Here is a 47112-nt window from a genome sequence, read left to right on the forward strand (position 1 = left end):
AGCCCCCACTGATAGAAGTTTCACTTTATTGTTCAGTTAAAATAATCGGACCGTTTTTAGTAATCGCTAATGTATGTTCATACTGTGCTGAATATTTTCCATCAGCCGTTGAAGCAGTCCAACCATTCGCATCTCTCACCGCTTCGTAAGTACCAACATTCACCATCGGTTCAATTGTAAAGACCATCCCTTCTTTCAAGCGCAGCCCTTTATGAGGTAATCCATAGTGCGGCACTTGTGGATCTTCATGAATCACATTACCGATACCATGACCGATAAAGTCACGTACAACCGAAAAACCTTCCGCTTCCACATAAGACTGAATCGCATGACCAATATCTCCAATTCGATTGCCTGCAACCGCAACCTCAATCGCACGATATAGAGATTCTTTTGTTACAGCTAATAAATGTTCCGTTTCTTTAGACACTTTACCGACTGGATAAGTCCATGCTGAATCAGAAAGCGCCCCATTATAATTCACTACCATATCAATCGTCACAATATCCCCACTTTTCAGCGGTGTTTTCCGAGGGAAACCATGACAAATTTCTTCATTGATGCTCGCACATGTTGCATATTTATATCCTTTATATCCTTTTTGCTCTGGTTTTGCCCCATGCTGTTTTAAATAGGCTTCTACAAATTCTTCAATTTCCCAAGTTGTCACACCCGGTTGAATAAGCTTCGCAATTTCCCTGTGGCAAGCAGCTAAAATTTTTCCTGACTCATGCATAGCCTGTATTTCACGTTCAGATTTTAATACGATCAACGATGACACTTCCTTTTTAAAGTAGGCTGTATTAAATACTATTGACTTTGAGCTTATTTTAACAATACTGAAATGCACTAGAAACCAATAGCTCCATATAACCAAGCCTTAAATTATGCTACTCTCTTTATCTTACTGTAAATGTATTCATATGAAAACAATGAGGATACATTTTCTCATAACAAGAAAAAGGAATAAAAAAATCTGTCACTTTGGACAGATTTTTTTATTCATCTACGTTTGTTCTTGGCACAATTAAAATTTCAACACGTCGATTTTTGGCACGCCCCTCCGCCGTTTTGTTAGACGCAACAGGCTTAAATTCACCAAAACCTTTTGCGCTAAACCACTCTGGATCTAATTTATCGTTCTCTAATAAAATTTTCATAAAGTTAACCGCACGCATAACACTCAAATCCCAGTTCGAATCAAATTGATTTGTTTTAATTGGGAGATTATCCGTATGTCCACTAATAACAATACTCCGTGGTGGGTTCATCACAAGAAGCTTCGAAATATCTTTTGCAATCTGCTGATTCTCTTTCCCTACATCAGCAGCCCCTGATTCAAACAAAACATTATCTCGAATTGTAACAAGTAAGCCTTCATCTGTAAGCGAAGTGCCTAACTTATCGTTCAACTCTTTATTTTCAATATATGTATTAACTTTACCTTGAATGTGTGAAAGCTCTTCTCGCTCCGTCTTTCCGCTTCCGCCTCGTTCTAAGGAATCTGCATTGTCCATCTGTGTTGTACTAGGAAAATCCATTACCCCCGATCCGCCTGTAAACACTTGATTAAAGTAATTAGACATCGAATTGAACTTCTTGGAGTCAATGGAACTGGAAGCAAAGAGAACAATAAAAAGAGCAAGCAAAAGCGTTAAAATATCCGCATAAGGCACCAACCAAGATTCATCGATATGCTCTTCATGATTTCTTTTCTTTTTCTTCCTAGCCATCTTGCTTCACTTCGCCTTCCAGCCACTTCTTCCGATCGTCAGCAGGTAAATATGAAGTTAGCTTCTGCTCAATTGTTCTTGGAGCTTCCCCTTCAATAATAGATAAAATTCCTTCAATCATCATTTCTTTAACTCTTACTTCTTGTTGAGACTTACGTTTTAACTTATTCGCAAATGGATGCCAAAGCACATATCCAGTGTAAATCCCTAGCATAGTTGCGATAAAGGCTGCCGAAATGGCATGTCCTAATGCATCAATATCGGACATACTTCCTAAAGCAGCAACTAAACCTAATACAGCACCTAGTACCCCAAGCGTTGGCGCATATGTCCCGGCTTGAGTAAAGATTGCCGCACCACCGCGATGTCTCTCTTCCATCGCTTCGATTTCTTCCGTCAAGATATCACGTATGTAATCCGCACTTTGTCCTTCAACAGCAAGATTTAAACCGTTTTTCAAAAACTGATTGTCTATTTGATCTGCGATACTTTCAAGTGCTAACAAACCTTCTTTTCTAGCAATAACCGCCCACTCAGAAAAGGTTTTAATTAACTCCTCTGGTTTTGTTAACTGTTGTTCTGTAAATAAAATTTTAAATAGTTTTGGAACTTTCTTTAATTCAGACATAGGAAATGCTGTTACAACTGCTGCAACAGTCCCAACCATAATAATCATAATAGCTGCTGGATTAATTAACGCTGAAAAAGCAACCCCTTTAAAGAACATTCCCAAGGCTATTGCAATAACACCAAGCAAAACCCCTATTAATGATGCTTTATCCATAATACTCACCCATTCATTTAAAATCTTCTAGTATCTATTTCTTATATCGGAAGGTTGAGTAAAAAAATGAATATATTTTTGTTTTTTCCATACTTCGATTTCCAAAAACTCGTTCATTTATCGAACTCTGACACAAATAAGTCAAACATCCACAGCATCATATACGTAAGCCTTATATCAAACTTTATGATCGGACACTACTGATTTTTTTAGCGCCACCCACTTAATAAGCGGAGAAGTCAAAAAAAGAATAAACAAAATTCTAAACAGATGAAAACTCGTTACCGTTGAAACATCGATATGAACCGATAAGGCCGTCACAGACATTTCTGCCACTCCACCTGGAGCAAGGCTTAAAAATAGCTCATTTACAGGTATAGAAACATAATGTCCTAGAAATACAGCCATTCCATAACAAAAAGCAATTAATAGAACATTACTTACAAAAATAACACCGAACATTTTCTTAAACAACTGTGGATTATCTACTTTTAACGTATATCCTAAGTGTGCTCCAATCATTAATTGCGATAGATTCAACCAAAAGCTAGGCACTTCAGGAGCACCAGGACCAACCAAATTGAATAAAGTAGCCGCCAATAAAGGACCTAATAGATGTGGAAGAGGAAAATGAATTTTCTTACCAAGACTAATAAACCCAATAAGAACAAGCAATAATAATAGTGCAAGCTTCCAATCATATTGAAGTAAAAAGAAATGTTCATTCGTAATAGGGCTAACCGCAACCGCATCATCAGACAATACATGTGTAACAAGCCACGGCACAATCGAAATGACTAGAATGACCCGAAGTGTTTGCATAAATGCAACAACTGTTTCATCTACACCTTTTAATTCTTCACTTAATATGACCATTTGAGATAACCCGCCTGGAAAACTGCCTAACAATGATGTACCTGGACGAATGTTCATCCACTTTGCAATCAATAGCCCTGTTAGTACAGTAAATACGGTAATAACCGCCGTTGATAAAAGCATAATCGGTAAATGTTGAAGCATCTCTGCCAACGCTTCTTTTGTAAAAGCACTGCCTAGTTGAACACCTAAAATAATTAACCCGAGGCTTCTTAAATTTTTTGACCAATAAAAATAATGACCGAACTTCAGCTTAGCAATTAAAATAACGAAAAGCGGACCTAGCATCCACGGTAAATAAACGCCTAAACGTTCGAAAAAATAACCTCCTATAAAAGCGAGAAGAGCTACAATAATCGTCTTTATCGCTTGATTTTCTCGTATACTCTCATTTATCTTCTTCACTACGATACCTTCTTTTCCACCATTTATTTCTCTATTCTAGCACAAAATATGAAATGAATATTTTTCTTAATTCATAACAAACATAGTTGTTTATGAAAAAGGTTTAAATTACCATCTAGAAAAACCCCCACAAAATCCTATCTTTAGGTAGAATAATATTTCGGGGGTCAAAACTCTTAGAGGGGTGACTATATTGTTTAAAAACACAGAAATTGGCATCGATTTAGGAACAGCCAACACATTAGTTTATAGTAAAAATAAAGGGATTATCTTTAATGAACCATCTGTTGTGGCTATTGATTTAAATACGAATCAAGTGTTAGCCGTTGGATTGGATGCAAAAGAAATGATCGGAAAAACTCCAGACCATATTAGAACAGTCCGTCCATTGAAAGATGGGGTCATTGCAGATTTTGATATTACTGCACAAATGCTCAAACATATTATGAAAAAAGCTACAAATTCTGTAAAAGTAGCTATGCGTAAGCCTAACGTTGTCGTGTGTACACCGTTCGGTGCAACAACGGTTGAAAAAAAGGCTATTCAAGATGCAGTAAGCAGCTGCGGAGCCAAGCGTGTTCATCTTATTGAAGAACCAGTAGCCGCGGCCATCGGAGCGGATTTACCGGTAGAAGAACCAATTGCTAATGTCATTGTAGATATTGGAGGAGGAACAACGGAAGTAGCCATTATTTCATATGGCGGCATCGTTTCTTGTCACTCTATTCGAGTTGGCGGCGATCAATTAGACGAAGATATTATACAATACGTACGTAAAACCTATAATTTGTTAATTGGTGAACAAACAGCTGAACAAATAAAAATGGAGATTGGCTATGCACCAATTGATCATTCACCTGTCTCTTTAGATGTTCGCGGGCGTGACCTTGTCACAGGTCTTCCAAAAACGATGACCATTCAGTCTGGAGAAATTCAAGAAGCTATGACAGAATCCTTACTACGTATTTTAGAATCTATTCGTGCGACATTAGAAGAATCACCGCCTGAGTTAAGTGGAGATATCGTCGACCAAGGTGTCATACTGACTGGTGGAGGCGCACTCCTTAACGGGCTGCAAGAATGGTTGTCCCAAAGAATTATCGTCCCTGTTCACCTTACTGCTCAGCCGCTTGAGGCTGTTGTCATTGGTACAGGCCGCTCTCTTGATGTTATTAATCAATTGCAAAAAAAGATTAACTAATGAAAGGTTGCCCATAAATGTTTGGGCAGCCTTTTTATATTGACCTTGCCCTTTCCTTCCTTTAAGGTTAAATTTAACACTTCTACTACCTTGCACATTTTCTAATGCAGGAGGGATCTTATAATGACATGGTTCACTTTTGGAAGACAGCTTATCCAAAAACTCAAGGTTGATCGTGTAACCGGACTTGCTGCTGAACAAGCCTATTATTATTTACTATCTCTCTTTCCGATGCTTATTTTATTACTTTCTATTTTGCCTTATTTATCTATCAATCCCCAAGCTGCTTTAATATTTCTGCATGATTTTGTTCCTTCAGAAACGAACCAACTCATTGAAGAAACGATTATTACTATTTTAAGTGAGCGTAATGGCGGTCTACTAACAATTGGTATTATCGGCACCATTTGGTCTGCTTCAAATGGGATGAATGCTTTTATTCATTCGATGAATATTGCATTTGAGGTACAAGAAACAAGGAGTTTTATCATGACTCGTTTGCTGTCTATTATTTTAACATTTGGACTCATATTAGCTTTTATTGTAGCCCTTGCTTTGCCTGTGTTTGGTCAGGTTCTCCTTGATTTCATCAATCAATTATTTCCTATTTCGGATTATGGCCAAAGACTTTTCCATCTGTTACGCTGGGTCATTGCCATTGTTGTAATCTCGATTGTACTAGCTTTTTTATATCAAATTGCTCCAAGTAAGCCTCTTCCATTGCAGCACGTTTGGATTGGAGCTGTTACGGCCGCACTTCTTTGGCTTCTCATTTCATTTGGCTTTTCCTTTTATGTAAACAATTTCGGAAACTACTCTGCTACATACGGGAGTTTAGGCGGGGTCATCATCTTAATGCTTTGGTTATTTTTAACCGGATTAGCGCTCATTATCGGTGGAGAAATCAACGCTATTTTACAACGAAATCATACAGCACCACATTCTAAAACAACGAGGCATTTCTTTTTTTAAGAAGGCTCTGTTAATGAATAGTGTTGATTTATATGTTATTTAACAAAACATAAAGAGAAAGAGGATGCCCTGTAGACATCCTCCTTCTCCTTATGTTTATGCTTTTTTTATGTATTCCTCATACGGCTCATCATAAGCGAGCCAAGCACCGAATCTGCGTTTAATATACCTTTCCGCTTCTTGAAAAGTGGTAAACGTTTGACTTTGTTGTTTATGATTGATTTCTAAGCCCCACTCACTCTGTTCATTCGGTTTAAGAAAAAGGAGTTGTTTATCCTTTGTCGTATATAAGGAACCTGTTTCAGATTCTTTTAGATTGATTTGATTATTGTGTGCATCACGCTTAATCGGCTCTGAATAAAACGTTTGCTCAATAAATTGTTTAAAAGCTTGTTCTGTTAAATTGCAGCCTGCAGCTTTTTGATGACCGCCTCCTTCATATTTACCTGCTACTGAAGAGACATCAATATCATCATGAATTGTACGTAGACTTAATCGTTTACTGCCGACCATTGCAATCGCAATATAATCCAAGTGATTATATTCTTTCGATAACTCATTTCCTAATTCGGAATGATAGGATTCAGCGTGAACAACACCTGCCACATGAGGTCCAACCGCTACTTGATATACTTCACGTTTCTTTCTCTTTATGTATCGATCGACTCGACTTTCTTCTACTTTTAATAAAGTCTCCTCTACTTCATCAAAATCAAAAGAACCAGCATTAGCTAGCTTATTCGTAATTTTTCCCTCAAACTCTTCGATAGAAAACATAAAAAAAAGATCATTTAGCCGTTTCGCTGTGAGATTCTGATTAGCTTCCCACTCCCACGTGTCATATTGACGAACTAATTCAACAAACTCCTCTACGTTTTGTGAACGAGCAAGCCAATTTTGTTGAACTGCGTATTCATAGAACAGAGAAGTAGCGGACGCTAACTTTCCATCTTCCCGTTCAACTGTCACATTTGCCCAAGGATGTGCATTTAAATGTAGAGCTGTTTTATGATGATCGATTAATGTAGCACTACCACCATTCGCAACGAACTGTGAGATTCTTTGTTCATTCTCTTCATTGACAGAAAGATCGGTTACTAGCAACCTTTGTTCTTTATCTGCTTGTTCCAAAAATGCTTCAACTTGGTAATTCAATCGACCAATTGAATTATAACTCACCTGCACATCTTCCCCAAAGGCAAGCTTAGCAACAATACCGCAACCGACACCATCTAAATCATTATGTGTAAAGAGATGGTACACATAAACCCCTCCTCAAAATCCATATATATTACTTTTCCCCGAAAGAAAGGAATTATTGCTTCATTACGTATGTATTTTAACATGTTATTAGATTGCTGTAATACTTTGAACGACGGCACTTTCATTAAATCAAACTAATCCATGCCAAATAAAAGAGGCTGTCCCCAATTTATGGAACAGCCTCTCCTAACTCTATGTTATCCGATTAATTTACCCAAGTTAGCCATTTCAATAGCCGAAATAGCAGAATCATATCCTTTGTTTCCAGCTTTTGTACCAGCACGCTCAATTGCTTGTTCAATATTTTCTGTTGTAACTACGCCAAAAATAACAGGAACTCCTGTATCTAACGTCACTCTCGCCATTCCTTTTGCTGATTCATTACATACATAATCGTAATGAGTTGTTGCACCGCGGATTACTGTTCCAAGCCCAATAATGGCATCATATTTTCCTGTTTCAACAAGCTTCTTTGCAATTAAAGGAATTTCAAAAGCCCCCGGTACCCAAGCTACATCGATGTCTGCTTCTTCTACACCGTGACGCTTCAAGCCGTCAAGCGCTCCGTCCAATAACTTACTCACAATAAATTCATTAAATCTTCCAACTACTATACCAATTTTTAATCCTGTTCCAATTAACTGTGCTTCAAAATGTTGTCCCATTTTCGTTCCCCCTAATATAATTCAGTATGATTTAATTCACTTCAGCTGTTACACGTGAAGCTTGTTGTTTACGATAACGAATTAAATCTGCAATCGTGATAAATTTTAATTGAAATTCTTCTGCAACTTTGACTAAGTCAGGCACTCGTGCCATCGTACCGTCCTCTTTCATAATTTCACAAATCACTCCAGCTGGAGCTGCTCCACATAATTTAGCTAAGTCGACCGCAGCCTCTGTGTGGCCTGCTCTTTGCAGCACACCGCCCGCCTTTGCTACAATTGGAAAAGTATGACCAGGGCGTTTAAAATCCTCCGCTACAGCCTCATCATCTAGAAGAGCATTTACTGTAATCGAACGATCAAAAGCACTAATGCCAGTTGAATTACTTCTATGATCAACACTTACTGTAAAAGCCGTACCATGTGGATCGGTATTTACTTCAACCATCGGATGTAAATTTAACTTCTGTGCGCGTTCTTCAGTAATCGCTGTACAAACAAGACCTCTTCCATATGTAGCCATGAAATTAATCGCTTCCGGGGTTGCTTTTTCCGCTAGAACAATAAAATCCCCTTCGTTTTCACGATTTTCATCATCCACCACAATAATCGGTTTTCCTGCTTTTAAATCTGCTAATGCCTCTTCAATCGTATTAAACACTCTACTCACCTCTTAGTAAAATCCATTTTCAGCTAAAAAACTTTTGGTTAATGATTGTTTTGGTTTATTTGTCTGTAGGTGCTGCACGATATATTTACCAATCATATCATTTTCAATATTAACAATATCCCCTACACCTTTCTGTCCGATAATCGTGTCTTGAAACGTTAACGGAATTAATGAAACTGTTAATAGGTTGCCCTGAATATCAAAAATAGTTAAGCTCGTTCCATCAATAGCTACAGAACCTCTTGGGATGCAATATTGACTCAAGCCTTCTTGAAGCTCGATTGTGAAGTACACGGCATTTTCCTTCGGTTGTTTTTTAATAATCGTCCCTGTCCCATCAATATGTCCTGAAACAAAATGACCGCCGAATCTGCCTTGTGCACTCATTGCTCTTTCTAAATTGATAGGAGAACCAGGTTTTAATAATTGGATAGACGATGCTTTTACCGTTTCTGGCATTACATCAACAGTAAATGTATTAGTTGTAAAAGAAGTAACGGTTAAACAAACACCATTTACTGCAATACTGTCTCCAAGATGAACATCTTCCACAATTTTCTCTGAAGAAATCGTTATCTCCATGCTCTGCTTACCTTTCTTTAACGATTGAACAACACCGATGTCTTCAATAATTCCAGTAAACATGTCTTCACCTCTTTTGCCGAAAAATAAAAACCCCATAGAGATACCTACAGGGTTTGCGGGAGTATATGGTGAAAAAAATGTATACTTAAATAAACCTTTAACTTCAAGTTCTCAAAATTTAAAGGATACACTCATACATTTTAAAAAATTCCACACGTCCTTCTCCCATCCAGACTTTACTGTCGGCTTTGGAATCTCACCAAATCCTGCCTTAAAAAGGCTCGCGGGCTTAGAATTGCTTCATCACCGCCGGTTGGGATTTACACCCGACCCCGAAGGACAAACTATTTATAACTTACAGTTAGTTTATCACGATAAAGTTATATTGTAAATTACTTACTCTCAATCTCATAACTGCTACAAGCGGAAGAAGAATAAATTCGCCTTCCGCTTGTATGGTTCACTTATTTTGCATCTACAATCTGTCCAGCATAAAACTCTTTTTTTTGTAGAGAAAGCTCCAGTTCACGAGCCATCTTCTTTAATTCACGCTCTTCTCGTTCCGTAACAATTGACATCACTGTTCCATCTGCGCCCGCGCGGCCTGTTCGACCAGAGCGATGTACATACTGATCTATGCCATTTGCTAAATCAACATGAATGACCGTCGTTAATCCTTTAATATCTAAACCGCGGGCCGCTACATCTGTTGCTAAAAGCAGTGGATGTTTTCCTGATTTTAATTTACGTAAAGCTTTTTCACGATCTACTTTGTTAGACTCTCCATGAAGCAGCCCCACTTCAATCTCTTTATATTTTAGCTTTTCTCCAATAACATTGAGCTCTCCAATATCATTCATAAAGGCTAGCCCTTTCATACCCTCTAAGCGAGAAATTTTCTCCAAAATTTTGAACTTATCACGCTTTTCTACAACAAAGTACATGTGATCTACTTTCGATTGCATTTTCTCACTTTTATCGACTTTAATCGTAACAGGCTCATTCATAAAGGCACGAGCTGCTTGTTCTGTTTCTTGTGGTAATGTTGCCGAAAACATCATCACTTGGCGATCTTTTAACGTCGTCTTCACAATATTACGGATTGTTGTAAGATGCTCTGGAACAAGCAATTGATCTCCTTCGTCTAACACAATCGTTTTCACTTCATGCATTTTTAATTTCTTTTGAGTAATAAGTTCCTGTATACGTCCCGGTGTCCCGGCAATAACTTGCGGGCGTTTTTTTAGTTTTTCTAATTGACGCTTCACATTTGCGCCTCCAATAAATGCCGCACCATTAATGCTGCTGCCTTGTGACCAAATACGAACCTCTTCATTAATCTGCATCACAAGCTCACGAGAGGAAGCGAGAATAAGAGCTTGTGGGGATGATTGATCAGGGTCTATTTTTTCAAGCAACGGAAGTAAATAAGCAAGTGTCTTTCCTGTTCCCGTTGGTGATTCAGCGATAACATCTTTCCCTTCCATAATTTGCGGGATAGCTTTCAGTTGAATGGGAGTTGCTTGGGCAAAGCCCGATTTATTCCAAGCTTGCTGGATAAATGGTTTCATCTTTTCAAGTAATGCAGGTGTATTGCTCATTTTCTTCTCCTTTTATCTAAAAAAATCAATTACCTAGTTTATAGTACCACTTGTTCCTTTGCTAGTGGAATCCGAATCCTCACTAACGTTCCCTTATTTTTTTCACTTTCAAAGAAAATCTCTCCATGGTGCCTATGAATAATCTTTTGACATACAGCAAGCCCAATACCTGTACCTTTTTCTTTTGTTGAATAAAAAAGCTGGCCAATCCGTTGTAATCGTTCAGGCTCCATCCCAACCCCATTATCCCGAACCGTTAAAACAGCTGTATCTTCTTCTACTTTTAACACAACGTCAATCTTCCCACGTTCTGTAATCGCTTCAATGCTATTTTTAATAATATTAATCAATACCTGCTTCATCTGTGATTCATCAGCCATAATAAGAACAGGCCTTGGAACTTCTTCATAGCACAACTCAACATTATCGAGATTTGTTTGTGCTGTCATCAGTGTAAATACTTGTCGAATACTTTCCCTTACATCAATTTTTTTATAAGTTACTTCTTGTGTTTTCCCTAAAATCAATAGTTCACTTGAAATGGTATTAATCCGTTCGACCTCTTGCAGAATAATATCCAGATGCTCGTCATTCAACTCTCTCGTATATTGCATCAACTGAATAAAGCCTTTTAAAGAGGTAAGCGGGTTACGGATTTCATGAGCAACCGCTGCAGCTAAATGACCTATTACAGATGTTCTTTCTGACATAATCAATAACTCTTCTTCTCTGCGAAGCCCCGTAACATCTCTGGCAATTGCATAAACGCCCATAATATCTCCTTGGATAATAATAGGGACAAAAGAACAACGCGTAAATTTAATCTCTCCCTTTGCATCCCGAATCACTGTTTCAAAATCCAAAGCCTCTTTATTAATTGCTCTTCTATAACAATGAATCACTTTACCGAGGTCCTCACTATTGATGAGCATACTCGCTGAATGTTTATTCAATCCCTCTAAATCATATCCAAATAAAGCCTTTGCTTGTGGATTCATTGAAATAACTTTCCCTTCAAGATTCAACTCTAGAACAGCATCAATATTATACATGAACAAAGATTGATATTGCTCGTCTCTTACCTGTAGTTCCTTTTGCGAATTCAATAATTTCTTTGTCCAATAAACTATCGTGCTATATAAAATAGCTCCAGTTATTATGATATATAACCAACCTTTTGAATTTTGAAAAGTAATAAATAATTGATAATTATTCTGAGCAAGTTTGATTGAAATATAATCGGTAACAATAAGCCATAAAATGCCTAAAATTATATATATAGCAGAAACTTTTAATGCAATTTTCCGTGAGTGATCCATACATCCCCCTGTATATATTAATAAACCTATTATCTCCTGCTCTCCAACCTATATATTCACTGACAGCCTGTGATATATACGCATATGAAAAGACCTTCAACGATTTGAAGGCCTTTTCATAAAGAACACTAATAAAAAAGCGATTAGATAACCAATAGATACTACTTGTTATGTTAATTTGTCCACTGCTTGATCGAACTCTTCTTTCATTTCTTTCGAAGGTTCGGCTGATAATAAACTGAAGATAACTACCGCAATCATCCCAACAATAAAACCTGGAATAATTTCGTATACTTCGGCAAATCGATCAATTTGATCCCAGACAATAACCGTAACCGTACCTGCAATCATCCCCGCAAGCGCACCCCATTTTGTCATTCGCTTCCAATATAAGCTAAGTAAAATAACCGGACCAAACGCAGCACCGAATCCTGCCCATGCATATCCAACAAGATTTAAAATGGTATCGCTTGGATTGAATGCAAGCACTAAAGCAATAATAGCAATCGCTAATACCCCAAGTCGCCCAACAAGAACTAATTCTTTCTCTGATGCATTCGGACGAATAAATTGCTTATAGAAATCATCCGTCAAAGCACTTGCCGATACAAGAAGCTGAGATGCAACCGTACTCATCACCGCAGCTAAAATAGCCGCTAAGAGGAACCCAGTAATAAGCGCTGGAAACAACTCTTTAGAAAGAACAATAAAAACGGTTTCCGCATTTTTCTCACCAAGTGGATTGCCATTTAAACTAAAATACGCAATCCCTACTAAACCAGTAAACATCGCCCCGACAGTAGAGAAAATCATCCAGCTCATACCAATTCGACGAGCTGTCTTCATTTCTTTAACCGAAGAAATTGCCATAAAACGAACAATAATATGCGGTTGCCCAAAATAGCCAAGTCCCCACGCTAATAAAGAAATAATCCCAATAACAGAAGTTCCTTGAAAAACATGTAAAAGGTTCGGATCAATCGAACGAATCTCACCAAATGTTTCAGATGCGCCACCGATATTCACAATCGTCACCGTCGGTACTAAAATCAAAGCAATAAACATGATTGTTCCTTGAACAAAGTCTGTCCAACTTACAGCCAAGAAACCGCCAAATAATGTATAAAGAATAACAACACCCGCTGTTAACCAAATTCCCCATCGATAATCCATGTTAAATGCAACACGGAACAGCTCTCCCCCCGCTACCATTCCTGAAGAAGTATAGAAGGTAAAGAAAATTAAAATAACAAACGCTGACGTTACCTTTAGTATACGTGAATCATCACGAAAACGGTTGCCCAAGAAATCTGGAATCGTGATTGAATTGTTTGCGACCTCCGTGTATGTTCGTAACCTTGGAGCTACATATACCCAGTTCAAATAAGCTCCCATACATAACCCTACTACAATCCACCCGGCACTAATTCCGCTCAGGTACATTGCACCAGGTAAGCCCATCAATAGCCAACCACTCATATCAGAAGCTCCGGCACTTAATGCCGTTACAGCTGGACCTAGGTTTCTTCCACCCAGCATATAATCTGTTAAGTTTGCCGTCTTTTTATAAGCATAAAAGCCAATTAAAAGCATGGCAGCCATATAAATCACAATTGATATTATTACTCCATAATCCAAAATAGCTCCTCCCTCAATCTGCCACAAACACTTTTGTACAATAAAGTCTTTTCCATTAGATAAGCTTATCAGAAATAAAATCAAATGTTAAGAAATTTCTTAAATCATCCAGTTATTTCATTTCTTATAATCAGCGGCACATGAGGGAGGAACTCGAACTACCTAGTCTTTACTCTGAAGGACCCGTTCAACCGCAGCTACGGCTTTATCTAACCGCCCAATTAACTTGGCTATTTCTTGCTTTGTAATAATCAGCGGAGGGGCAAAGACAACAGTATCCTGGTCAAACGTTACAGCACGACAAATAAGCCCTTGTTTCATAGCTTCTGCAACAATAAGCGGGGCCACCGGTGTCTGAAATCTTTCTCCTGTTTGTCGATTCTTAACTATTTGAATAGCACCGATTAGTCCAAGTGCTCGCACATGCCCAATGATGTTTCGTTTGCTTTGAATTTCTTGAAAACCACTTAGTAAATCTAATCCCCGAAGCTTGGCATTTTCCACTAGTTTTTCTGTTTCAATGATTTCAATATTTTTCAAAGCAACAGCACAAGCCATCGGATGGCCGCTATACGTATAACCATGAAAAAGTGTCTCGCGCGAAAGTGAAATCAACTCTTGATGCAATATTTCCGACAGCACAACGCCGCCTAATTGTGCATAGCCGCTTGTCACTCCTTTAGCAAAACACATCATATCTGGTATTACCCCATCATGCTCAACACCGAAAAATGTACCTGTTCGACCAAATCCGGTAATCACTTCATCCATAATCAATAAAATACCATACTGATCACAAATTCTCCTCACTTCTTGCATATACCCTGGAGGGGCAAAATTCACTCCCCCTGCTCCTTGAATCGGCTCAGTAATAAAAGCCGCAATCGTCTCCGCACCTTCCTGTTCAATCACATTACGTAACTCTTCAATCGAAGAGCCGTCTACATAATAAAAATCAGGCGCAAGTGAATTCGTAAAATCACGAAACGGCTTTAACCCAGTCGCACTAGTCGCTCCCATCGCTACGCCATGATACGACTTCGTTCGGGAAATGATTTTTTGACGATTTGCCTTTCCTTTTAATAACCAATAATGACGAGCCAGCTTAAAAGCTGTATCATTCGCCTCAGAACCTCCTGAGGTAAAGAAAACGGCATTTAACGCCCCCGGGGCAAGCAAGGCAATCTTCGTTGCTAATCGAATCGCTGGTTCATGACTAAAAGTAGAAAAACACGAACTAAATGCAAGCTTCTCCATTTGCTGCTTCGCGACTTCCGCTAACTCTTTTCTACCATGCCCTACATTTACGTTCCAAAGTGAGCTCATTCCATCTATATAAGAATGCCCCTGTATATCTTTTAAATAAATCCCCTCTCCCTCTGTAAAAATCACACTTGGGCCATTTGCTTGCTGCTGGGCAATAGAAGACGTCGGATGAATAAAATGTTTTTTATCTAAATGAATTAATTCTTGTATATCGTTTTTTTCATTCAATCAGAAACACCCATCCCTTCTGTAATGTGCTCAAATAATATCAGTCACTTCTACCTGTAAATATATGTTCATAATTCTCGAACATGCGAACATACACGTTTTCCCAGCCATGCAAAAAAGCTGATTCAAGCTAGTCTTTGTGCGATGACTAGCTGAATCAGCTTTTTTGGACTATCCACTATATTTATCAACAATTTGGTACATTCATAGTTGTTTGTTTTATTTCATATTCACTTTTAATGTATACGGCTTAATACTTGCTTGACCGTTAGCATCACTGATTCTAATTTGGTACTTTCCTTTTTTCAAACTAAGGTTCAGCACTTCTGTATCACCTTGGAGATATAGATCAGATTGTTTAATACGCTTGCCATTTTGGTAAAGGCTAATTACACCATCTGTTTCTTTACCTGCAATTAACTGAATGCTTCCTGATGCATTCTTACTTAATTCAAAGTTATAATAGTCGGTATCTCCACCTGTGACTCCCGCATTAAAATACCCTTTGGAAGAATGAGATAGCGTGCTTTGTTTCTTTATGTTAATTGGCTTTTTCAGCGTAGATCCATCTTTTTTAGTCATGGAAACTAAATTAAATGTGTAAGGTATAATAGAGGAAACAAGGTTTGTATCATTTATCCCTGCTATCTCAATAAGATAGCTTTTACCCTTAACCATCTTAAATGAACCGCTTGAAAATCCTTGAGTTCCTTTTTGAATAACAGATATTACATGATCTTTATCTGGATCAAATGTACGGTTTTTATTTGTATCTTCAATAACCGCTGCTACTCCTTTATATTCACTGAGAAATGCCTTCTGATATTTTGCTTTCATGTTGGCTGTTACTTTAGAAGGCTCCACCGAAATGGCTTTGATTCCTGTTTCTTTTGCTGTGTAATAAAAGACGTCTGTATCATTTGGCATCGCAAAGTTCCCTTTAAAGGATGTTCCAGGCAGCTTTTTCACATTTTTATAATCGCTTGGTTCATATTGATCTTCTACATTGGTATTCAATTTCTTAGATGATAGATAGTAAGGATCAAATGAAACAGCACTTGAAGCCAACAGCGTATCACTATACACTTTTACAATATATCGCTTCCCGCGTTGCAGTCCTGTATACATTTGTTTATTCGCTTTCACACTAAATCCTTCTAATGCCACGTTCGTCACAACAGGAGCAGTGTAAAGAATTGGTTCTCCTTTTTCATCTTCCTCTTCTACAATTTCAAGAATTTCTGTTACAGGAATGGTGCCGCTTTTATGGCTCAATTCAAATTGATATAGAGCGGATTCAGTTGGCTCAATCAAAAAGTAATCCTCATCCATATCGTTTTGAATATAACCTGAGGCTTGTTTCCCAAGTGCATATGGACGGGCATTTTCAAGAATCGTCTGAATCATATCCGTTTGTTCATCAATAATAGATTCACCTGCGTCTTTCTCCACATCCACTAAATCTAATTCAGGTAATAAAGCGTTGCCGCTTCCCCCCATAAGCATATCTTTACTTAAGTAATCTTCATCTTCAATCGTCTCTTTACCTACTATTTCTAATTGATAAGGTAATAAAGAAGATTGTTTTTCTTGTACTTCAAGCGCAGTATCCAATCCTAGTAACATATTTAACAGCATTTCTATTAGATTAGAACTAACCGCATCTCCAGCCACTTTAATGACATATTCCTGATCAGGCTCTGCCACAAATGTTAATGTTTCTCCTTGGCTTGTCCCGTTACTATTTGCATAGAATTCTCCCTTAATAGCTCCTTCCCCTTCTAGTAACTCTCTTAATAAAGCTTGTTTGTCTTCCTCACTCATCTGCTCTTCTTCCGCGCTTTCTTCAGGAAAGAAATCGGCCAGATTATAAACGCCAATATCAGTGTTTAAACCAGGAATAGCAGAAAGGTTGATTTGAACGAGCTGTTGTTTATCTACTTTTAGCTTAAAATAATCATAATCACCTTGTTCTCCTGCTAAAGTAAAAGGTTGAGGTAACTTATAAGGCAAACGATCAACCTGTATCATATTTTCAATCGTTGTTTCGTCTTCCGGCAACTTAGCAGCTTTATTGACTGTTAACTTATAAGTAGACCTCTTGCGTCCGCTGTCATCAAAACTTGCATTGACATCTTTGACACCAATAACTACGGTCGCATCAAAAGGGGCTTGTATTAATTTCGCTTCTGAGCTTCCATCTTGTGTTTGATTGACTTCAAACGATTCTATCTTATTTTGTTTGCCATATAAATGGCCAATAATCTTATAATCATATTGCTTAGAGCCTTCTACTAGCGTTTGAATAGACTCTCCTTTTTTGACCTCAAATTTAACCCACTTTTGCTCAAAAGGCTTTGTAATAGTGCCCTCTCTAACTACTTGTTTAGTAGCATCAACCGCTTCTGCCTTAGCCAGAATTTCTGTCTTCGTCCATTCTTCCTTTACATATGTAGGTAATTTCTTCATATCAAACGATAATGCTCGAACGGGATTCACTAACCCGTTAGCATATGTCGTATCAAAACCTGAAGCTCCAAGGTTATCCGCCGTTTTCTCCAAAACATATTCTACTTGAGCCGGTGTCAGCTTTGGATATTTCGTCAATAAAAGCCCTGCGACTCCTGCCACTACAGGTGATGCCATTGATGTGCCGCTTGCGCTCATAAAAGTAGATTTCTTGCCCTTGTCATACAGCGTACTATAAACGTTTTCACCCGGTGCCACAACATCTACAGATGGACCATAATTTGAATACGAAGATAATTGCTTGTCCTCATTAATACTTCCTACACTAATAACTCCTTCATATGCGGCAGGATAACTAAGTGCATCCGTGCTTTCATTTCCAGCTGCCGCTACAATAATGACACCTTTCTTAATAGCTGTTTGAACCGCTGTTTCCATTAATGGTGTCGTCCCGGGTCCTCCTAAACTCATATTAATGACTTTAGCTCCCTTTTCTACAGCATAAAGAATACCTTCTGCTATACTTGCATCTGTTGCTCCTTCTTGCCCATCAAACACATCTACAGGCAAAATCTTCACATTTGGACTAATCCCATATCCGCCAATACCATTATTTTTTGCAGCTGCTATAATCCCTGAAACATGCGTGCCATGTTCCATCGGAATTGGTTGATTAGCCGGATTAGCTGCATTGTAACCTGGTAATAAAGCATTTTTTAAATCAGGATGCTTTGAGTCCGTTCCCGTATCCACAACAGCGACGGTAATTTTATTTTTACCGGCTAATTTTTGAGCTTTTTCTATTTGCAACATTGTGTGTTGATATTGTTGACTCGCTTTTGGATCAACAGAAGCAGTACTTTTATACAAAAAGCTAGGACTCACACTTTCTACTTTTCCAAGCTTTTGATATTTTCGCATCACTTCCGTCAAATTCGCTTTGTTTTTCACTTTGATTTCGGCATAGTTTAGCTGAGAAAATTGACGAACAACAGTCCCGCCTAACGCGCGATGCTCTGCTGCTGAAATCGGCTTACTATACTTAATCGTAAACGTCTCGTTGCTCATAGGTATTTTCTGTTCTAGCTGTTTTTTTTGGCTTGTCCCCTTATCTGATAACAATGAGGATATAGCACTCGTAGATTGTTCATTATACGCATTGGCAGGCATAGCTGTAGATACTAGGAGCAATGAACTTAATCCACTAGCAGCCAAAACTTTTTTTATCCTTTTCACCTTTAAAACCTCCCGCTGACATTCAAGTTTATAAATCTATTATACTACACAACCATATATTTTCAGGTAATTGGACAAAATCCTACCATTTAATAAAAAATTTGGCTTGTTAGCTATTTCCGTTTCCAAACAAAATAAGCTCTCTACTCAATAGGCAGAGAGCTTATTTTCATTACATTTGTATAAAGCTATCCCTATTTCTGTATTTCTTCTTCATACACTTTATGCAGCCTTAAGTTACTTACCTCATTAACAATTGCATGCTGTCTCTCAGATAAAATAGTTGGAGAAAGATTGAATAAATGAGTCATATTCTTTGGAAGAGCCTCATGCGGCACAGATATCTCCGGAATTTCTTCTGAAAGTTCTTTCTTTGTCGCCAAATGGAACCCCCATACACCAAATGAAGGAACAAGGATTTTATACCCACGTGTATAGAAACCGGCTGCTTCAATCGTTTTGCCAATACTCCAAAATAAGCGCGGTGCTTCTTCAGGTGAGTTCGATTGACACACTAATACACCGTCTTCTGCTAAAAGAAGCGCTACCTTGGAAAATAACTCCTTTGTATATAAAGAACTAATAATCGAATCACTAGGATCGGGGAAATCAATAATGATGACATCATACGGCTCTAGCTTTCCTGAGATATAGCCTTTAGCATCCTCGATATGAACAGTTACTTTCTCATCTAAAAAAGAACGCTCATTTTGGACTAACAGGGCTGGATGCGTTTTAGCAAGCTGAACCATTTTAGGATCGATATCAACAAGATCTACATGCTCAACATTTGGATATTTGAGAATTTCACGTACAGCTAGTCCATCTCCTCCACCTAAAACAAGAACCCGTTTTGGAGACGCTGCTAACTCCATAGCCGGGAATACTAGCGCTTCATGATAATATCTTTCATCTAAAGAAGAAAACTGTAACTCCTGATTTAAATATAGACGAATATCCGTCGTTTCAATGAGAAGAAGGTCTTGAAATGGGCTAGCTCCATGATAAAGGATATTATGATTGCCTTTCAGCGTTGCCTTTAAGTAAGCCCGATCCCACTCATTTCCTATATCGTTCTTTACACGGATATCACTTTTTTCTTTCACTAAAGTATCCGAAAGAATATCCAGCTCCTTCATATTAGAAGGTCTATGAACGATGTCATGCCCACGTACAATCTCATGAACAGAAGCACGTTTCGCTTCCAATTTCAACAAAAGCTCTCTTAATACCGGCCACAGTTTTTGATCTCCACACGTATATAAATCCAAAGCAGCGTACCCGTGTTCCGGCCAAGTATGAATAGAAAGATGAGACGTTGAAAGCACAATGACACCTGTTACTCCTTGAGGTGAAAAGGAATGAAAATAAGTAGATAAAATCTCCATCCCTAAATCTTCGACTGCTTTTATAAGAAATTCCTTTAATACATCTTCCTGATTCAAAATATTCGCCTGGCACTGGAACGCATCAATAACAAAATGTTGTCCTTTTGTGTCCACTGAATCACTTCCTTCTTCACTTTCCATACTGTATGCTTATACCGATTGGCCAGCTTGTACTATCCCCTATTTTTATTAAATAATATTTTTAAGCATATTCATCCATACCCTTTTGATTATTCATACATATTCATATAAAGGCTATGTTTATAAAACTATTGACTATAACAAAGCCTACGAAAAAAACAAAGATTGGATGAATGTTAAATGAATAACACTTCTACAGTTATCACTCTTCTAGGAAGTTCAGGCGGGGTTGCCAAATCTATACTTTCTATCTTAAATAAATCAGCGGTCGACAAAAAAGATCCGCTGCATCCCTTGATTCAGAACTCTACTCTTCATTTAATAGATAATAAGCAAAAAGATATCAGCTACTACCACAATCTATTCCCTAACCTCTCTACTAAATGTGTCATTCATCAATTTGATTTACAAGATACGGATCACTTCACCCAACATCTCTCACGCACCCAAACCTCTATTGTTATTGATGTATCATGGGCAGATACAGTCACGATGCTTGCTTGCTGTAATCAACTTGGAGTTAAGTATGTCAATTCCGCTTTAGAATGCGCTATGGTTGATGAAAATGAAGAATTATATGAAGGATTTCCTTTGATTGAGAGAATTCGATATTTTGAAGCATATAAGAATCAATTCTTAAATACGACCGCGATTATTGGCTCAGGCATGAATCCAGGTGTTGTACAATGGATGGCCATCGAATTGTTAACTAAAAGCTCAGAGCCCCCGCTCGGCTGCTATATTGTTGAGCACGACACTTCCTTCTATAAGAATCCTCAATACGCTAAACCAGGTGTAATCTATACAACTTGGGCACCTGAATGCTTCCTAGATGAAGCGATTCTCAGTTACCCGATGTTCATGCAGCATCATACTCCCCTCTTTTTATATGAACAAGTATACAATCTTGAATTTCAGGTTACTTTAGGGGACAAGCAGTTTGATGGATGTTTAATGCCCCATGAAGAAGTATATACGTTAGGTCAGCTGTATAATATGGAAAGTGGTTTTTTGTATAAAGTCAATGATCATACGACAGAACTCATTCGCTCTAAGCTTGATCATGTTCAACAATTATGGGATCATGAAATGAAAGTTCTCGATCCCCTTGAGGCGCCGCTCGAAGGAGAAGATTTAGTGGGCGTCCTGCTCGTCTATCCCGATAGAGAACGCTATATGTATAATGTTACGGATAATCATTCTATTTATAGTAAATACAAAACAAACGCTACTTATTTTCAAGTAGCTTGTGGCATCTATTCTGCTTTAACCGTTCTCTTATTAGATTCCATCCCAAAAGGGATTTATTATGTAGATGAGCTGCTATTAAAAACCAACAATCAATATGGACAATATTTACAATATTACATGCCAACATTTATTACAGGAGAAAATAATCAAACGGACGGTTTGCTATTACAAAGAATGAAAAAAATAAATAAACCGCAGCCATAATATAAGACAAGCTCTCTGGCCTTTCTTGCAGAGAGCTTTTTTTCTATTGATGTCCCATTAAAAAATATAAAAACCAAACAGCGTGATTTTGTTCATCTGCTGCTGCTCTTTTAAAAGCCGATTGAATCGTCGAATCACTTGTACCACTAGCGATATCATAATAAAAATCAACCGTTTCTTGCTCATCTATGAACGCTGCTCTAATTGCCTCGACATACGAATGCGGGCACGAAGGTTGTTTTTCAATTTGAGGTTGAGTGCCTGTTAGTTGTTGATACATCTGCGAAAACGTCTCAAAATGACGAATCTCATCTTGCCGAATTTCTGTTACTACTTCCCTTACTTTCTGTGATGGAGCCATCTGAATAATCTCTCCATAGCAATGTATAGCCTCGTATTCCCCATTAATTGCTTTTAAAATCTGATTAGACAAAACGGACTGCTGGCCCCAATTGTTAATGGCGTAATAATGCATAATAGTCTCCCTCTTCTTTACTTTTTCATACGATATGCACCTCCAAAAAATACGTGATTACCCACTAAAAGTAAAATTTGTTATATATATCATTGTTTCATTTATTACAAAATGACGTTATTCGACATCTTTTTGTAATAAAAATAGTATTCCAGTGAAACACCGCTGTTACATTAAGCTGTTATTCTAAGACTACGATTTAAAACAAAGGAGATTATTATGAAAAAAACACTAATTACGATGATAACAGCTTGTTTTCTAGTATTTGGGTTTTCCGGAGTTTCATCGGCCGCTAGTACATACACTGTAAAAAAAGGCGACACATTATGGAATATCGCAAATAAACATAACGTAACCGTGGGACAGCTTAAGAGCTGGAATGGTCTAAAAAATAATACAATTAAACCAAAACAAGTTTTAAAAGTTACAAAAACAACAAAAAAAGCTACAGTTAAAAAAGCATCTACATCAAAAAGCTACAAAACATATACTGTGAAAGCAACAGCTTACACAGCTAACTGTAAAAATTGCAGCGGTATTACTGCAACAGGATTGAACTTAAAGAAAAATCCAAACGTGAAAGCAATTTCCGTTGATCCAAAGTTGATTCCACTTGGATCAAAAGTATATGTGGAAGGCTATGGAACAGCAATTGCAGCTGACACAGGTGGAGCTATCAAAGGAAAGAAGATTGATGTTTTCATATCTTCCAAATCTAAAGCTCTTAATTGGGGCGTAAAAACTGTTAAAATCAAAGTATATCAATAATTATACAGAACCGAATTGTGAACAATGTCGTTCCGATTCGGTTTTTTGTTGCATTAAAGAGCAATATTCGACTAGTACAGTCTCCCTTCTCTATTATCAACTTCTCCTCATCCCGAATTAGAAATCTTACAGTCTGTTAATTCTCTATAAAATCTAAATACCAGGAAAATTATGTCATCTCTTTCTGGATATGTGATATGATTTACATAATACTAATAGGAGAGGTGTTTATTTTGAAGATTGTTATTGTAGGAGCAGGAGCAGTTGGAGCCTATTTTGGAGCTCGTCTTGAAGAAACTGGCCAGCATGTTACATTTCTCGTTCGTAAAACTCGCGCTCGCCAATTAGAAGAAGAAGGTTTACATATTACAAGTCCACATGGGAATTATCTATTTAATCAGCTAAATCTTGTTGAAGATGTTAATCAAATTGAACATGCCGATTTAGTTATTCTCTCTGTAAAAGGCTACCATCTAGAAGGTACCCTGCCCGCTTTACAAACGCTTGTGGAACGTGGAGCTAAAATCCTGCCCCTTTTAAATGGATTAGAGCATATCCCTATTCTTCAAGAGCAATTTGGAGAAGAAGCTGTACTTGGAGGCTTTGCTTATATTATCACAACCTTAAACGAAAAAGGTCATGTGATTCATTCCAGCCAAAATCATGACTTAATATTTGGCCCTTTACACCCTTCACAAACAGGCTTTTGTGAAGAGCTTGAACAAGTGATGAGCACAGCTGTAATCGATGCTCGTCAGTCTAAACAAATTCTGATGAGAATGTGGAATAAATATATGTTCATTACAGCTTTTTCAGGCGTAACAACCGCCGCGAATCTACCAATCGGTCCAATCCGGCAATCTCCTTCCACTTTCAACTTATTGCATAAAGTGCTGATTGAGATGAAAAATCTAGCTAATGCGTATCACGTTTCAATTAGTGAAGAGCAACTAAATCAAGCTGTCACTAATTTACAAACGTTACCACACGAATCTACTTCTTCCATGCACCAAGATCGTCGAAAAGGTTTAACATTAGAAGTCGAACATTTACAAGGCGGTGCCTTACGATTAGCCAATAAAGCTGGGATTCAATTGCCTGTTATTGAAACTCTTTATGGACTTATTAAACCTTTTGAACATTAGAATTCAAGCTATCCTTATATAGGGATAGCTTTTTTGCATGTTAAAATAACCAATTCCATCCAGAACAAAAAGACCAAAAAGAACAATATCACCAAAAAAAATATCATTCTCCTCCACCTGTTACAATGTAGACAGTTGTAATGAACCTATTATATAACAAAGGAGAATGCATCTTGAAAATTCTAAAAAATTTAACAGTTCAAGTTGTACTTGGTATCGTTCTCGGTATTGCAGTCGGATACTTCTTCCCGGCTTTTGGTGCTGAGTTAAAAGTATTAGCTGACTGGTTTATTAAATTAATTAAAATGGTAATCGCTCCAATCATCTTCTTTACCGTTGTAATCGGAATCGGCGGCATGGGTGATATGAAGAAGATTGGCCGAATCGGTGGGAAAGCTTTATTGTATTTTGAAATCGTTTCCACGATTGCTCTTGCTATTGGAATTATCGTTGTAAACGTGTGGGGCCCTGGTAAAGGATTTAATATGAGCGCTGTAGAAGACGCCGGTGCTGATGTTTCTCAATACACAACAGCGGCTGCAGAATCAGAGCATGGCGCTATCGCCTTTATTTCAAGCATTATTCCAGATAACGCAGTTGCAGCAATGGCTGGCGGTCAATTGCTACCAATATTATTGTTTGCGATTCTATTTGGTCTTTCACTTGCAGCTATGGGTGAAAAAGGAAAACCAGTTGTCACACTATTCCAACAATTGGCGGATGTTTTCTTCGGAATTGTTGGTATGGTAATGAAAATTTCACCACTTGCAGCATTTGGTGCAATGGCATACACAATCGGGAAATTCGGTCTTGGTTCACTTAGTTCGTTAGCTCAATTAATGGGTGCCGTTTATCTAACAATGTTCCTATTTATCGTCTTTGTTCTAGGTAGTATTGCAAAAGCATATGGCTTTAACATTTTCAAATTTATCGCTTACATCAAACACGAAATTATGCTTGTAGTCGGAACATCTTCATCTGAGTCGGCTCTTCCTAGTATGATGAACAAGCTTGAAAAATACGGTTGTTCAAAACCAGTTGTTGGGTTAGTTGTACCAACTGGGTACTCTTTCAATCTTGATGGTACATCCATCTACTTATCAATGGCTGCTATCTTTATTGCACAAGCCTACGGAGTTGATTTAACAATCTGGCAAGAAATCACTCTACTTGGGATTTTAATGCTAACATCTAAAGGTGCAGCTGGTGTAACTGGTTCCGGTTTCATCACACTTGCCGCTACATTAGCAGCATTCCCAATGATTCCTGTTGAAGGTATGGCTCTTCTATTAGGTGTGGACCGTTTCATGTCGGAAGCACGTGCGGTTACAAACTTAATTGGTAACGGTGTTGCAACAGTTGTTATCTCTAAATCAGAAAAAGAATTTGATCCTAATAAAGCAAACGTAGAGGCAGACACTGCTGCCTAAATATCTTCTCAAAACAGCTGTCCTTTTTAAAGGGCAGCTGTTTATTTGTTCTGATAAGCCTTCTTTATTTAATAGATTCTTCATTATATATATAATAGATAATAACTAGCATGTTTTACTATACATAATCATATATAGGGAGGTTTTTCATATGAAGCAATACGATTTATACATCAATGGAGAATGGTCTGATTTTGGACTCGAACGCATGGATGTAACGAACCCAGCGACGAACGAAGTCATTGCTACTATACCTATCGGCGGGGCCAATGAAGCTAAAAAAGCTACCGATGCGGCTTATGAAGCACTTAAAAGCTGGTCTGCTCTCTCAGTCTATGAACGTGCTGATTTGATTTGGAAATGGTATCACTTAATTGATGCTAATAAAGAAGAAATTGCAAAGATTATGACAGAAGAACAAGGGAAACCATTAAAAGAGGCTATCGGCGAAATGACCTATGCAAACGGCTTTCTTTCTTGGTTTGCAGAAGAAGGAAAACGCGTATATGGAGAAATGATTCCAGCGACACAATCGAATAAACGTCTATTCGTCTCCAAGCAGCCTGTAGGTGTAGTTGCTGTCATCACGCCATGGAATTTCCCAGCAGCTATGATTACACGTAAAGTAGCACCAGCACTCGTCGTTGGCTGTACAGTTGTCATCAAACCAGCAAACCTAACACCCATTACAGCTCTAAAAATTGTCGAACTTGCAGAGCAAGCTGGGATTCCAAAAGGAGTCATCAACCTTGTCACTGGCAAGTCATCCGAAATTGGCGACACATGGCTTCAAGACCCTCGCGTTCGCAAATTGACGTTTACTGGCTCTACCGAAGTAGGAAAAACATTAATGAAAGGCTCTGCCGAAACCGTTAAAAAAATTTCTTTGGAACTGGGTGGACACGCCCCTTCTATCGTCTTAGAAGATGCAGATTTAGAAAAGGCTGTGAATGGTGTAATTAGCTCTAAATTCCGGAACGCTGGTCAAACATGCGTCTGCTCGAACCGAATATACGTACATGAATCGATTTATAATCAGTTCATCGAAACATTTGTTGCTAAAGTAAAAGAGTTAAAAGTAGGAAACGGTCTTGAACAAGGGGTCGATATTGGTCCACTCATCGACCAGCATGCAGTTGATAAAGTATTAGCTCATATTGAGGATGCTGTTCGTCGTGGCGCTAAGCTTGAAACAGGCGGAAAAGTAGTGAATGGTCTATTTTTAGAACCGACTGTTCTTTCAAACATCGATGACAGCATGCTCTGTATGACAGAAGAAACATTTGGTCCGCTTGCACCGATTACTTCCTTTAAAACGGAAGAAGAAGTCATTGAACGAGCGAACAGCTCCATCTATGGGTTAGCGGCCTACGTATTTACTGAAAATATTAGCCGCGGCATCCGTGTTGTTGAAGCGCTGGAATTCGGTATTGTCGGTTTAAATGATGGTCTACCGTCCACTCCTCAAGCTCCATTTGGCGGGTTTAAACAAAGTGGACTAGGTCGCGAAGGCGGACACCAAGGGATTGAAGAGTTTTTAGAAACAAAATATATTTCACTCGGATTATAAATACAAGAACATTCAGCTTATATCCGAAATAACAGCCTATCAACTAGTTAGGCTGTTATTTTTTATGCTTAATAACGTTTGTTTAATTCCTTCTTCATATGGCGTTTTTGGTACAGGACCAATTGCTCGTTCATATTTATCACCATTTAACACAACAGGCTCTTCGTTTAAGTAATACATTTCTACATACTCTCTCATAAAAGAATCAAATACCCCTATGAAGCGAATCATATTTTTACTGACAGTAGAGACCTTTTTGTTATACCCTGTAACCTGCTTAGCAATCCTTATAATGTCTGTTCCTGTAATTGTCCCTGCCCCGGGGATATTCCAACTCTCCCCATCAAAGCGATTTTGAAACGCTAATTCAACAATTGCTTTTGCTCCATCTGGTGTATAAATAAATTCCCTGGCTAACATTTGATTGCCTATATACCTTGCTTTTTTATTCTGAATCATTGCTTGAAATGTATAATTGAGCAATGTACTTCCAGCGTTCGGTCCATAAAAATCTGGAAGATGCGTAATCAAAAGTGGTACACGTGACTGCTTCGCCATCTGCTCTAACTGTAAACGAATATTCCCTTTTTTCGTATGTGGTTTTTTCTTTACTTCCTCTGTAACAGGAACGCCATAACTTCTTCCATATGCATAAATATTATCTATCATCACAAGCTTCGTTCCTGTTTTCTTTACTGCCTCTAAAATATTGGTCAGTAATAGCGGCTGCTTTTCCTGCCATTCTGGATAAGGGATATTAATAGCATGGAATACAACATCTACACCTTCTGCAGCCTTCTCTACATCATCTTGTTGAAATACATCACCGATTGTTACCTTCACTGGCTGATTTCCAAATAGCTTATTTAACTGATCCCCACTTCGGGCAAAAGCAGTTACTTCGACTCCTCTATTCACCAATTCATAAACAAGTGCACTTCCTATACTTCCCGTCGCGCCCAATACAAGTGCTTTTTTCAAGTGATTCACTCCCTTTTATTAATTGACCATTGGTCAATTAATTGCTGAAAAAATACGCCCTTAGGCGATTTTTTCAGCAATTATCCCTCTTCTTCTATACCAAGACCTTTTAGCATAAATGTGACATGAGTCTTTGCTACCCCTTCCACTTCCTCATATGTTTGCTCATTACGACAATGAACGCTGACAAAGCCATGAACCGCTAAAAAAACAGACCAGATTGCTTGAGCGGTTACTCGCCAGTCACATAATGTTGACAAAGCTTGTGCAAATTGCTCATAGCTTTCCGCTGGAGCCAGTTGTAAATGCTGCTGGATATCGCGGTTTCTTGTTAAAAACATCAGTTCATAATGATTCGGATAATCTAAACCAAATTGAATAAATCGCAACAGGATTTTCTTTACTTTCTCCGTGTTCGTCAGCTGTTCATTCATAATTTCGATTAATAAATGATTTAATAAAGAGAAATCCTTAGCAACAATTGCATAAAATAGTTCCGCTTTATTTTGAAAATGATAATAAAGCGCACCATGAGAATACCCTAATGCCTGCGCGATTTTTCTCATAGATACGTGCTGATAGCCAGATTGCGCAAATAAAGTTCTTGCAGTATCAATAATCATACTTCTTGTTAATTCTTGTTCAACGGATTTTCTAGGTGACATCTTTTACTCCTTTTATTGACCATTGGTTAATAAATATTATATGCATTTATTCCATATATGTAAATAAGAGGAATGATAAAACCGAGCCCATTTCTTTATAAATGAAGAAGCACTATAAAAGCGCGTACCGGAATGACCATCCGACACGCGCTTTATGTTGTAAACCAAGCTTTTACGATTAGTTTTCTTCTATTTCTTTACGGTTCTTCTTAAATAGTTTAGATAATACTTCATATACAATCGGTACGATAATTAACGTCAGTAACGTAGAACTTGCTAAACCGCCGATTACTGTAATACCTAGTCCTTTTGAAATTAAACCGCCGCCACCAGAGCCAATTGCTAGTGGAATTAATGCACCGATTGTTGCAATAGCTGTCATTAAGATTGGGCGTAGACGCGTTGCTCCTGCTTCAAGGATAGCCTCACGCATCGGCATACCTTCACGTTCCATATGAATGATTCGATCTACAAGTACGATTGCGTTTGTTACAACGATACCGATTAACATGAGTAGACCCATCATTACTGATACAGAGATTGTTTCACCTGCAATTAATAAGCCGACAAATGAACCGATAACTGCAAATGGTAATGAGAAAAGAATCACAAATGGCGCTAAACCTTCACCGAATGTGACAACTAAGATAAAGTATACAATTGCAATCGCTGCAATCATTGCAAGACCTAGTTGTGTGAATGTTTCATTAATGTCAGCTGTTACACCAGCAACACCTAGTTCAACCCCATTTGGTAGGTCTAATTTATCAATCTCTTTATCCACTTCAGCCGATACTTTTGAAATATCATCGCCTAAAACCGTACCAGATACTGTCGCATAGTATTCACCTTTACTACGAGAAAGCGTATTTAAAGCGAACCCTTCTTCTACCTTTACGATTTCTGAAAGCTCCACTGTTTTTCCTGAAGCGGTTGGCACTTCTTTTTCAAGCATATCATCAATGGATTTAGGTGCTGCTTCAGCTTCTTGTTGTACAATGACTTCTAACGTGTTTCCGTCTTTTTCAACTGTTGTTAATACATTTTGTTGCGTATGCGGGCTTAACATCTGCACAATTTGTCCTGTTGTTAAACCATATTGTAATAGTTCATCTTGTTCTACTTTGAATGTAAATTCTTCATAGCTTTCTTCTGCGCTAGATGACACATCTTTTAAGCCGTCATTATCTGCTAATACTTTTTCTACCATTCCTACAGCTTCATTTAAGTCATCTAAATCTTCACTGTAGAATGTGTAGCTAATTTCATTGCTCGAAACGGAACCTGCTGAGAAGTTTTGACTCTTCCATTCGCCTGTTTGACCGATATTAAATACATAGTCTTCAATTTCTGCTTTTACATCCGCAAAGTTTTCTGTGTCTGGGTCAAAGATTAAATACATTAACCCACCGCCAGACCCTCCACCCATCATAACCGCTGTTGGATCAGTACTATTTGTAATAGAAACTTGAACAATATCAATTTCATCACGCTTAAGCATTTTTTCTTCAACGGCTGCCATATTGGCTAAAGTCTCTTCTTCGAGTTCACCAGCTTTTGGTGTGTATGTTAAATACATCACTTTCTCTTCTTCACTACCTAAGAAGCTAAAGCCAATAAGTGGTGTTAACATTAAACTTCCTACTAACATCGCTACAGCAACTACAGAAGTGACAATTTTATGGTTTAATGTCCATTTAAGAATTCCTTTATACCACTTTGACAGTTTCCCTTGTTCTTTATGATGTCCTTCTGCTTTCTCACTATATAATTTTTTCTTAAACAAGAAATGAGAAAGAGCTGGAACGATTGTAATAGCGACAATTAACGATGCTCCAAGCGCAAACGTCATTGTCAATGCAAATGGCATAAACAGCTCTCCAACCATACCACCTACAAAGATGAGTGGTGCGAATACCGCAACCGTTACTAATGTAGACGACAAGATTGGTTTAAACATTTCAATCGTCGCTTCACGAACTAACGCCCGCCCTGACAACTTCTCTTCTTTTAAATGCAAACGACGATAAATGTTTTCTACTACCACGATCGAGTCATCAATCACACGACCAATCGCAACCGTAATCGCACCGAGCGTCATAATATTTAACGTAATATCCATCCAGTTTAATAATAATAACGCCATGAAAATTGAAACTGGAATGGAGACAATCGAAATAATCGTTGATTTGAAGTCACGTAAGAATAGCAAAATGATTAAAACAGCAATTAAACCGCCAAATACTGCTTTCTCAATCATTGTTGTAACGGATTCCTCGATTGGGGCACCTTGGTCAAGTGTTATATCAACAACAAGTCCGTCAATGCTCTTCTCTTCTTCTTTCATTAACTCTTTTACCTCATTAACAACTGTTACAGTGTTTGCATCTTGTGCTTTTACGATTTGAATCGCAATGGCTTCTTCACCATTCGTACGAGATACAGACTCCACTTTCCCAACTACTTCAATTTTTGCAATGTCACCAAGTTCTACAACTGGTGCTGGGTTTGCAGCTGATGGTGTTACCGGAATTAACATTTCCTTTAACTCATTTGCTGTCATGAACTTCCCGTCAACGGAAACCGCTTGTTCTGATTCTTCAAACTCAAATAGACCTAGCGATACGGCCATATCACTTGCTTGAATCATCTTTTCAACGTCTTCTTCTGTCACACCTAAAGAAGCCATTTTTTCTTCATCGTATGTTAATTCAACTTCTTCAATATGTTGACCGGTAATTGTTGCAGAAGCAACACCGTCAATTTTCTCAATCTTTGGCAATAAACTTTCTTCGACTGTCTTTGTTAGCCCGACAATGTCTCCTTCCGTACTGCTTACACTTAATGCAACAACAGGCATCATATTCATACTAATCTTAGAAATTGATGGTTCTTCGACACTTTCAGGCAGTGACACTGTATCAAGCACAGCTTGGATTTCACGCTTTGCTTCATCCATATCTTTTTCATAATCATACTCTACCTGCAGGCTTGCCATGTTAGAATATGAATTTGAGTAAATAGCTTTTACTCCTTCTAAGCTTTCAAGTGTTTTCTCTAATGGTATAGACACATCATCCATTACTTTTTCAGGAGTTGCACCCGGATACACTGCTGTTACCATTAAATATGGAATTGAGATATCTGGTATCGTCTCCATTTTCATTCGTGTACCGGAATAAATTCCTGAGACAGTGATGATAATTGTCAGTAACCAAACTGCTAGTTTATTTTTCAAGACAAAATTAACTAAACTTTTCACCTTTGCACCTGCCTTTAATTGACTTGTTCAATTCAATTATTTATACTAATGACTAATCAGTCAATTGTCAATAAATTATGTAGGAGCGATTTTAATAGATGGTCAAAAAACAATTAATAATGGATAAAGCATTGGAGCTATTTTCAGAGCAAGGCTTCGAGGCAACTTCTGTTCAACAAATTACGGAGCACTGCGGTATCTCAAAAGGAGCTTTTTACCTTTCATTTAAATCAAAGGACGAATTAATTCTGGCATTAATTGATTACTTTATGATGCAAATCACAGCTGATATTGACCAGTCAGTCAGAAATTGTTCAAACAAGGAAGAACTTCTTTATGTATTCTACTTCACAACATTCCGTTCTTTCAGTAAACATTCAGCTTTCGCTAAAATGTTTCTTAAAGAACAAACACAAACCTTTAATGAGGAACTAATCTCTAAACATGATTACTATGACAGTCACATTAATGAAAGCATCCTGTATATATTAGATCAATTATATGGTGAACAGATTGAGGAAACGAAATACGATTTATTAATTTGTATTAAAGGGTTTATACAAATTTACTCAGGCTTGTATCTTCGCTTTAATTTACCGTTAGATATAGATTCATTAACTAAATCACTCGTCGAAAAAACAGCTTTACTAGCTCAACATTCAACAATCCCTTTCATTTCAGGAGATATTATACGTATTATTAAAGAACCTATACATGAACAGGTAACAACAGAACATATTGCTGCACTAATTGAACAAAAAATCGGTGATATCGAAAATCCAATTGAGCAAGAATCGCTACAAATTCTAAAAGATAATCTATTCAAAACAAATACAAGCCTAGCTATTACAAAGGGCTTGTTAGAGAACATTAAAAACAACCCACATTGCAAGTGGATTTCGTATTTAATTCGTGAATATTATCAATTATAAAGAACGTGTTCGAACGTTTTTTATTATATCCTGTTTATTTGCAGATGGCTTTGTTAATTAAATATTGTTGATCTATACAATTTTTGACCCATGCGTGTGAAACCGCGGTTTCACACACCTTTCAGATAAAACAATAAAAGCGAGCTCCTATAAGAACTCGCTTTTATTCACTCTAATATTTCTTCATCCTGCTCTTTTTTACGCAGTTTTATAAACTTCACGATATTTAAAACGATAGTTTTGACTACCGAATATGTTGGAACAGCCAAAATCATCCCTAAAACACCAGCTAGATTGCCAGCAACAAGTAAAAGAATAATAATTGTTAATGGATGTGTGTTCAACTTCTTCCCAATCACAAGTGGTGAAATTAAATTTCCATCAAGCTGTTGTACAATTGTAATGACGACAATCACCAAAACAGCCTGTGTTGGAGAATGAATTAACGCGATAACAAAAGCTGGTGCTCCGCCTAAGAACGGACCAACATACGGGATAATATTTGTAATGGCACATATTAAAGCAAACAAAATCGCGTATGGTAAATCAATAATTAAATACCCAATAAACGTCCCGACACCAACAAAGAAACAGACTAGCAGTTGACCTTGTATGTATGTTGCTAATGTTTCCATTGTCTCTCTTAAGATGACTAACCCAGACTTTCGATATCCTTTCGGTACAAAGCGTAATAAAGCACGCGAGAATTTATGCCCATCCTTTAACATATAAAATAAAATAAATGGAACTGTCACAATGACTAATGTAATGTTCGTTGCTACGCTAAAAATGGATGAAAGACTATTCGTTATATTACTTGGCAGTGTCGTTAAATAGTTTTGAAGTGTATTCCCAATCTCCTCTAATGAAACATAATCCTGCTCCATCGTCCACTTAAACCACATTGTTTCGGACATATCCTCAATGAATTTCCTAGCCTCATTGAAATAGCCTGGAATATCATTGATCAATTCTGTAACCTGTTTCGATAGAGATGGACCTAATAAACCAATTAACAGACCAATTAAACTAAGGGAGACAACATAAATGAGGAGAATCGCCAATCCTTTCGGTACTTTCCCTTTCGTTAAAAATGTCACAATCGGATTAAAGAGAAAAAATAGAAACCCTGCAATCAGAATAGGAAAAAACAAAGTTGTAATGAAAATACCAATTGGTTCGAATAGAAATGAAATTTTTGTACTTACAAAAATAAGCACAGCAATCATCAACAGCTCAAAGGTCCAAAAATGCAGTTTTGATTTAAACAACAGTTCCCCTCCTCCACATTTTTTCTCAATTCAATAAGATGGAGAAATATATAATTTCTTTTTTTCTATTACTGATTGCAGTGTAACACACTTTCTCAACCTACAACATTTTTTATTATTATTTTTCCATATTAGCCTTACCGAATCACCTTATGACATGTTAATGAATTTTCATTCTTTGTATAAATCTACATAATCTGTTTATACTATCTAGTAATTCAGAATGTATAACTTGCTTGTCCAAAAAAAATTCGCTACAGCAAATGCCATAGCGAATTGTTTATCTATTATTTTTGCTCTTGAAGAGAAGCTTCTTTCATTGTACCGTTCTTAGCAAGGTTAACGTGCCAAGATAATGCTTTTTCAAGAACGTGTGGAGTCTGATGACCACCAGTTTTCTCAACAGCTTCGTTGAAGTAAGCCCAAAGCTGTTCACGATAATCTGGGTGTGCACAGTTGTTAATGATTAATTCAACGCGTTCTTTTGGAGCTAGTCCACGTAAGTCAGCGATACCTTGTTCAGTTACGATTACATCCACATCATGCTCAGTATGGTCTACGTGTGAAACCATAGGTACGATACTTGAGATGTTTCCACCTTTTGCGTAAGATTTCGTTACGAAAATACCTAGACGAGCGTTACGAGCGAAATCTCCAGATCCACCGATACCGTTCATCATTCTTGTACCTGAAACGTGTGTAGAGTTAACATTTCCATAGATATCAAGTTCTAACGCTGTATTGATTGAAATTAAACCGAGTCGACGGATAATTTCTGGGTGGTTAGAAATCTCTTGTGGACGTAAGCAAATTTTATCAGCATAAGCTTCTAAGTTGCCATATACTTTTTTCTGTAACTCTTCAGTAAGTGTAATTGAAGTAGCTGCTGCGAATTTAACTTTACCTGCATCGATTAAGTTGAATACAGCATCTTGAAGTACTTCTGAAGACACTTCAAGATCTTCAAATTCAGAATTAGCAAAGCCATCTAATACCGCGTTTGCTACAGAACCTACACCTGATTGAAGTGGCGCTAATTTATTTGTTAAGCGACCAGCTTTAATTTCTTCGCGGAAGAAATCTAATAAAAGGTTTGCCATTGTTTGTGTTTCCTCATCTGGAGGAACGATTAATGAAGGAGCATCTGGCTCTTCAGAAATTACAATACCTTTAACTTTTGCTGGATCTAACGGAATACCAATTGTTCCGATACGATCTGAAGCTTTCGTCATCGGGATTGCTTCACGCTCACCTTGTGGAGCAGGTACATAGATATCATGAATACCTTCTAATGAATCAGGATGCGTAATGTTCAACTCAATGATAATGTTTTTCGCTTCTTGAACGAAGATTGGTGAGTTACCTACAGATGTTGTTGGAATTAACAAACCATCTTCAGTAATTGCAGCAGCTTCGATAATTGCATAATCGATTGGTCCCATAATTCCTTGACGAACTAATTCAGCATTATGAGATAAATGTGCATCAACATAAGTAACTTCGCCCTTATTAATTTTGCCACGAATCCCAGCATCCCCTTGGAACGGTCCGCGCTTACGGATAACTCCAGCTTCTGCCATAAATTTATCAACTTCTGGCCCTAATGAAGCACCAGTATATACGTCTACTTTAAATTGTTCAGTTTTTGCTCTTTCAACAAGTGCCATTGGAACAACTTTAGCATCACCAGCACGAGTGAATCCACTCATACCAAGTACCATGCCATCTTCAATCCATGAAGCAGCTTCCTTGGCAGTTACAATTTTATCTTGAAATTGTTTATTGCGAATTTTCTTGAAAACGCTTTCGTTCATACAAAAGTCCCCCATTTCCGCTTTTCTATACTTGTTCATTTTAACAATCTAACGTTAGAGTCACATTCATTTTGGAATGAAAGGCCTTAAAAATAAATTAAACCAGAATTTTTAAGGCACAAAGAAGAAAAAAAGCCAATAAATCAGAAACCTAACGCTCGTCTAAATTGACTTGCATATGTTTGACTCACTTGAATTTTCGACTTATCCTTCATCACAAGTAAAAAAGTCGAATGGAAATCTGGCAAGATTTCCTCAATAAAGTGGATATTCACAATATATGAACGATGCACTCTAATGAAGTTATCCGTTGGTAACACAAGTTCAAGCTCACTTAAATTCAGTTTATGAAAGCCATTGACACGACTCGACTGAATACGTGTTTTTCGATTTTGTGCTTCCAAATACATAATTTCATCATTCGGAATAGGCATCCAACGATCATTCGTTTTCACGGTTAAGAATGATGTAGAAAGTAAAAGCGGCTTGGAAGGCAGAATAGCTGTAACGACTCCCTTTGGTTTATCTCCATCCATAATCGGCACAGCAACTCCGAAATATGGAATACCAAAGCTATTATTATCAACGTGCTCAGAAACCTTTCTTTGATCACTTAACGCTTTGTACGTTATAGTGTCGCTATTTATTATGTCCCCTGGTTGAATCTTTAAGTCAATTTGTTTACTCGGTTGATAATAAATAAATTGCTTTTCATCAGACACAGCAATTGATGCATTCTCCATTGGTAAAAAATCATTTACAATATTTAATACAGATTGAATTGAAAATCGATCCATTTTTTCATCCCACCAACCTACTCTTTTGTTTCTCGTTTAGTCTATTTAAAAAGGTTCTTTTTTGTTTTATATCTAAGATTTGATTAACACCCTCGTCTTTTTTATTTACCAAACAAAAAATGGTGTTAAAAAAGCGAAAAACGTGAAAAAACCAGAAAAAATGCGCAATAATTATTTCTTCACTCATTATAGTCGGAATGTAAAAAAATTTCTATGGGTAAAACAAGAAAACCGCCCTTCCATCTAAAGAGGAAGAAGAACGGCTCCTTCTACATTTGATTGTTTTCTTGATCAATCATCGATTCCCTTTGAATTAATAGGAGGTCTTCTAAATTCTTTAATGGTAAGTCTAATAAAAAGGAACGGTCCGTAGGTTCATACACCTTCTCTGCTATAAGCGTATTAACAATCTTCTGTTTCTTCGCCGTAACAATACGAACTAACCTTCCCATTATGACCGCTCCTTTTTCAAAAGATGTTTACTTCTCATCTTTCAGTGCATCATAACCTTCTGCACCTGTGCTAATTTTTACTACATTCGCTAATTCATAAATGAATATTTTCCCATCCCCTGGTTTTCCTGTACTTAAAAACTTCCTTGTCACATCCACTACATCTCGAACAGGAACTTCACAAACGACAATTTCAATTTTAATTCGATCATGTAATGAATTTTCTCGATTGACTCCACGATATGTTTCAATATAGCCTTTTTGAAGACTCGTGCCCTTCACATCCGATACGGTAATCCCACTTACCCCAATTTTTGCAAGCTCCGCTTTAAATTTCTCGAAATTAATCGGCCGGGTAATAATATCAATTTTCGTTAATATCTCACTCATATATAATCACCTTCCTTTAAATTGATTCGTGGTATGCTTTTTCACCATGTAAAGAAATATCAAGACCAACCGACTCATCTTCCTCATTCACACGAAGCGGTACAAAAATACTAGTAACTTTCGCAATAATGAATGTGACAACTGCAACGAATATATAAGTAGCGATAATAGCAACTAAGCTTTTCCATAATAAGCTAGCATCACCATAGAATAAACCATCTGCTCCACCGGCGTTTACAGAAGTTGTTGCAAATAATCCTGTTGCAACACCGCCCCATGTTCCGCCAATTCCATGTAATCCAAAAGCATCCAAGGCATCATCATAGCCTAATTTTGATTTCAATGAGAAGATGGCCCAGAAGCATAATGCCCCGCCAATAAGGCCAATAATAATAGAAGCTGAAGGAGTGACAAATCCACAAGCTGGCGTGATTGCTACAAGACCTGCAAGAGCTCCTGATACTGCTCCAAGCATCGTTGGCTTTTTGTTGATCATGTTTTCGACAACTAACCAACCAATAATCCCAGCTGCTGCTGCAACCGCTGTGTTTACAAATACATTCATAGCTACTTCATCAATTGTAAGAGCACTTCCTACATTAAATCCGTACCAACCAAACCAAATTAGTGATGCACCAAGAAATGTTAATGGAAGATTGTGCGGAGAACTATTTGCGGATTCTTTACGTTTCCCTAACATAATTGCTAGTACTAAACCAGCTACACCAGATGAAATGTGTACAACGTTGCCGCCAGCAAAATCGATTGCACCAATTGCGTGTAACCATCCGCCACCCCATACCCAGTGTGCAACCGGAGCGTATACAAACAACGACCATAAAATGGAGAAAATTAAAAAGGCTGAAAATTTCATACGCTCAGCAACACCGCCAGCGATGATTGAAACGGTTAAAACCGCGAAGGTCATTTGAAATACCATAAATAAACTGTGAGGAATTGTATCGCTATATGGTCCAGGTTCAAAACCTACCCCTTTTAATCCGACCCAATCTAGTCCACCGATGAAAGTATTTCCTGGAGAAAATGCAAGCGAGTATCCAATAACTACCCAAAGAAGAGAAATAACAGCCATTGGCATATAACTATGCATTGCTGTACTTAGCACATTTTTACTTCGTACCATTCCTCCATAAAATAAGGCAATTCCCGGAGTCATTAACCAAACTAACATTGTAGCAACAAACATAAATACCGAATCTGCTAATTGCATAATTCCCTCTCCCTTTTATGTTAATATTTCTTACATATCGTGTTATATTATATATCATATGATTATTTTTCTGAAAATTCAATACATTTATTTAATTTTTTTCGTGAATGTTATTTTTTGTTACATGTATTATATTAAACCATCTATAATGCCATACCACCTAGATTCCTCTGCTTCTAAATTTCGCATTATCATGCACGAAAATATATTTCAAAGAATGTCGGGCCTATCTCAAGGCCAAAATAGGCCAAAAAAAAGAATCCTCACAACGGAGGACCCTTCCTCATACTTTTATTAACAGCAACGAGATACTTTGCCACCCTTTGCGTTATATCGTTCTTCTTGTACTTCACAGAAAAATACTTTACGACTTTTAATCGGTTCGTGCGGATGATGTTCTTTCATATGTTCCACATATGTTTCATAACTCGGAACACCGACAAGCAAACTAATAAACTGCTTACGATAACGTAACATATTTACTATTTTCTTTACCATTCTTCATTCCCCCACTCATGTTCATGAGACGTAAGGCGTTTCATGTGAATCAATTTTTTGATTCTTTAATATTTTAATCCATAATCTAATCGCCGAAATTAAAACTGTAATTACCACGATCATAAAAATTGCACATAATGCTGCATCGACATAATCATTAATAATGACTTGCTTCATTTGAGCCAAATCTTTTGCTGGTGCAAGCACTTCCCCATTATCATAAGCGTCTTTAAATTTATTCGCATGTGCTAAGAAACCGATCGCAGGATTTTCATGGAATAACTTTTGCCAACCGGCTGTCATTGTAATCACTAATAAGAAGGTTGTCGGTACAAGCGTAACCCATGTATACGCTTTCTTTCCCATTTTAAACAATACCGTTGTCCCCAGTAAGAGAGCAATGGCAGCCAACATTTGATTGGCAATCCCAAATAACGGCCAAAGAGTATTAATTCCTCCAAGAGGATCGATAACCCCTTGATAGAGGAAATATCCCCACAAAGATACACATAAGAAGGTCGCTATTACGTTTGGAAGCCACTTTTCTGTTTTCTTAAAAGGCTTATAAACCGTTCCGATAATATCTTGAATCATAAAGCGGCCCACTCTCGTCCCCGCATCTACCGTGGTCAAAATAAACAAGGCTTCAAAGAGAATCGCAAAATGATACCAAAAAGCCATCAAGGCCTTCCCGCCAATGATTCCTGAAAAAATATAGGCCATTCCAATCGCAAACGTCGGAGCCCCGCCCGTACGAGATAGAATCGTTTCTTCCCCTACATCATTAGCAAGCGTCGTAATATCATCCGGGGTAATGACAAACCCCCATTCAGAAATGGTCGTTGCTGCTGACACTGCATCCGTTCCAATGACGGCAGCTGGACTATTAAGAGAAAAGTAGATACCTGGCGTTATTACACAAGCTGCAATGATGGCCATAATAGCAACAAACGACTCCGTTAACATCGCACCATAACCAATTGGACGAGCATGCGATTCACGTTCAATCATTTTCGGTGTTGTTCCAGAAGCAATAAGAGAGTGAAAACCCGATACGGCTCCACAAGCGATTGTAATAAATAAGAACGGGAACAAGTTACCGGAGAATACAGGACCCGTACCATCGATAAACTGAGTTACAGCTGGCATTTCAAGCACCGGTAATACAAATAAAATCCCTAATGCTAAACCGATAATCGTCCCAATTTTTAAAAATGTACTTAAATAATCACGCGGAGCAAGCAGCAGCCAAACCGGGAGAACAGATGCTACAAATCCATATATAATCATCATGATTGCAATCGTTTCACCACTAAATGTGAATAATGGCGCTAGCGTTTCACTTTCTGACACGTATTGACCAAAGTATAAAGCGAGTATTAATAGAATAATACCGATAATCGAACCTTCTCCGACTCGTCCCGGCCGAATATAACGCATATAGATTCCCATAAAAACCGCAATCGGAATCGTTGCCGCAATCGTGAACATCCCCCATGGACTACCAATTAAAGCTTTTACCACTACGAGAGCAAGGACCGCTAATAAAATAATCATAATACCTAAAATGCCTACCATTGCGATTAAACCCGTAATTGGCCCCATTTCCTCTTTAATCATCTCTCCAAGCGACTTACCATTACGACGCATCGATCCGAATAGAATAATAAAATCCTGTACAGCTCCCGCCAAAACAACCCCAACAATAAGCCAAATGGTTCCAGGTAAATACCCCATTTGCGCTGCCAAAACGGGGCCGACAAGCGGACCTGCACCAGCAATCGCAGCAAAGTGATGACCGAATAACACCCATTTATTCGTCGGTACATAATCTTTCCCATCATTATGGATTTCTGCAGGCGTTTTCCTATTATCATCTAATTCAAACACTTTTCTAGCAATAAACTTACTATAAAAACGATAGGCAACTGCATATACACTAAGAGCTGCTATTATAAGCCAAATAGCATTAATACTTTCTCCTCGGTTTAAGGCGATTGCTGCAAAACTCCACGCTCCTATAGCCGATACAATTCCCCAAATAATCAACGATTTAAGCGCTTTCATTCTCCTTCAACCCCTCTTCATCATTTTTGAAAAAATTAGATGCTTAAGAAAGAAAGGTCGTGTGAACCATCCGCCCACCTCCTTTGATGATTAGCTATGTACCATACAAGAATCCACCATATAATTATCCTTCTATTCTGAATTATAAGTAACCGCTTTCTTTTATATGCAACAAATTGGATTTGTTCATAAAAAAACATGCTATTCAGCCTTTTCCCTGAATAGCATGTAGAAGTTAACCAATCTTATCTCCTTTTAATTGACTATGATACAACTCATAATAAAACCCTTTTACTTCTAACAATTCTCTATGCGAGCCTTTTTCAATAATACACCCTTTTTCTAACACAAGAATTTGATCAGCCTGTTGAATAGTATTTAAGCGATGAGCAATAACAAAGCTCGTTCTTCCTTCCATTAAGTGTTCCAACGCTTCCTGAATCTTCACTTCTGTTATTGTATCGATGTTACTTGTTGATTCATCTAAAATTAAAATCGTTGGATTTGCTAGAATCGCTCGTGCAATCGATAATAACTGTCGCTGTCCTTGGCTAATTCCACTATCATCCTGTTTCAGCACTGTGTCATATTGATCAGGCAACTTCATAATAAAAGAGTGTGCGTTAGCTAGTTTAGCAGCCTCAACAACTTCTGTGTCACTTGCTTCTAGACGTCCAAATCGAATATTTTCACGAATCGTTCCTTGAAATAAAAACGAATCTTGCAGAACAAAGCCCATATGAGAGCGCAAGCTAGCTCTTGTTATACTACTAATATCCTGTCCATCTACCATAATATGTCCACTTTGCACCTCATAAAAACGGGATAGTAAATTAATAATCGTCGTTTTTCCCGCTCCTGTCGGTCCAACAAGTGCGATTGTTTCCCCTGGATTAGCATGAAAACTTACATCTTTAATCGTATTATTTCCTTCTTTTTCATAGGAAAAAGAGACTTGTTCAAACTCTACTTTCCCTGTCACATGTCGGAGGACACTAGCTTCCTTCTCATCTTGTGCCTCTTCTCGTTCGTCTAACACTTCAAATACTCGCTCAGCACCCGCAATCGCCGATAACAATGTATTAAACTGATTGGCTAATTCGTTCAATGGACGAGTAAACTGTCTCGAGTATTCCGTGAAAATTACAATAACCCCAATTGAAACAACACCCTTTAACGCCAGATATCCACCAATTGCTGCAATAATCGTAAAGCTAAGGTTATTTAGCAAGTTCATCAACTTAGGAATTAACCCCGAGTAAGATTGTGCCCAAAAGGAAGAACGTTTGTATCTTTCGCTTCTTTCTAAAAATTCTCCAATAACCTTCTGTTCTTGAGAAAACGTTTTGACAATCCGCTGTCCAGAAATGGTTTCCTCAATAAATCCATTTAATTCACCAATGCTGCTCTGCTGCTCTTTAAATAGCTTCCCTGTTCGATTGGTAATCCACTTCATGCCATAGAACATAAGCGGCACAATCGTCAATGTTAGCAATGTTAATAACGGACTTAACCATAGCATTACTCCAATCGTTCCAACCAGCGTCAACACACTAGAAAAAATCTGAATAACGGAGCTATTTAACGTAGAACTAACATTTTCCATATCATTCGTAACACGACTCATCAGTTCGCCATGCTTTCGTTTATCGAAAAAGGAAATCGGCAGTAATTGAAATTGATAAAACAAATCACTTCGCATCCGGTAAACTGTATGTTGAGCTATCCCAATCATCCAATAATTTTGCAGCCAGGTTGAAAGAGAATAGAATACATAAACACCAAGCAAGCTGCACAATAAAAGCAAAAGCCCGCTCCCATCTTTCGTTACAATATATTCATCAATCGCAACCCCTACGAGATAAGGTCCTAATAAACCGAGCATAGAGCTCACAATAACCATAAGTAAGACAAATACAATACCTTTTTTCCTTTCACGCAAATAACCCCAAATACGCTTTACTGTCGGAAACCAATTTTCCGGCTTTTTCACCTTAGCTTTTGGCCTCAAATCGCAATCCCTCCTTTCCGAACTGCGATTGGATAATTTTTTGATAAAGAGCATTCGTCTCGGCTAATTGCGTATGTGTCCCTATAGCAATCAGCTCCCCTTCGTCTAACAGTAAGATTTTATCCGCTTCCATCGCTGTGCTAATCTTTTGAGTAATAATAAGCGTCGTACAGCTATACCCTTTTAATGCATGAAGCAACTTTCCCTCTGTTTTTAAATCCAGAGCACTTGTACTATCATCTAACAAAAGAATTTTAGGATTTCGAACAAGGGCACGAGCAATTGAAAGACGCTGTTTTTGTCCACCAGAAAGGTTGATGCCTTTCTGGCCTAAAGTTGTTTCATACCGCTTAGGTAATTGCATAATGGTTTCATGAATTTGTGCATGTTTGGCTGCCAACATAATTTCTTCAATAGAAGCTTCTTCCTTGCCCCACGCAATATTCTCTCGGATGGATCCTGAAAAAAGGACAGCCTCTTGCGGCACATAGCCAATTTGCTTTCGAAGCGTATGAAGCGGTATATGCGTAAGCTCTTCATCATCCAAATAAATATACCCAGACTCAATATCAAAGAGCCGAGGAATCAATTGAAACAATGAGGTTTTCCCAGATCCTGTCGCCCCCATAATCGCTACCGTTTCTCTCGCGTCAGCGGTAAATGAAAGATTTTTTAATACAAGTGCTTCACTTCCTGGGTAACGAAAAGAGACCGAATCAAATTGTATCTTTCCTTCATATTCCCCCTCTATATAACCCGTTTCCTTCGCATCAAGAAGATCAATTTCTGTATCTAATATGTCATTCACACGGTCTGCCGATGCCTTCGCTCGTGCAACCACCGTCATTAACCAAGATAAAATAGAGAGGGAAGCTGTAATTCTCATTGCATAATTGACAATAGCGACTACCTCTCCGACTTGAATATCGCCAGTCGAAATATACTCACTGCCCAGCCAAATAATAAAGAGAATTCCTCCATTCATGACGAGCATTAATACCGGTATCGTCGTTTCAATGAATCGTAGAGATGCAGTTGTTTTCTCTTTTAATTCATCACTTGCTGTAGCAAAACGCTTCACCTCATGATCTTTTCGTAAGAACACTTTAATGACTCTCATTCCCATCAAGTTCTCACGTATGACACCATTTACTTGGTCTAATCTCTCCTGTACACCTTTAAATAAACGCATCGCTTGCTTCATCATCCATACTAAAAAGAACACAAGAACGGGAATCATAATGACTAAAATAAGCGCTAACTGAACATGGACGAAAAGCGCCATTACAACCCCGCCGATGACCATTAGCGGTGCACGCAGCATAATGCGAAGGCCCATAAATACCGTACTTTGAATCATTGTTACATCATTCGTTAATCTCGTAATTAACGAAGAGGCAGCAAATTTATTCAAATTAGAAAATGAAAAGGCTTGCACTTTTGCGAACAAACGTTTTCGAACATCGTAACCAAAGCTTTGAGCAACATGTGAAGCAGCAAAAGAATTAACAATTCCTCCGAGAAAGGAAAACAGCGCCATCCCCATCATGATAGAGCCCCAAAAAACAACGACCGATAAATCTTTCTGCATAATTCCTTCATCAATAATTTTCGCCATTAACAACGGCTGTACGAGCTCTACTCCAAGTTCAACGAATAGAAAAAACAGAGCAAGCCCGATGAATAGTTGATATGGTTTCAAATATTTAAATAGTTTTATCATCGATTCACCCTTTTTGAACATCCATTATGTATTTTATTTTCCAAAAATCTCAAAACCTTTTGTTAATTGTTCCAATTATACAATTTGCATTAAAATTTTAACACGATTTAGCTGCTCTTCTATTTTATAAAAAAATTTCCCAACACATCTGTTGACAAAAAAAGAAAAACGAGATAAAATTCTAATTGATAATGATTTTCATTATTATTTTATGAATTTTGATAAGTACGTACGATCTTTAAAATCGTACACCTTTTAGACATTGTACAAGCATACAATGTCGCCCCGACTTTCTCTGTACCCATTAGAAATGATTGATGCTTTGTGTAAATATGAGTCACTAGAATATTGCCCCCTCTTTATTCAGTTATCTTCATTTACCACAATCAAACATCGGGTAGTCGGGGACTATTTTTTCACATAACAACGCCTCCAGCTTCTTTGCTAGAGGCGTTTTTTATCACCATTTAAGCAATTGTTTAGGAGAAAATTCCTATCTACTTTTACTAGTGGCTCCATTGAAATATATTCGAGATAAGCTATAATTATATTTAAATAACTTAGAAGCAATACTGGCTCTGTATGTGCACTTAAGACTTTTCCAAGTCTTTTTTTGTTGATTAAAATTACCATTTCGATCCAATATTGTAACTATATAAAAATTAAGGGGATGTTAACGATTAGTATTGTCAAGGCACGCGACCCTTTTTTTGATAATGCTAGATTTATTCTCGTATTTCTAGTTGTATTTGGTCACTTTATCGTGCAAGTAAAACATCATCATTGGTTTATCTTCGAATTAAACAATTTTCTTTCTCTGCTTAGAATGCCTGCCCTCATCGTTATTACAGGCTTTTTATCCAAAGGCTTTAATCGGCCTGGATACATTGAAAAAACAGCGAAAACAATCCTTGTACCTTATTTACTATTTCAGGTAGTTTTCGCCTATTACTATTACCTATTATATGACAAAAGTATATTCACTTATGACTTCTTCCAGCCACAATTCACTTTATGGTTTATATTCAGTTTATTTATGTGGAAAATGCTTTTATTTATTTTCTCTAATTTAAAGCATCCACTCCTTTTCGCTTTTATTTTTGGAATTGGAATCGGATATATCGAAAGTGCTGGACATTATTTTAATATCCAGAGAACCTTTACCTATTTTCCTTTCTTTATGCTAGGGTTTTATTTGAAGAAAGAACATTTTGAAATCGTGAAAAAGAAGTCTTCTAAATTACTAGGTATTGTTTTTATTGCAGTAGTTTGGTTTATTGTATCTCAATTTCCACTAGCTGAAGTTCAGTCTTGGTTAGGAGCAAACCGTTCCTATATTGCAAATGGGCATGAAGAATGGTATATCGGCTTAAAACGGGCCATGTTTTATTCATTTTCACTTTTAGTAGGCTTTGCGTTTTTATCCTTTGTACCAACCAAAAAGACATTCTTTACGAACTTAGGACGAAAAACAGCCTATATTTATATTCTTCACGGAGCAATCGTTCGAACACTATACGTATACGTCATCAATCCAGAAGAGTTTACAACAATCTGGCATTATTTACAGCTGCCGATGTATGCGATTTTACTTGTGCTCATACTAAGTTCTAAACCTGTCACTGTGCTGACGAAACCATTAATCGAAGGGAAAATAGTCGATTATTGTGCATTTCCTTTCAAATGGCTATCTAATAGGCGTAAACTTGAGCAGGAACCGCCTATACAAAAAAGT

At 37.7% G+C, this 47112-nt stretch carries 36 protein-coding genes, 1 pseudogene and 1 riboswitch; of the genes and pseudogenes, 9 read left to right on the forward strand and 28 right to left on the reverse strand.

Annotation, left to right across the window (positions count from 1 at the left end; genetic code table 11):
* Nucleotides 1–25 precede the first annotated feature (25 nt).
* The 4 genes from map to V7068_RS12765 form a co-directional block, all read right to left on the reverse strand.
* Complete coding sequence (gene map / locus V7068_RS12750) at nt 26–772, reverse strand: type I methionyl aminopeptidase (protein WP_499713102.1); 747 nt, start codon at nt 770–772, stop codon at nt 26–28.
* 226 nt (nt 773–998) lie between these two features.
* On the reverse strand, nt 999–1733 hold the full coding sequence (gene motB, locus V7068_RS12755; RefSeq protein ID WP_403036692.1) for a flagellar motor protein MotB: 735 nt from the start codon (nt 1731–1733) through the stop codon (nt 999–1001).
* Nucleotides 1726–2517, reverse strand: coding sequence for a flagellar motor stator protein MotA (gene motA, locus V7068_RS12760; protein WP_127758999.1), 792 nt, complete (start codon nt 2515–2517; stop codon nt 1726–1728). The genes motB and motA overlap by 8 nt, the downstream gene beginning before the upstream one ends.
* A gap of 177 nt (nt 2518–2694) precedes the next feature.
* Nucleotides 2695–3798 carry an AbrB family transcriptional regulator gene (locus V7068_RS12765; protein ID WP_499713103.1) on the reverse strand — a complete coding sequence of 368 codons (1104 nt, stop codon included), beginning with the start codon at nt 3796–3798 and terminating at the stop codon, nt 2695–2697.
* A 193-nt stretch (nt 3799–3991) separates the two neighbouring features.
* Between V7068_RS12765 and mreBH the strand changes: the two genes are divergently transcribed.
* Together mreBH and V7068_RS12775 are read left to right on the forward strand one after the other, a co-directional pair.
* Nucleotides 3992–4999: a rod-share determining protein MreBH gene (gene mreBH, locus V7068_RS12770; protein ID WP_127758996.1), complete on the forward strand. Its 1008-nt coding sequence runs from the start codon at nt 3992–3994 to the stop codon at nt 4997–4999.
* Between the two features lie 123 nt (nt 5000–5122).
* Nucleotides 5123–5971 (forward strand): YihY/virulence factor BrkB family protein, encoded by an 849-nt coding sequence (locus tag V7068_RS12775; RefSeq protein WP_499713104.1) that lies wholly within the window; start codon nt 5123–5125, stop codon nt 5969–5971.
* Between the two features lie 96 nt (nt 5972–6067).
* Here the strand turns inward: V7068_RS12775 and V7068_RS12780 are convergent, their stop codons facing one another.
* The 10 genes and pseudogenes from V7068_RS12780 to speD all read right to left on the reverse strand — a co-directional run bounded on the left by V7068_RS12780 (nt 6068) and on the right by speD (nt 20413).
* The gene (locus V7068_RS12780) at nt 6068–7234 is read right to left on the reverse strand and encodes a DHH family phosphoesterase (RefSeq protein ID WP_499713105.1); all 1167 of its coding nucleotides are present in this window, start codon (nt 7232–7234) and stop codon (nt 6068–6070) included.
* A 197-nt stretch (nt 7235–7431) separates the two neighbouring features.
* Nucleotides 7432–7899 carry a 6,7-dimethyl-8-ribityllumazine synthase gene (gene ribH / locus V7068_RS12785; RefSeq protein WP_127758993.1) on the reverse strand — a complete coding sequence of 156 codons (468 nt, stop codon included), beginning with the start codon at nt 7897–7899 and terminating at the stop codon, nt 7432–7434.
* A 37-nt stretch (nt 7900–7936) separates the two neighbouring features.
* Nucleotides 7937–8560: pseudogene (gene ribB / locus V7068_RS12790) on the reverse strand (3,4-dihydroxy-2-butanone-4-phosphate synthase); the annotation flags it as partial.
* Between the two features lie 12 nt (nt 8561–8572).
* On the reverse strand, nt 8573–9214 hold the full coding sequence (ribE, locus tag V7068_RS12795; protein ID WP_127758991.1) for a riboflavin synthase: 642 nt from the start codon (nt 9212–9214) through the stop codon (nt 8573–8575).
* Nucleotides 9215–9367: 153 nt separating this feature from the next.
* A riboswitch (FMN riboswitch) is annotated at nt 9368–9498 on the reverse strand.
* A gap of 120 nt (nt 9499–9618) precedes the next feature.
* Nucleotides 9619–10755, reverse strand: coding sequence for a DEAD/DEAH box helicase (locus V7068_RS12800; protein ID WP_499713106.1), 1137 nt, complete (start codon nt 10753–10755; stop codon nt 9619–9621).
* A 38-nt stretch (nt 10756–10793) separates the two neighbouring features.
* Nucleotides 10794–12074: an ATP-binding protein gene (locus V7068_RS12805; RefSeq protein WP_499713107.1), complete on the reverse strand. Its 1281-nt coding sequence runs from the start codon at nt 12072–12074 to the stop codon at nt 10794–10796.
* 168 nt (nt 12075–12242) lie between these two features.
* Complete coding sequence (gene putP, locus V7068_RS12810; RefSeq protein ID WP_499713108.1) at nt 12243–13712, reverse strand: sodium/proline symporter PutP; 1470 nt, start codon at nt 13710–13712, stop codon at nt 12243–12245.
* A gap of 162 nt (nt 13713–13874) precedes the next feature.
* Nucleotides 13875–15206: an aminotransferase family protein gene (locus V7068_RS12815; RefSeq protein ID WP_499713109.1), complete on the reverse strand. Its 1332-nt coding sequence runs from the start codon at nt 15204–15206 to the stop codon at nt 13875–13877.
* A gap of 219 nt (nt 15207–15425) precedes the next feature.
* The gene (locus V7068_RS12820) at nt 15426–18911 is read right to left on the reverse strand and encodes a S8 family peptidase (protein WP_499713110.1); all 3486 of its coding nucleotides are present in this window, start codon (nt 18909–18911) and stop codon (nt 15426–15428) included.
* A 194-nt stretch (nt 18912–19105) separates the two neighbouring features.
* Nucleotides 19106–20413: an adenosylmethionine decarboxylase gene (gene speD / locus V7068_RS12825; protein WP_499713111.1), complete on the reverse strand. Its 1308-nt coding sequence runs from the start codon at nt 20411–20413 to the stop codon at nt 19106–19108.
* Between the two features lie 207 nt (nt 20414–20620).
* On the opposite strand from speD, the gene V7068_RS12830 reads away from it, so the two are divergent.
* Nucleotides 20621–21895, forward strand: coding sequence for an S-adenosylmethionine decarboxylase related protein (locus V7068_RS12830; RefSeq protein ID WP_499713112.1), 1275 nt, complete (start codon nt 20621–20623; stop codon nt 21893–21895).
* Nucleotides 21896–21938: 43 nt separating this feature from the next.
* Here V7068_RS12830 and V7068_RS12835 read toward each other — a convergent pair whose 3' ends face one another.
* Nucleotides 21939–22370, reverse strand: coding sequence for a ferritin-like domain-containing protein (locus V7068_RS12835; RefSeq protein WP_499713113.1), 432 nt, complete (start codon nt 22368–22370; stop codon nt 21939–21941).
* Nucleotides 22371–22589: 219 nt separating this feature from the next.
* Between V7068_RS12835 and V7068_RS12840 the strand changes: the two genes are divergently transcribed.
* The 4 genes from V7068_RS12840 to V7068_RS12855 all read left to right on the forward strand — a co-directional run bounded on the left by V7068_RS12840 (nt 22590) and on the right by V7068_RS12855 (nt 27283).
* Nucleotides 22590–23138, forward strand: a complete 549-nt coding sequence (locus V7068_RS12840) for a 3D domain-containing protein (protein ID WP_375350000.1) — start codon at nt 22590–22592, stop codon at nt 23136–23138.
* 233 nt (nt 23139–23371) lie between these two features.
* A complete protein-coding gene (locus V7068_RS12845) occupies nt 23372–24283 on the forward strand; it encodes a ketopantoate reductase family protein (RefSeq protein ID WP_499713114.1) in 912 nt (303 codons plus the stop codon).
* 140 nt (nt 24284–24423) lie between these two features.
* On the forward strand, nt 24424–25713 hold the full coding sequence (locus tag V7068_RS12850) for a dicarboxylate/amino acid:cation symporter (RefSeq protein WP_286676607.1): 1290 nt from the start codon (nt 24424–24426) through the stop codon (nt 25711–25713).
* A 151-nt stretch (nt 25714–25864) separates the two neighbouring features.
* Entirely contained in the window at nt 25865–27283 is a 1419-nt protein-coding gene (locus V7068_RS12855; RefSeq protein ID WP_375350002.1) for an NAD-dependent succinate-semialdehyde dehydrogenase, read from the forward strand.
* A 39-nt stretch (nt 27284–27322) separates the two neighbouring features.
* On the opposite strand, the gene V7068_RS12860 is transcribed toward V7068_RS12855, so the two are convergent.
* The 3 genes from V7068_RS12860 to V7068_RS12870 form a co-directional block, all read right to left on the reverse strand.
* Nucleotides 27323–28264 carry an NAD-dependent epimerase/dehydratase family protein gene (locus tag V7068_RS12860; protein ID WP_499713115.1) on the reverse strand — a complete coding sequence of 314 codons (942 nt, stop codon included), beginning with the start codon at nt 28262–28264 and terminating at the stop codon, nt 27323–27325.
* Between the two features lie 80 nt (nt 28265–28344).
* Nucleotides 28345–28929: a TetR/AcrR family transcriptional regulator gene (locus V7068_RS12865; protein WP_499713116.1), complete on the reverse strand. Its 585-nt coding sequence runs from the start codon at nt 28927–28929 to the stop codon at nt 28345–28347.
* Between the two features lie 178 nt (nt 28930–29107).
* The gene (locus V7068_RS12870; RefSeq protein WP_499713117.1) at nt 29108–32191 is read right to left on the reverse strand and encodes an efflux RND transporter permease subunit; all 3084 of its coding nucleotides are present in this window, start codon (nt 32189–32191) and stop codon (nt 29108–29110) included.
* Between the two features lie 98 nt (nt 32192–32289).
* On the opposite strand from V7068_RS12870, the gene V7068_RS12875 reads away from it, so the two are divergent.
* A complete protein-coding gene (locus tag V7068_RS12875) occupies nt 32290–33123 on the forward strand; it encodes a TetR/AcrR family transcriptional regulator (RefSeq protein WP_499713118.1) in 834 nt (277 codons plus the stop codon).
* Nucleotides 33124–33290: 167 nt separating this feature from the next.
* On the opposite strand, the gene V7068_RS12880 is transcribed toward V7068_RS12875, so the two are convergent.
* From V7068_RS12880 to V7068_RS12925, 10 genes are all read right to left on the reverse strand, one after another.
* Entirely contained in the window at nt 33291–34394 is a 1104-nt protein-coding gene (locus tag V7068_RS12880; RefSeq protein ID WP_499713119.1) for an AI-2E family transporter, read from the reverse strand.
* Nucleotides 34395–34681: 287 nt separating this feature from the next.
* Nucleotides 34682–36208, reverse strand: a complete 1527-nt coding sequence (scpC, locus tag V7068_RS12885) for a succinyl-CoA:acetate CoA-transferase ScpC (protein ID WP_499713120.1) — start codon at nt 36206–36208, stop codon at nt 34682–34684.
* 143 nt (nt 36209–36351) lie between these two features.
* Nucleotides 36352–37005, reverse strand: a complete 654-nt coding sequence (locus V7068_RS12890; protein WP_402923170.1) for a LytTR family DNA-binding domain-containing protein — start codon at nt 37003–37005, stop codon at nt 36352–36354.
* 269 nt (nt 37006–37274) lie between these two features.
* A complete protein-coding gene (locus V7068_RS12895) occupies nt 37275–37457 on the reverse strand; it encodes a hypothetical protein (protein WP_499713121.1) in 183 nt (60 codons plus the stop codon).
* Between the two features lie 27 nt (nt 37458–37484).
* Nucleotides 37485–37847 carry a P-II family nitrogen regulator gene (locus V7068_RS12900; protein ID WP_499713122.1) on the reverse strand — a complete coding sequence of 121 codons (363 nt, stop codon included), beginning with the start codon at nt 37845–37847 and terminating at the stop codon, nt 37485–37487.
* A 16-nt stretch (nt 37848–37863) separates the two neighbouring features.
* Complete coding sequence (locus V7068_RS12905; RefSeq protein WP_499713123.1) at nt 37864–39078, reverse strand: ammonium transporter; 1215 nt, start codon at nt 39076–39078, stop codon at nt 37864–37866.
* Nucleotides 39079–39372: 294 nt separating this feature from the next.
* Complete coding sequence (locus V7068_RS12910) at nt 39373–39576, reverse strand: YbdD/YjiX family protein (protein WP_119115711.1); 204 nt, start codon at nt 39574–39576, stop codon at nt 39373–39375.
* A 21-nt stretch (nt 39577–39597) separates the two neighbouring features.
* Complete coding sequence (locus tag V7068_RS12915; protein WP_499713124.1) at nt 39598–41643, reverse strand: carbon starvation CstA family protein; 2046 nt, start codon at nt 41641–41643, stop codon at nt 39598–39600.
* A gap of 235 nt (nt 41644–41878) precedes the next feature.
* A complete protein-coding gene (locus V7068_RS12920; RefSeq protein WP_499713125.1) occupies nt 41879–43708 on the reverse strand; it encodes an ABC transporter ATP-binding protein in 1830 nt (609 codons plus the stop codon).
* Nucleotides 43638–45377 (reverse strand): ABC transporter ATP-binding protein, encoded by a 1740-nt coding sequence (locus V7068_RS12925; RefSeq protein WP_499713126.1) that lies wholly within the window; start codon nt 45375–45377, stop codon nt 43638–43640. Before V7068_RS12925 ends, V7068_RS12920 begins: the two co-directional genes overlap by 71 nt.
* 670 nt (nt 45378–46047) lie before the next feature.
* On the opposite strand from V7068_RS12925, the gene V7068_RS12930 reads away from it, so the two are divergent.
* A partial coding sequence (locus tag V7068_RS12930; RefSeq protein WP_499713127.1) for an acyltransferase family protein occupies nt 46048–47112 on the forward strand: 1065 nt, incomplete at its 3' end.

Origin of the sequence: Bacillus sp. JJ634, from assembly GCF_036962285.1 — a bacterium.
Classification (GTDB): domain Bacteria; phylum Bacillota; class Bacilli; order Bacillales; family DSM-1321; genus Peribacillus; species Peribacillus asahii_A.

Excerpts from the sequence above, each read along its gene's own strand:
- V7068_RS12925 (WP_499713126.1), bottom strand. The coding sequence starts at position 45,377 with ATGATAAAACTATTTAAATATTTGAAACCATATCAACTATTCATCGGG.
- V7068_RS12890 (WP_402923170.1), bottom strand. The coding sequence starts at position 37,005 with ATGGATCGATTTTCAATTCAATCTGTATTAAATATTGTAAATGATTTT.
- V7068_RS12840 (WP_375350000.1), top strand. The coding sequence starts at position 22,590 with ATGAAAAAAACACTAATTACGATGATAACAGCTTGTTTTCTAGTATTT.
- V7068_RS12855 (WP_375350002.1), top strand. The coding sequence starts at position 25,865 with ATGAAGCAATACGATTTATACATCAATGGAGAATGGTCTGATTTTGGA.
- V7068_RS12905 (WP_499713123.1), bottom strand. The coding sequence starts at position 39,078 with ATGCAATTAGCAGATTCGGTATTTATGTTTGTTGCTACAATGTTAGTT.
- V7068_RS12865 (WP_499713116.1), bottom strand. The coding sequence starts at position 28,929 with ATGTCACCTAGAAAATCCGTTGAACAAGAATTAACAAGAAGTATGATT.
- V7068_RS12850 (WP_286676607.1), top strand. The coding sequence starts at position 24,424 with ATGAACCTATTATATAACAAAGGAGAATGCATCTTGAAAATTCTAAAA.
- scpC (WP_499713120.1), bottom strand. The coding sequence starts at position 36,208 with ATGAACGAAAGCGTTTTCAAGAAAATTCGCAATAAACAATTTCAAGAT.
- V7068_RS12915 (WP_499713124.1), bottom strand. The coding sequence starts at position 41,643 with ATGAAAGCGCTTAAATCGTTGATTATTTGGGGAATTGTATCGGCTATA.
- V7068_RS12895 (WP_499713121.1), bottom strand. The coding sequence starts at position 37,457 with ATGGGAAGGTTAGTTCGTATTGTTACGGCGAAGAAACAGAAGATTGTT.
- V7068_RS12805 (WP_499713107.1), bottom strand. The coding sequence starts at position 12,074 with ATGGATCACTCACGGAAAATTGCATTAAAAGTTTCTGCTATATATATA.
- V7068_RS12830 (WP_499713112.1), top strand. The coding sequence starts at position 20,621 with ATGAATAACACTTCTACAGTTATCACTCTTCTAGGAAGTTCAGGCGGG.
- V7068_RS12900 (WP_499713122.1), bottom strand. The coding sequence starts at position 37,847 with ATGAGTGAGATATTAACGAAAATTGATATTATTACCCGGCCGATTAAT.
- ribE (WP_127758991.1), bottom strand. The coding sequence starts at position 9,214 with ATGTTTACTGGAATTATTGAAGACATCGGTGTTGTTCAATCGTTAAAG.
- ribH (WP_127758993.1), bottom strand. The coding sequence starts at position 7,899 with ATGGGACAACATTTTGAAGCACAGTTAATTGGAACAGGATTAAAAATT.
- motA (WP_127758999.1), bottom strand. The coding sequence starts at position 2,517 with ATGGATAAAGCATCATTAATAGGGGTTTTGCTTGGTGTTATTGCAATA.
- V7068_RS12775 (WP_499713104.1), top strand. The coding sequence starts at position 5,123 with ATGACATGGTTCACTTTTGGAAGACAGCTTATCCAAAAACTCAAGGTT.
- V7068_RS12920 (WP_499713125.1), bottom strand. The coding sequence starts at position 43,708 with ATGCTCTTTATCAAAAAATTATCCAATCGCAGTTCGGAAAGGAGGGAT.
- V7068_RS12875 (WP_499713118.1), top strand. The coding sequence starts at position 32,290 with ATGGTCAAAAAACAATTAATAATGGATAAAGCATTGGAGCTATTTTCA.
- V7068_RS12910 (WP_119115711.1), bottom strand. The coding sequence starts at position 39,576 with ATGGTAAAGAAAATAGTAAATATGTTACGTTATCGTAAGCAGTTTATT.
- motB (WP_403036692.1), bottom strand. The coding sequence starts at position 1,733 with ATGGCTAGGAAGAAAAAGAAAAGAAATCATGAAGAGCATATCGATGAA.
- V7068_RS12835 (WP_499713113.1), bottom strand. The coding sequence starts at position 22,370 with ATGCATTATTACGCCATTAACAATTGGGGCCAGCAGTCCGTTTTGTCT.
- V7068_RS12800 (WP_499713106.1), bottom strand. The coding sequence starts at position 10,755 with ATGAGCAATACACCTGCATTACTTGAAAAGATGAAACCATTTATCCAG.